The 57,671-nt window shown below is 40.7% G+C and carries 56 protein-coding genes and 3 pseudogenes (2 of these 59 cut by a window edge); 49 read left to right on the top strand and 10 right to left on the bottom strand.

Annotated features, from left to right (window positions below; genetic code table 11):
- From dprA to trmFO, 6 genes are all read left to right on the top strand, one after another.
- Positions 1-144, top strand: the 3' portion of a protein-coding gene (dprA, locus tag HMPREF1517_RS05615; protein WP_037599983.1) for a DNA-processing protein DprA. Its footprint begins 696 nt before the window's first position; the window shows 144 of its 840 coding nt (coding positions 697-840); its start codon lies beyond the left edge, outside the window; it ends in the stop codon at positions 142-144.
- Positions 145-311: 167 nt separating this feature from the next.
- Positions 312-2,456, top strand: a complete 2,145-nt coding sequence (gene topA, locus HMPREF1517_RS05610; protein ID WP_037599980.1) for a type I DNA topoisomerase — start codon at positions 312-314, stop codon at positions 2,454-2,456.
- 115 nt (positions 2,457-2,571) lie between these two features.
- Positions 2,572-3,396 carry a TraX family protein gene (locus HMPREF1517_RS05605; protein WP_037599979.1) on the top strand — a complete coding sequence of 275 codons (825 nt, stop codon included), beginning with the start codon at positions 2,572-2,574 and terminating at the stop codon, positions 3,394-3,396.
- Between the two features lie 35 nt (positions 3,397-3,431).
- Positions 3,432-4,091, top strand: coding sequence for a response regulator transcription factor (locus HMPREF1517_RS05600; RefSeq protein WP_037599977.1), 660 nt, complete (start codon positions 3,432-3,434; stop codon positions 4,089-4,091).
- Positions 4,082-5,458 carry a HAMP domain-containing sensor histidine kinase gene (locus HMPREF1517_RS05595; RefSeq protein ID WP_037599974.1) on the top strand — a complete coding sequence of 459 codons (1,377 nt, stop codon included), beginning with the start codon at positions 4,082-4,084 and terminating at the stop codon, positions 5,456-5,458. Before HMPREF1517_RS05600 ends, HMPREF1517_RS05595 begins: the two co-directional genes overlap by 10 nt.
- A gap of 117 nt (positions 5,459-5,575) precedes the next feature.
- Entirely contained in the window at positions 5,576-6,919 is a 1,344-nt protein-coding gene (trmFO, locus tag HMPREF1517_RS05590; protein WP_037599972.1) for a methylenetetrahydrofolate--tRNA-(uracil(54)-C(5))-methyltransferase (FADH(2)-oxidizing) TrmFO, read from the top strand.
- 60 nt (positions 6,920-6,979) lie between these two features.
- Here the strand turns inward: trmFO and HMPREF1517_RS05585 are convergent, their stop codons facing one another.
- Positions 6,980-8,125, bottom strand: coding sequence for a cobalamin-independent methionine synthase II family protein (locus HMPREF1517_RS05585; RefSeq protein ID WP_002883909.1), 1,146 nt, complete (start codon positions 8,123-8,125; stop codon positions 6,980-6,982).
- Positions 8,126-8,292: 167 nt separating this feature from the next.
- Here HMPREF1517_RS05585 and ndk point away from each other — a divergent pair, with 167 nt between their 5' ends.
- The 23 genes and pseudogenes from ndk to HMPREF1517_RS05475 all read left to right on the top strand — a co-directional run bounded on the left by ndk (position 8,293) and on the right by HMPREF1517_RS05475 (position 28,645).
- A complete protein-coding gene (ndk, locus tag HMPREF1517_RS05580; protein ID WP_171963568.1) occupies positions 8,293-8,706 on the top strand; it encodes a nucleoside-diphosphate kinase in 414 nt (137 codons plus the stop codon).
- A gap of 1 nt (position 8,707) precedes the next feature.
- Positions 8,708-9,001, top strand: coding sequence for a rhodanese-like domain-containing protein (locus tag HMPREF1517_RS05575; RefSeq protein ID WP_037599968.1), 294 nt, complete (start codon positions 8,708-8,710; stop codon positions 8,999-9,001).
- A gap of 212 nt (positions 9,002-9,213) precedes the next feature.
- Positions 9,214-9,978, top strand: a complete 765-nt coding sequence (locus HMPREF1517_RS05570; protein WP_002883902.1) for a (S)-acetoin forming diacetyl reductase — start codon at positions 9,214-9,216, stop codon at positions 9,976-9,978.
- Positions 9,979-10,077: 99 nt separating this feature from the next.
- Positions 10,078-10,242, top strand: a complete 165-nt coding sequence (locus HMPREF1517_RS10575; RefSeq protein ID WP_002891050.1) for a hypothetical protein — start codon at positions 10,078-10,080, stop codon at positions 10,240-10,242.
- Positions 10,243-10,363: 121 nt separating this feature from the next.
- Positions 10,364-12,196 carry a translation elongation factor 4 gene (gene lepA, locus HMPREF1517_RS05565; RefSeq protein WP_037599966.1) on the top strand — a complete coding sequence of 611 codons (1,833 nt, stop codon included), beginning with the start codon at positions 10,364-10,366 and terminating at the stop codon, positions 12,194-12,196.
- Between the two features lie 47 nt (positions 12,197-12,243).
- Positions 12,244-13,623, top strand: a complete 1,380-nt coding sequence (locus HMPREF1517_RS05560; protein ID WP_037599964.1) for a hypothetical protein — start codon at positions 12,244-12,246, stop codon at positions 13,621-13,623.
- Between the two features lie 98 nt (positions 13,624-13,721).
- Positions 13,722-14,063 carry a hypothetical protein gene (locus HMPREF1517_RS05555; RefSeq protein ID WP_037599962.1) on the top strand — a complete coding sequence of 114 codons (342 nt, stop codon included), beginning with the start codon at positions 13,722-13,724 and terminating at the stop codon, positions 14,061-14,063.
- A gap of 213 nt (positions 14,064-14,276) precedes the next feature.
- Entirely contained in the window at positions 14,277-15,953 is a 1,677-nt protein-coding gene (gene alsS, locus HMPREF1517_RS05550; RefSeq protein WP_037599960.1) for an acetolactate synthase AlsS, read from the top strand.
- Positions 15,954-15,968: 15 nt separating this feature from the next.
- Positions 15,969-16,688, top strand: a complete 720-nt coding sequence (gene budA, locus HMPREF1517_RS05545) for an acetolactate decarboxylase (protein ID WP_002891043.1) — start codon at positions 15,969-15,971, stop codon at positions 16,686-16,688.
- Positions 16,689-16,851: 163 nt separating this feature from the next.
- Positions 16,852-17,301 carry a MarR family winged helix-turn-helix transcriptional regulator gene (locus HMPREF1517_RS05540; protein WP_037599958.1) on the top strand — a complete coding sequence of 150 codons (450 nt, stop codon included), beginning with the start codon at positions 16,852-16,854 and terminating at the stop codon, positions 17,299-17,301.
- 18 nt (positions 17,302-17,319) lie between these two features.
- Positions 17,320-18,285, top strand: a complete 966-nt coding sequence (locus HMPREF1517_RS05535) for a zinc-binding dehydrogenase (protein WP_037599955.1) — start codon at positions 17,320-17,322, stop codon at positions 18,283-18,285.
- Positions 18,278-19,006, top strand: a complete 729-nt coding sequence (locus HMPREF1517_RS05530) for an ABC transporter ATP-binding protein (protein WP_037599953.1) — start codon at positions 18,278-18,280, stop codon at positions 19,004-19,006. Before HMPREF1517_RS05535 ends, HMPREF1517_RS05530 begins: the two co-directional genes overlap by 8 nt.
- Entirely contained in the window at positions 18,999-20,519 is a 1,521-nt protein-coding gene (locus HMPREF1517_RS05525) for an ABC transporter permease/substrate-binding protein (protein ID WP_037599951.1), read from the top strand. Before HMPREF1517_RS05530 ends, HMPREF1517_RS05525 begins: the two co-directional genes overlap by 8 nt.
- A gap of 110 nt (positions 20,520-20,629) precedes the next feature.
- Positions 20,630-21,430, top strand: a complete 801-nt coding sequence (locus tag HMPREF1517_RS05520; RefSeq protein WP_037599948.1) for a PhzF family phenazine biosynthesis protein — start codon at positions 20,630-20,632, stop codon at positions 21,428-21,430.
- A gap of 317 nt (positions 21,431-21,747) precedes the next feature.
- Positions 21,748-22,350, top strand: a complete 603-nt coding sequence (locus HMPREF1517_RS05515; RefSeq protein WP_037599946.1) for a hypothetical protein — start codon at positions 21,748-21,750, stop codon at positions 22,348-22,350.
- The gene (locus tag HMPREF1517_RS05510) at positions 22,350-23,141 is read left to right on the top strand and encodes an energy-coupling factor transporter transmembrane component T (protein ID WP_021144109.1); all 792 of its coding nucleotides are present in this window, start codon (positions 22,350-22,352) and stop codon (positions 23,139-23,141) included. The genes HMPREF1517_RS05515 and HMPREF1517_RS05510 overlap by 1 nt, the downstream gene beginning before the upstream one ends.
- The gene (locus tag HMPREF1517_RS05505) at positions 23,117-23,953 is read left to right on the top strand and encodes an ABC transporter ATP-binding protein (protein WP_037599941.1); all 837 of its coding nucleotides are present in this window, start codon (positions 23,117-23,119) and stop codon (positions 23,951-23,953) included. Before HMPREF1517_RS05510 ends, HMPREF1517_RS05505 begins: the two co-directional genes overlap by 25 nt.
- Positions 23,940-24,740, top strand: coding sequence for an energy-coupling factor ABC transporter ATP-binding protein (locus tag HMPREF1517_RS05500; protein ID WP_002891034.1), 801 nt, complete (start codon positions 23,940-23,942; stop codon positions 24,738-24,740). The genes HMPREF1517_RS05505 and HMPREF1517_RS05500 overlap by 14 nt, the downstream gene beginning before the upstream one ends.
- Before the next feature lie 167 nt (positions 24,741-24,907).
- Positions 24,908-25,270 (top strand): annotated as a pseudogene (pnuC, locus tag HMPREF1517_RS05495) (nicotinamide riboside transporter PnuC); the annotation flags it as partial.
- A gap of 140 nt (positions 25,271-25,410) precedes the next feature.
- Positions 25,411-25,842 carry an Rrf2 family transcriptional regulator gene (locus HMPREF1517_RS05490; RefSeq protein ID WP_037599939.1) on the top strand — a complete coding sequence of 144 codons (432 nt, stop codon included), beginning with the start codon at positions 25,411-25,413 and terminating at the stop codon, positions 25,840-25,842.
- 75 nt (positions 25,843-25,917) lie between these two features.
- A complete protein-coding gene (locus HMPREF1517_RS05485) occupies positions 25,918-26,922 on the top strand; it encodes an NADP-dependent oxidoreductase (protein ID WP_037599937.1) in 1,005 nt (334 codons plus the stop codon).
- A 12-nt stretch (positions 26,923-26,934) separates the two neighbouring features.
- Positions 26,935-27,771 (top strand): alpha/beta fold hydrolase, encoded by an 837-nt coding sequence (locus tag HMPREF1517_RS05480; protein ID WP_037599934.1) that lies wholly within the window; start codon positions 26,935-26,937, stop codon positions 27,769-27,771.
- Between the two features lies 1 nt (position 27,772).
- The gene (locus HMPREF1517_RS05475; RefSeq protein WP_037599931.1) at positions 27,773-28,645 is read left to right on the top strand and encodes an SDR family NAD(P)-dependent oxidoreductase; all 873 of its coding nucleotides are present in this window, start codon (positions 27,773-27,775) and stop codon (positions 28,643-28,645) included.
- A 63-nt stretch (positions 28,646-28,708) separates the two neighbouring features.
- Here the strand turns inward: HMPREF1517_RS05475 and HMPREF1517_RS05470 are convergent, their stop codons facing one another.
- Genes HMPREF1517_RS05470 through HMPREF1517_RS05460 form a run of 3 tightly spaced genes read right to left on the bottom strand, consistent with a single transcriptional unit; the run spans position 28,709 to position 30,102 of the window.
- Positions 28,709-29,041 (bottom strand): hypothetical protein, encoded by a 333-nt coding sequence (locus HMPREF1517_RS05470; protein ID WP_037599928.1) that lies wholly within the window; start codon positions 29,039-29,041, stop codon positions 28,709-28,711.
- A 35-nt stretch (positions 29,042-29,076) separates the two neighbouring features.
- Positions 29,077-29,547, bottom strand: coding sequence for an HXXEE domain-containing protein (locus tag HMPREF1517_RS05465; protein ID WP_037599926.1), 471 nt, complete (start codon positions 29,545-29,547; stop codon positions 29,077-29,079).
- 15 nt (positions 29,548-29,562) lie between these two features.
- Complete coding sequence (locus HMPREF1517_RS05460; RefSeq protein ID WP_224111184.1) at positions 29,563-30,102, bottom strand: TetR/AcrR family transcriptional regulator; 540 nt, start codon at positions 30,100-30,102, stop codon at positions 29,563-29,565.
- A gap of 133 nt (positions 30,103-30,235) precedes the next feature.
- Between HMPREF1517_RS05460 and HMPREF1517_RS05455 the strand changes: the two genes are divergently transcribed.
- The 15 genes and pseudogenes from HMPREF1517_RS05455 (at position 30,236) to HMPREF1517_RS05390 (ending at position 44,520) form a co-directional block, all read left to right on the top strand.
- Positions 30,236-31,132: a cation diffusion facilitator family transporter gene (locus HMPREF1517_RS05455; protein ID WP_037599923.1), complete on the top strand. Its 897-nt coding sequence runs from the start codon at positions 30,236-30,238 to the stop codon at positions 31,130-31,132.
- Between the two features lie 111 nt (positions 31,133-31,243).
- Entirely contained in the window at positions 31,244-32,338 is a 1,095-nt protein-coding gene (gene hemH / locus HMPREF1517_RS05450; protein ID WP_037599921.1) for a ferrochelatase, read from the top strand.
- Positions 32,339-32,433: 95 nt separating this feature from the next.
- Positions 32,434-33,471 (top strand): zinc-binding dehydrogenase, encoded by a 1,038-nt coding sequence (locus tag HMPREF1517_RS05445; RefSeq protein ID WP_037599918.1) that lies wholly within the window; start codon positions 32,434-32,436, stop codon positions 33,469-33,471.
- Positions 33,472-33,477: 6 nt separating this feature from the next.
- Positions 33,478-33,723 (top strand): annotated as a pseudogene (locus HMPREF1517_RS10285) (IS30 family transposase); the annotation flags it as partial.
- Positions 33,724-33,936: 213 nt separating this feature from the next.
- Positions 33,937-34,332, top strand: coding sequence for a CopY/TcrY family copper transport repressor (locus HMPREF1517_RS05440; RefSeq protein ID WP_037597830.1), 396 nt, complete (start codon positions 33,937-33,939; stop codon positions 34,330-34,332).
- An 18-nt stretch (positions 34,333-34,350) separates the two neighbouring features.
- Complete coding sequence (locus HMPREF1517_RS05435; protein ID WP_002891015.1) at positions 34,351-34,722, top strand: cupredoxin domain-containing protein; 372 nt, start codon at positions 34,351-34,353, stop codon at positions 34,720-34,722.
- 11 nt (positions 34,723-34,733) lie between these two features.
- Positions 34,734-36,956, top strand: coding sequence for a heavy metal translocating P-type ATPase (locus tag HMPREF1517_RS05430; RefSeq protein ID WP_037599916.1), 2,223 nt, complete (start codon positions 34,734-34,736; stop codon positions 36,954-36,956).
- Between the two features lie 408 nt (positions 36,957-37,364).
- Positions 37,365-37,952, top strand: a pseudogene (locus tag HMPREF1517_RS05425) (pyruvate oxidase); the annotation flags it as partial.
- A 96-nt stretch (positions 37,953-38,048) separates the two neighbouring features.
- Positions 38,049-38,909 (top strand): alpha/beta hydrolase, encoded by an 861-nt coding sequence (locus HMPREF1517_RS05420; protein WP_037599911.1) that lies wholly within the window; start codon positions 38,049-38,051, stop codon positions 38,907-38,909.
- 255 nt (positions 38,910-39,164) lie between these two features.
- On the top strand, positions 39,165-39,947 hold the full coding sequence (locus HMPREF1517_RS10665) for a hypothetical protein (RefSeq protein ID WP_156921848.1): 783 nt from the start codon (positions 39,165-39,167) through the stop codon (positions 39,945-39,947).
- 93 nt (positions 39,948-40,040) lie between these two features.
- On the top strand, positions 40,041-40,832 hold the full coding sequence (locus HMPREF1517_RS10660) for a hypothetical protein (protein ID WP_232219562.1): 792 nt from the start codon (positions 40,041-40,043) through the stop codon (positions 40,830-40,832).
- A gap of 274 nt (positions 40,833-41,106) precedes the next feature.
- Positions 41,107-41,823 (top strand): ABC transporter ATP-binding protein, encoded by a 717-nt coding sequence (locus tag HMPREF1517_RS05405; RefSeq protein ID WP_037599909.1) that lies wholly within the window; start codon positions 41,107-41,109, stop codon positions 41,821-41,823.
- 1 nt (position 41,824) lies between these two features.
- Positions 41,825-42,907, top strand: coding sequence for an ABC transporter permease (locus HMPREF1517_RS05400; protein WP_037599907.1), 1,083 nt, complete (start codon positions 41,825-41,827; stop codon positions 42,905-42,907).
- Between the two features lie 23 nt (positions 42,908-42,930).
- A complete protein-coding gene (locus tag HMPREF1517_RS05395; RefSeq protein ID WP_037599905.1) occupies positions 42,931-43,554 on the top strand; it encodes a TetR/AcrR family transcriptional regulator in 624 nt (207 codons plus the stop codon).
- 201 nt (positions 43,555-43,755) lie between these two features.
- Positions 43,756-44,520 carry a nucleoside phosphorylase gene (locus HMPREF1517_RS05390; protein ID WP_037599903.1) on the top strand — a complete coding sequence of 255 codons (765 nt, stop codon included), beginning with the start codon at positions 43,756-43,758 and terminating at the stop codon, positions 44,518-44,520.
- A gap of 60 nt (positions 44,521-44,580) precedes the next feature.
- On the opposite strand, the gene HMPREF1517_RS05385 is transcribed toward HMPREF1517_RS05390, so the two are convergent.
- Positions 44,581-45,216, bottom strand: coding sequence for an HAD hydrolase-like protein (locus HMPREF1517_RS05385; RefSeq protein ID WP_037599901.1), 636 nt, complete (start codon positions 45,214-45,216; stop codon positions 44,581-44,583).
- A 72-nt stretch (positions 45,217-45,288) separates the two neighbouring features.
- Positions 45,289-48,003, bottom strand: coding sequence for a DEAD/DEAH box helicase family protein (locus HMPREF1517_RS05380; RefSeq protein ID WP_037599899.1), 2,715 nt, complete (start codon positions 48,001-48,003; stop codon positions 45,289-45,291).
- 214 nt (positions 48,004-48,217) lie between these two features.
- Between HMPREF1517_RS05380 and HMPREF1517_RS05375 the strand changes: the two genes are divergently transcribed.
- Positions 48,218-49,186, top strand: a complete 969-nt coding sequence (locus HMPREF1517_RS05375; protein WP_037599896.1) for an ABC transporter substrate-binding protein — start codon at positions 48,218-48,220, stop codon at positions 49,184-49,186.
- A 44-nt stretch (positions 49,187-49,230) separates the two neighbouring features.
- On the opposite strand, the gene HMPREF1517_RS05370 is transcribed toward HMPREF1517_RS05375, so the two are convergent.
- The 3 genes from HMPREF1517_RS05370 to HMPREF1517_RS05360 all read right to left on the bottom strand — a co-directional run bounded on the left by HMPREF1517_RS05370 (position 49,231) and on the right by HMPREF1517_RS05360 (position 54,000).
- Positions 49,231-50,571 carry an MATE family efflux transporter gene (locus tag HMPREF1517_RS05370; RefSeq protein ID WP_037599894.1) on the bottom strand — a complete coding sequence of 447 codons (1,341 nt, stop codon included), beginning with the start codon at positions 50,569-50,571 and terminating at the stop codon, positions 49,231-49,233.
- 50 nt (positions 50,572-50,621) lie between these two features.
- Positions 50,622-52,166, bottom strand: a complete 1,545-nt coding sequence (locus tag HMPREF1517_RS05365) for a membrane protein (RefSeq protein WP_037599891.1) — start codon at positions 52,164-52,166, stop codon at positions 50,622-50,624.
- A 175-nt stretch (positions 52,167-52,341) separates the two neighbouring features.
- Positions 52,342-54,000 carry an Rqc2 family fibronectin-binding protein gene (locus HMPREF1517_RS05360; protein WP_037599888.1) on the bottom strand — a complete coding sequence of 553 codons (1,659 nt, stop codon included), beginning with the start codon at positions 53,998-54,000 and terminating at the stop codon, positions 52,342-52,344.
- 512 nt (positions 54,001-54,512) lie between these two features.
- On the opposite strand from HMPREF1517_RS05360, the gene HMPREF1517_RS05355 reads away from it, so the two are divergent.
- Positions 54,513-55,313: a TraX family protein gene (locus HMPREF1517_RS05355; RefSeq protein WP_037599885.1), complete on the top strand. Its 801-nt coding sequence runs from the start codon at positions 54,513-54,515 to the stop codon at positions 55,311-55,313.
- Between the two features lie 132 nt (positions 55,314-55,445).
- The gene (locus HMPREF1517_RS05350; RefSeq protein WP_037599882.1) at positions 55,446-55,994 is read left to right on the top strand and encodes a DJ-1 family glyoxalase III; all 549 of its coding nucleotides are present in this window, start codon (positions 55,446-55,448) and stop codon (positions 55,992-55,994) included.
- 126 nt (positions 55,995-56,120) lie between these two features.
- Here HMPREF1517_RS05350 and HMPREF1517_RS05345 read toward each other — a convergent pair whose 3' ends face one another.
- Entirely contained in the window at positions 56,121-56,336 is a 216-nt protein-coding gene (locus tag HMPREF1517_RS05345) for a hypothetical protein (protein WP_037599880.1), read from the bottom strand.
- On the opposite strand from HMPREF1517_RS05345, the gene HMPREF1517_RS05340 reads away from it, so the two are divergent.
- On the top strand, positions 56,335-57,108 hold the full coding sequence (locus HMPREF1517_RS05340) for a dihydroorotate dehydrogenase electron transfer subunit (RefSeq protein ID WP_037599878.1): 774 nt from the start codon (positions 56,335-56,337) through the stop codon (positions 57,106-57,108). The genes HMPREF1517_RS05345 and HMPREF1517_RS05340 overlap by 2 nt on opposite strands.
- A 9-nt stretch (positions 57,109-57,117) precedes the next feature.
- On the top strand, positions 57,118-57,671 hold the 5' portion of the coding sequence (locus HMPREF1517_RS05335) for a dihydroorotate dehydrogenase (RefSeq protein WP_037599876.1). 403 nt of this gene lie beyond the right edge of the window; 554 of the gene's 957 nt are visible here — the first part of the coding sequence; its start codon is at positions 57,118-57,120; the stop codon falls past the right edge of the window.

The raw sequence follows: 57,671 nt of genomic DNA, 5'->3' as shown, positions 1-57,671 counted from the left end.
GAGCGTGCCATGGAAGAAGGTAGAGATGTTTTTGCTATTCCAGGAAATATTTTAGATGGAAAGTCAGACGGATGTCATCACTTGATTCAAGAGGGTGCAAAGTGCATTACGACAGGGTTTGACATCCTTTCAGAGTTTTCTTGAAAATCAAACTTCTCCTATAGAGAAAAAGTTTTTTATTGACAGTTAAAGAAAAGGACGGTATCATGTTAGTTGCTCGGTCCAAGATGTTACATTTTTTAATGTCTTGTGACTAGATTTTAGACAGATTAGTGGCGCAGCCAGTTTATAACATTATAAGGAAATAGTCTATGGCGACAGCAACGACAACAAAAACAAAAACTAAAGCAACAAAGAAAACAACGGCTAAAAAGACGACTAAAAAGAGGGCGACACCAAAGAAAAATTTGGTTATCGTGGAGTCTCCTGCCAAAGCAAAAACCATTGAAAAGTACCTTGGGCGCAATTATAAAGTTGTAGCCTCTGTTGGGCATATCCGTGATTTGAAAAAATCAAGTATGTCTATTGATTTTGAAAACAACTACGAACCTCAGTACATTAATATTCGTGGTAAAGGACCTCTTATCAATGAATTGAAGAAAGAGGCTAAAAAAGCCAAGCAAGTCTTTCTCGCAAGTGACCCGGACCGTGAAGGGGAAGCCATTTCATGGCATTTGTCACATATTCTTGGATTAGAGCCAGAGGAAAAAAATCGTGTCGTCTTTAACGAAATTACTAAAGATGCAGTGAAAAATGCCTTTGTGGAGCCACGCGCCATTGACATGGACTTGGTAGATGCGCAGCAAGCTCGTCGTGTCTTGGACCGTATTGTGGGTTACTCAATCTCTCCGCTTCTTTGGAAGAAGGTTAAGAAAGGTCTTTCTGCAGGGCGTGTCCAATCGGTAGCTCTTAAGCTTATTATAGACCGTGAGAATGAAATCAAGGCTTTTAAACCAGAAGAATATTGGACAATTGATGGTGCCTTTAAGAAGGGGGCTAAGAAATTTCAGGCTAGTTTCTATGGCTTGGATGGTAAAAAGCTTAAGCTCAACAATAATGACGATGTTCAAGCTGTTCTTTCTCGTATTACAAGTGACGACTTCAACGTAGATAAGGTAGAGAAAAAAGAACGCCGTCGTAATGCACCATTGCCATATACTACCTCCTCTCTCCAACAGGATGCTGCCAATAAGATTAACTTCCGTACACGTAAGACCATGATGGTTGCCCAACAGTTGTACGAAGGGATTAATCTGGGGTCAGGAGCTCAAGGTTTGATTACCTATATGCGTACGGACTCTACACGTATCAGTCCGGTGGCACAAAACCAGGCTGCTGAGTTTATTACAGAACGCTTTGGTTCTAAGTATTCTAAGCATGGTAGTAAGGTGAAAAATAGCTCAGCGGCGCAAGATGCCCACGAGGCTATTCGTCCTTCAAATGTTTTCCAAACACCAGAAAGCATTGCCAAGTATTTGGATAAGGATCAGCTCAAGCTCTATACCCTTATTTGGAATCGTTTTGTGGCCAGTCAAATGACAGCTGCTGTATTTGATACGATGAAGGTGACCTTGTCTCAAAACGGAGTCATTTTCACAGCAAATGGTAGCCAAATCAAGTTTGACGGTTATATGGCCGTTTACAACGACTCTGATAAAAATAAAATGCTTCCTGATATGGCTGAAGGTGATACGGTTAAGAAGGTTGTGACAACGCCTGAACAACACTTTACGCAACCACCTGCACGCTATTCTGAAGCGACACTGATTAAGACGCTGGAAGAAAATGGTGTTGGTCGTCCGTCAACATATGCGCCAACGCTTGATGTTATCCAACGTCGCTACTATGTCAAATTGGTGGCTAAACGTTTTGAACCGACGGAGCTTGGGGAAATCGTCAATAGCTTAATCGTCGAATTCTTCCCAGATATCGTGGATGTTAAATTCACCGCCGAAATGGAGGGTAAACTTGATAAGGTTGAAATTGGTAAGGAACAATGGCAGAAGGTAATTGATGAATTCTTCAAACCTTTCCAAAAAGAATTGGAAAAAGCTGAAGAAGGTATTGAAAAAATCCAAATCAAGGATGAGCCTGCTGGTTTTGATTGTGACCTCTGTGGTCACCCAATGGTCATCAAACTTGGTCGATACGGTAAGTTTTATGCATGTAGTAACTTCCCAGACTGTCATAACACCAAGGCCATTACTAAAGAAATTGGCGTTACTTGTCCAACCTGTGGTCAAGGTCAGGTCATCGAACGTAAGACAAAACGTAATCGTGTCTTCTACGGTTGTGATCGCTATCCTGACTGTGAATTTACGTCGTGGGATATCCCTGTTGGACGTAACTGTCCTAAATCAGGCGATTACCTCGTCGAGAAGAAAGTACGTGGTGGTGGCAAACAAGTCATCTGTAGTAACGAAGAGTGTGACTACAAAGAATCTGTTGTTAAATAAAGACATAGCTATCTCAAGTTAAGACTTGGGATAGTTTTTTGTATTTTATCCAAAAAACTGATACTTTCCTTAAATTTGTTTTTTATACTGAGGATGAAAAGAAAGGAGAGTTATTATGAAACGTTTAAGTCTATCAGGTTTCCAACTCAAATATATAGCCCTCATTACTATGGTATTTGACCATATTCATTACTTTTTTGACTATACAGGGAAAATACCTATTTGGTTTACTATGATTGGGAGATTAGCAGCCCCCTTATTTCTATTTGCTGTGATTGAAGGTTTCGTCCATACACACAATCGAAAGAAATACTTCCTAAAGATTTATGCTTTAGCGATTTTGATGGGATTGATTCAGTTTGGTTTCTATAATTTTCTACATCCTCTTGTGAGACCAGATGGTTTCTTTCCACAAAATATGATGCTGTCGTCATTTGCTATCTTGCTCGTTGCTCTTCAAGGTATCGCTTGGATTCAAGAAAAGAAATATCTAAAAGGAATCCCAACCTTACTTTTCCCATTGCTGCTTCCATGGTTATTGGTACCTTTTTATCTGTTAGGTCAAAACAAACCAGTCTTTACTTTATTCATAAATTTACTTAATTACACAGTGTTTCCAACTCATACGTCTATCAGTGATGGAGGAACATGGTTGCTGTTGACCGGTATCGCTATGTATCTTTGTCATCAGAATCTTAAGAAAGAAGTGCTTGCTTTTGTGAGTGTTAGTCTTGTTTGGGCACTCATGGCGATTGTTTTAGGTAGCCTTTCTATTCACGATTTAATGTTTAAATACATTGAATGGATGGAAATATTTGCAGCTCCTTTGATGCTTTGTTATAACGGTCAAAGAGGGAATGGGTCAAAATATTTATTCTATGTCTTTTACCCAACACATATTTATCTACTCTACGCCTTGTCAGTTATCTTCTATAGATGATATGATAAAGGTAATTTTGTACGAAAGGAAAGCTTATGGCTCAAATACTTGTTATTGATGATCAAGAAGATATTGTGAAATTGGTTGTAAAAGCTTTAGAGCTTAAAAATCATAAGGTGACGGGGTTTACAAGTGTTTTAGATTTGGATAAGAACTCGTTGCCACGGTTTGACCTGATATTACTAGATATCATGATGCCTGATGTTGACGGTCTCCAGTTTTGTCATGAGATTCGTGATCAGGTGGATTGCCCCATACTTTTTATTACAGCCAGAACGCAAGAAGGGGATATCGTTCAGGGATTGTGCTATGGGGCGGATGATTATATTTGCAAACCATTTGGGGTTAAAGAACTCCAAGCGCGTGTTGCGGCACACTTGAGACGTGAAAGTCGTGAACGTCACCATAAGCTTTCACTTGGTGATTTTCAGTTTGATTTGTCAGCTCAGGAGCTTTATGTTGAGAATCAGTTGTTAGATTTGACTAAGTCGGAGTACGGTATTTGTCAATTTTTGGCTGAAAATAAGGGCCAAGTCTTTTCAAAAGAACAAATCTACACGCATTTGTACGGCTATGAGGATAAAGGAAGTCCAACAGCAGTGGCTGAACATATTAAAAATATCCGTGCAAAGCTCAAAGATGTTGGGCAAAATCCTATTGAAACAGTCTGGGGGATTGGTTACAAGTGGCACTAATTAAAAAACGAGAACACTCTCTAAGAACAATCTTGTTATCTTATGTCGTCAGCCTGACGGTCCTCTCGGCAATCAGCAGTCTTCTTATTTTGTATTTGTTCAGCTTGTCTTATCGTTTTGGCGTTGTGATTCCAGCAAATCAGGTAGAAAGTGATTTGTCTGCTGTCAGGAATGATATTGAAACTTCTAAGGTCTTTAATCCAGATGTCTTGCCCGATGGTACTCGCTATGTCTTTTTAACTAGGGAATTTAAGCTTAAGAAGTCTAACATGCCAGTTAACTTGCAAGAAGAATCCTTACTAAATTACCAATTCAAGAATGCTCACGGTGGGATATACGGCTATTTTCAGTCTTTTGAACGGTCAGATGGTATAGTCATTGTCAACTATCAATTATCACCTAGGTATCATAATGCGTGGATGAATCAGCATTTTCCCAATGCTGATCTATTGATGATTGGCTCAATGATTGTATTCATTCTCCTCATATTTGTTATTTTAACTTTTTACTATGCAAATAAATTAAGTCAGCAGCTTAAACCTATATTAAAAGTTACTGAAAAAATTTCCCAACAAGACTTGAATTTTCAAACCTACCAGTCTACAATTAAGGAATTCAATCAGGTTTTAAGTGGCTTGGATCACATGAGGGTTGCGCTCCGTGATTCTTTGCTGGAAAATTGGAAGGTAGAGCAAGATAAGCAAAATCAGATTTCTGCCCTGACACATGACTTAAAGACACCACTGACAGTTGCTCGTGGTAATGCAGACCTCTTAGCCATGACGCCCTTGGATGCGGAACAGATGGACTTATTAGAACATTTTCAAAAGGGGATTACACAGGTTGATGCTTATGTTAAAGAGTTGTCTGAACTCAACAAAACGAGTTTGACGAAAACCTTGACGCTTGAAGACATTTCGGTTAGGGAATTTATTGAAGACATTTACGATCAAACCTTGTCACTAGCTCAAACCAAACAAATCAATGTAGCATTTGACAAGAAGGAGATTAAGAAAGCAATCATAGGCCATTGGGACAGGTCCTTGTTGAATCGAGCTTTTATGAATATTGTTTCAAATGCCGTAGAGCATACACCCAGTGGCAGTCAGTTGCTCCTGACCGCTAGGGTAGAAGAAGATGAATTCAAGTTTATCTGCCTTGATTCTGGCCATGGATTTTCCCTTGAATCACTTGAAAAGGCCACTCAGCTCTTTTATCAAGAGGATAAAAGTAGACAGAGCCGCAATCATAGTGGACTTGGTCTGACTATTGCTAATGATATTATTCGCTTACACCATGGTGGTCTTGCTCTTTCGAATGACGATAACACGCATGGTGCTAAAGTGACTATCACTTTACCCCTTTAAATACAGATGACTCCTAGTCGCCAGATGAGGAGTTTTTTGCTATACTACTAAGAGTAAAAATGTAGAAAGATTTGTGGGGGCAGGATTTTATCTTGTTCCCGAAGAGGTATTAGTGTCATGTCTCAATCAAAAGCAGATTATATTAACGTGATTGGAGCTGGTTTGGCCGGATCCGAGGCGGCTTATCAGATTGCCAAACGTGGTATTCCAGTAAAACTTTATGAAATGCGTGGGGTCAAAGCAACACCACAGCATAAGACAACAAATTTTGCAGAATTGGTTTGTTCTAACTCTTTCCGTGGCGATAGCTTGACCAATGCTGTGGGGCTTCTTAAAGAAGAAATGCGTCGCTTGGACTCTATCATTATGCGTAATGGAGAAGCTCATCGTGTGCCAGCTGGTGGTGCCATGGCGGTGGACCGTGAAGGTTATGCAGAAGCAGTAACAGCTGAAATTGAAAATCATCCATTAATTGAAGTTATCCGTGAAGAAATCACAGAGATTCCTGATGATGCCATTACAGTTATTGCTTCAGGTCCTTTGACTTCTGATGCTTTAGCTGAAAAAATTCACAAGCTTAACGGTGGAGATGGGTTTTATTTCTATGATGCCGCTGCACCAATCGTTGATAAAGCGACTATCGACATGAACAAGGTTTACCTTAAGTCACGCTATGACAAGGGTGAAGCAGCTTATCTAAACTGTCCAATGACCAAGGAAGAGTTCATGGCCTTCCACGAGGCCTTGACAACAGCTGAAGAAGCTCCTTTGAATTCCTTTGAAAAAGAAAAATATTTCGAAGGGTGTATGCCTATCGAGGTCATGGCTAAACGTGGTATCAAGACAATGCTCTATGGCCCTATGAAACCTGTTGGTTTGGAGTATCCTGAGGATTACAAAGGGCCACGTGACGGCGACTTCAAGACACCTTATGCGGTTGTTCAGCTTCGTCAGGACAATGCGGCTGGTAGTCTATATAATATTGTTGGTTTCCAAACCCACCTCAAATGGGGCGAGCAAAAGCGTGTCTTCCAAATGATTCCAGGTCTTGAAAATGCTGAATTTGTGCGTTATGGGGTTATGCACCGCAACTCGTACATGGATTCGCCAAACTTACTCAAACAAACCTTCCAATCAAAATCAAACCCTAATTTGTTCTTTGCGGGACAAATGACTGGTGTTGAAGGTTATGTTGAATCAGCGGCCTCAGGTTTAGTTGCTGGAATCAATGCAGCCCGTCTCTTTAAAGGTGAAGAGGAACTTATCTTCCCTCATACAACAGCTATCGGAAGCCTCCCATATTATGTGACACATGCTGAGAGCAAACATTTCCAACCAATGAATGTTAACTTTGGTATTATCAAAGAGTTGGAAGGTCCACGTATTCGTGACAAGAAAGAGCGTTACGAAAAAATTGCTGAGCGTGCTCTTAATGATTTGCAACCTTTTATTCAAGCTTAGACAACATTAAAATCCCTTACCGAATTCGGTAAGGGATTTTTCAGATCTAAAAGTATTCATTTAACCAAAGAATTTCTTAGCGATATCTTGACCTTGTTTAATTTTAGCCCATTGTTGTGGTGTTGCCAACTCATTACCTGAGTCACATGAGGCGAAACCACATTGGTGAGAAAGGAAGAGACGCTCTTTAGGAAGGATTTGACTAGCTTTTTCAAGCAAGTCAAGAACACGTTCTTCGTCATCAAGTTCAGTTGTTTTAGATGACAAAAGTCCTAGTACAACTTCAGCTTTGCTATCTTTGAGGGCTTCGAGAGCCTTGATATCACCAGCTGTATCGCTGTCCCATTCAAGGAAGAAGCGATCATAGTGTTGCTCTGCCAAGAACTTCTTAGCAATGGCTTCGTAAGTTCCTTCGGCAGCAGAACGGCTTTCATAGTTACCACGACAGTTGTGTGTCCAAACCGTTAAACCAAGTTCGTGGGCATAGTCTACAACCTCGTTATTGATAGCTACAAACTCATCAGCCAATTCTGCCAAATCAGAATTACCTTCCGCAAAGAAACTTGCAGGGTTTGAGGGGTCAAAGAGTTCCCAGAGACAGTCGTCAAATTGAACAATTTTTCCACCTACAGCCTTGTATTCTTCCAAGAATTCTTTATAGGCATTAATCAAACCTTTTTTGAGGTCTTCGTTTGTTTCATATACTTGACCAGGACCAGCCAAACGGTCAAAGATAGCAAGTTCAGTATAAGCATGAGCCGGGCCCCAGATAGTTTGCTTAGTATCTTCATCACCAGCTTCAGCCTTAACCAATTTGTAGATATCTAGATAATGGTGGTTTTTACCTGAGAGTGGTTCGGTGATACGAATACCAATATCTTTACGAGTCTCATATTGTCCGCCGTCGTGATCTTTAAATGTATAGCCATGCTCTGCAATATAACGTTCAATACCTTTGAGACCCCAGACAAAGTCCAAGTGCCACATAGAACGCCCAAACTCACCATCAGTAAGGATGTCAATACCATTAGCCTTTTGGTCAGCCACAATTTGCTTAATATCTGCGGTTTCAGTTTCTTGATAACCAGGGAGGGCATCGTAGAAAGGATACTGGATGTCGTCACGGTGCTCGATTTCGTCCTTGTATTTACGGAGATCTGCAGGACGAAGGAGAGAACCAACTAATTGAAATTTAGATTTTGTCATAAAATTACCCTCAAAATATCATTTTATTTCCATGATACTTTTTATTTGCATTAATGAAAAATAGTTAATTTCTTTCTGAGGGTATAGTTTTAGACTATATAAGGTTTTACCCTGCAAAATGATACTTCCTATGGTAAAATGAAAAGAAAACAATGAAGGTTGGGAACATGCAAAAAACATTCTTTATTATTAAACCAGATGCTGTTAAACGCCATCTAATTGGTCAAGTGCTTGATCGAATTGAGCGACGTGGCTTCGTTATTGAGCGTATGGAGATGCTGATGCTTGATGAAGAACGTCTTAAAGAACATTATGCCCAATTGGTTGATAAACCCTTTTTCCCTAGTATTTCTGAATTCATGATGAGTGGCCCAGCAGTTATTGGTATTATGTCTGGCCCTGGTGTTATCAAGTCATGGCGTGATATGATGGGAGCAACTAATCCTGGGGATGCTACTCCAGGAACGATTCGTGGAGACTTTGCAACTGCACCAGATGGGGACATGATTCCAAATATTGTTCATGGTTCTGATTCAGAAGAATCTGCGGCTCGAGAAATTCAGATTTGGTTTGGTGAGTAAGATGGATTTAGTACAGATTCAATCTGATTTAGCTAAGGGTGGACTGTTAATTGATGTCAGAAGTCCAGAAGAGTATTCAGAAGGTCATGTTAAGAATGCCCTCTTGATTCCTCATACACAATTTTTTTCTGCTGAGATTCCAGCTGAAAAAGACGCTTCAATTTACCTCTATTGTAAAATGGGGCCTCGTGCAGAATTCGCTGCATCAGTTCTTAAAGAGCGAGGATATACTAAGGTGACTAACTTGGGTGGCTTGGACGATATGGAAGCACTAGGTTTTGAATTTGAAGAATAATAGGAATAAGGTCACCCAAGGGTGGTCTTATTTGTTTTCAGAAAAGTTTGATAATTACTTGACTACGTTTTCATAAAGGAGTAGAATTTTAATTGAGTTAAGACAAAGCCTATGAAAATGACTTTGCCAGAACTTGACTAACTTAGCGTATTCCAATTGAGATAAGGCTCGGTATTAAGCCAGTGACTCAAATTGGTAGAGGAGGATTTCGTATGTCAAAAGTTGCTATTGTTACAGGTGCAGGTCAAGGTATTGGTTTTGCGATTGCAAAACGTTTGGTTGAAGATGGTTTTAAAGTCGGAGTATTGGACTACAACGCTGAAACTGCAGAAAAAGCGGTTGCTGAATTGTCAGCAGACAAAGCATTTGCGGTTGTAGCTGATGTATCTAAACAAGCTGAAGTAGCAGCTGCTTTCCAAAAAGTTGTTGATCACTTTGGTGACTTGAATGTTGTTGTTAATAATGCCGGTGTGGCACCAACAACACCACTTGATACTATTACTGAAGAACAGTTCCAACGTACATTTAACATCAATGTCGGTGGTGTTATCTGGGGTGCTCAAGCTGCACAAGCACAATTTAAAGCACTTGGTCATGGTGGTAAAATCATCAATGCGACTTCACAAGCCGGTGTCGTAGGTAACCCTAACTTGACTGTATATGGTGGTACTAAATTCGCAGTGCGTGGTATCACTCAAACTTTGGCGCGTGACTTGGCTGATTCAGGTATTACTGTCAATGCATATGCGCCAGGTATCGTTAAGACTCCAATGATGTTTGACATTGCTCATGAAGTTGGTAAGAATGCTGGTAAAGATGATGAATGGGGTATGCAAACTTTTGCTAAAGATATTACTCTCAAACGTTTGTCAGAACCTGAAGATGTGGCAGCAGCAGTTAGCTTCTTAGCTGGACCTGACTCAAACTACATCACAGGTCAAACCATCATCGTGGATGGTGGGATGCAATTCCATTAAAATAAAAGGAGAGCGAAAGGCTCTCTTTTTTTGCTTGATAAAACATAATATTTCTGATAATATAATCGTAATTAATTATGCTTTAAAAGGAGCCTTTCTATGTCAGATATTTTACACTATATTATAGAGCACCCATTTTTTAGTCTCATTCTATTGGGAATTGTTGTACTAGCCTTCGGTTTAGCTCCATTTTCAAGTAGTTCTACAGAAAACAAGCGCTCGGCAATTATTAATAAGCACTACAACGATACTTTTAAGAAATAAGAAGGAGTAAATGCGGTCAGAAAGCAGATATTAGAGATAGGCAAAAGCCTGTCTTTTTTGTATAATAGAAGGTAACGATTAGTTTTTTTATAATCACAAGTAAGAACTAGGAAAGATAAAAATGCCAAATATTGAAGAATTAAAACAACGACAGGAGAAGATTCGTAACTTCTCTATTATTGCCCATATTGACCACGGTAAATCAACCCTTGCTGACCGTATTTTGGAAAAGACTGAGACAGTATCAAGTCGTGAGATGCAGGCGCAACTCCTTGATAGTATGGACCTCGAGCGTGAACGTGGTATCACTATCAAACTAAATGCCATTGAGCTTAACTATACAGCTAAAGATGGTGAAACATATATTTTCCATCTTATCGACACACCAGGACACGTGGACTTTACTTATGAAGTGTCACGTTCTCTTGCTGCCTGTGAGGGTGCAATCTTGGTGGTGGATGCTGCTCAAGGGATTGAAGCGCAAACACTTGCCAATGTTTACTTGGCCCTAGATAATGACTTGGAAATCTTACCAGTTATCAATAAAATCGACCTTCCAGCCGCAGATCCTGAACGTGTGCGTACAGAGGTTGAAGATGTTATCGGACTAGATGCCTCAGAAGCTGTGCTTGCATCAGCTAAAGCTGGTATCGGTATCGAAGAGATTCTCGAACAAATTGTTGAGAAAGTTCCTGCACCTCAAGGTGAAGTCGAAGCGCCTCTCCAAGCCCTTATCTTTGACTCTGTTTATGATGCCTACCGTGGGGTTATCCTCCAAGTGCGTGTGGTTAACGGAATGGTTAAACCAGGCGATAAGATTCAAATGATGTCTAATGGCAAGACCTTTGATGTTACTGAGGTTGGTATCTTCACGCCTAAAGCTGTTGGCCGTGACTACCTTGCGACAGGAGATGTTGGTTATGTAGCCGCCTCAATTAAGACGGTTGCGGATACTCGTGTCGGTGATACAGTAACACTTGCAGACAATCCAGCCGCAGAACCACTTCATGGTTATAAGCAAATGAACCCAATGGTATTTGCTGGTCTTTATCCTATTGAGTCAAATAAATATAACGACTTGCGTGAGGCACTTGAAAAGCTCCAGTTGAACGATGCCAGTCTTCAGTTTGAGCCTGAAACGTCTCAAGCCCTTGGTTTTGGTTTCCGTTGTGGTTTCTTGGGTCTTCTTCACATGGATGTTATCCAAGAGCGTTTGGAACGTGAGTTTAATATTGATCTCATCATGACAGCACCATCGGTAGTTTACCATGTTAACACTACTGACGGTGAGATGCTTGAAGTGTCTAACCCATCTGAATTCCCAGATCCTACACGTATTGATGCCATCGAAGAGCCTTATGTTAAAGCTCAAATCATGGTTCCTCAAGAGTATGTTGGTGCAGTTATGGAGTTAGCACAACGTAAACGTGGTGATTTTGAAACCATGGAATATATTGATGATAATCGTGTTAACGTTATCTATCAGATTCCACTTGCCGAAATCGTCTTTGACTTCTTTGATAAATTGAAGTCATCAACTCGTGGTTATGCAAGCTTTGACTATGAATTGTCAGAATACCGTCGCTCACAATTGGTGAAAATGGATATTCTTCTTAATGGTGACAAGGTCGATGCCCTTAGCTTCATCGTGCATAAGGAATTTGCCTACGAGCGTGGAAAACTTATTGTTGATAAGCTTAAGAAAATCATTCCACGTCAACAATTCGAAGTGCCTATCCAAGCGGCTATCGGTCAAAAAATTGTTGCCCGTACAGATATCAAAGCCCTTCGTAAAAACGTCTTGGCTAAGTGTTACGGTGGTGACGTTTCGCGTAAACGTAAACTCCTCGAAAAACAAAAAGCCGGTAAGAAACGTATGAAAGCTATCGGTTCGGTTGAAGTCCCACAAGAAGCCTTCTTGTCAGTACTTTCAATGGACGAAGATGAGAAATAAAAGTAATAGTCAGAATGTGATGTTCTGGCTATTTTTGTAAAACAGTTATGATAAAGAAGATTTTAAAGTTTCCCTTCTCGAAGCGTGGAAAGATTTATACTGCGACTATACTAATGCTTTTCTTTTTAGGGAATACATATACAAAGCACAAATTTCATGAAAAAGCTGTAGAAGAGTTACAGATGGCTCTAAAAGCTGATAAAGTAACTTCTAATGAGATTTTTGGTAGTCGTCAACAATATGTTGCCATTAGTCATCAAGAACCCACTTACTATAATTCTGAAGATAATGTAGCTACTGAGATGATTGGTAGAAATCATCTTGTTCGCTATTACGACACCATGAGTAGTCTCCATCAAGCTCATTTGGTAGTTTATGATATCAACAAAAATTTTGAAAAGAAAATTATTAATTTGACCCCATATTTGAAGAAAATAAAAGATTTTAAAGATATTAAGGAGTTGGCTGTGTCTTTAAGATCGATTGATGGTTATGATTATGTTTACTTGGAGAATTCTCAAAGTGGCAAGAAATTTGCTTATAATCTAGATACGAACCAATTTTTAAGTAGAGACCTGCCTGATTATTCTTATAGTCTGGATGAACTGCTTTATTTTGGTGATAAGAATTCTGCTCGTAATCAGATGAATGATAGCACCATGTGGGGATATTTAAAGAGAGAAGGAAACTTGGATGAGCTTTTAAGGAAGTCACCAGCCCCAGAGGACAGCTATTTATCTGCTCATCTAAATGTGATCCTAGAGATTGATAATGTAGATACTTCAAAACAAGAGAATCAAATTAATCTATTTAAAGAAAATTCTGAGGTTAAGCATATTTACGAAGAGGCTGTTAATCAGACAACAACAAACAGTGATACGTTAAAGAAATTTAAACTATTGACCCGTCAAGGTAAGGAGGGAGATTTTCCGGCCGGTCCAACTGAGCCAGTGAAAAGCCCCCTACCTTATAAACCAAGCGAGCCAAAGAGAGTTCCAGAATTTAATGTTTTTCCTGATTCTATTTTTCCTCTTAAAACCCTAAGTTTTAGTGACATTCTTAATAAGAAGGCTCAACAAGATTATCAGAAAGACTATCGAGCTTACGAAAAAGCACGTCAAAAAGCCCAAAAAGATTATGATAGGAAATATGATGCCTATAAAAAGAAGTTAGCCAAATATGAGTCTTATAGAGATAGGGAATACGATAAACAATCACAAATTTATTTTTCCCCTGAAGAGCAAACCAATGATATCTTACATTGGTTGGGAACAAATGGAGAGCAAGCAATTGTAATTTCTGTAGAGGACGGTGCTGGTATTAGGAAGGAAATTCATTCTTTTGCTGATTTAAAGGATTGGGTGGATAAACATGATTACGATTCCAGTATTAAGTCAGACTTTAGAGACTACAAAGGGGTTGACTAAGTATTCTTGAATGCCAATGAGGCTTCTACAAACCCTACACAAGCATTTTTCTCAGCTTTAGGCTATAATAGACAAAAAGGAATCTTGGGAGGGCCACTATGGATATCATGAGTTTTATCCCCAGTCAGCGACAGGCTATTCTGGAGCGTTTTCAGCAAGTGGAGGCCTTGAGATTAGGCGCAATTCGTATTGAGTTGAAGGTTGCTAATCCTGTTGGCATCATCTATGAGTGTTTTATTTTAGCAGGGGAGAATTATTTTTCTGATCAAGCAGTGATTTCCTTCCGCATTCTCTATGAAAAAGACCTGGAACGCATTTCTTTGGATGTCGTAGATATCCCTGGTCGCTCAAGCTTGTCTAATTATCTCCAGTTACTAGAGATTTTTGAAGGCTTGCAAAATTATCTTAATCGAGAGTTTGCTAAGGTAAAAAATACATGAACATCTGATAGTAATCAGGTGTTTCTTTTTGTGATGGAAGTTCAAAATTTCACAATCTTTTTTTCACAAGATTGTCTGAAAACTGTGCTATAATAGTAACAGAATTGTGAAGTGATAAAAGTTTGTGAAAAAACGAGCAGACTTTGACACTTTGTGACTTATACTTGAAAGGAAAATTGGCTCTATCATTTTAGGGCCAGAAGGACTGTGTTCATGTCAGAAGAAAAGCAATTGTATGGTGCGGATTTAGTGGTTGATAGTTTGATCAACCATGATGTTGATTATGTCTTTGGGATTCCAGGTGCAAAAATTGATAGGGTTTTTGATACTTTGGAAGATAAGGGACCTGAATTGATTGTTGCCCGTCATGAGCAAAATGCTGCTTTTATGGCTCAAGGTGTTGGACGAATTACAGGTAAACCTGGTGTTGTTTTGGTAACATCTGGTCCTGGTGTATCCAATTTGGCTACTGGATTGGTAACAGCTACAGATGAAGGAGACCCTGTTCTTGCTATTGGTGGTCAGGTTAAACGTGCAGACCTTTTGAAACGTGCCCACCAATCAATGAATAACGTTGCCATGTTAGAGCCAATTACTAAGTATGCAGCTGAAGTACATGATGCTAACACCCTTTCCGAAACAGTAGCAAATGCCTATCGTCATGCTAAATCAGGGAAACCCGGCGCAAGCTTTATTTCAATTCCTCAAGACGTGACTGATGCTCCGGTCAGTGTTAAGGCTATCAAGCCTATGACGGATCCAAAACTTGGTTCAGCATCTGTTTCTGATATTAACTATCTCGCACAGGCGATTAAAAATGCCGTATTGCCAGTCTTACTTTTAGGGAACGGTGCCTCATCAGAAGCTGTAACTTACTCTATTCGCCAGATTTTGAAACATGTTAAATTACCAGTTGTTGAAACTTTCCAAGGTGCTGGTATCGTGTCACGTGACCTTGAAGAAGATACTTTCTTTGGTCGTGTTGGTCTTTTTCGTAACCAACCAGGGGACATGTTGCTTAAGAAGTCGGACTTGATTATTGCCATTGGTTATGACCCAATTGAGTATGAAGCACGTAACTGGAATGCTGAAATTTCAGCACGTATTATCGTAATTGATGTTGAACCTGCTGAGGTGGATACTTACTTCCAGCCAGAACGTGAATTGATTGGTAATGTAGAAGCAACTTTAGATTTGCTTTTGCCTGCTATTCAAGGCTACAAATTACCTGAAGGTTCAGTCGAGTATCTTAAAGGGTTAAAAAATACAGTCGTCGAAGATGTTAAATTTGATCGTCATCCTGAAGAAGGTACGGTACATCCGCTAGATTTGATTGAAGTATTACAAGAACAAACAGATGATGATATGACAGTTACCGTTGACGTTGGTAGTCACTATATCTGGATGGCTCGTTATTTCAAATCTTATGAACCACGTCATTTGCTTTTCTCAAATGGGATGCAAACTTTAGGGGTTGCTCTTCCGTGGGCCATCTCTGCAGCTTTGGTTCGTCCTAAGACAAAAGTCATTTCTGTTTCTGGTGACGGTGGTTTCCTCTTCTCAGCACAAGAATTGGAGACAGCAGTTCGATTGAAATTGCCAATTGTTCATATTATCTGGAACGATGGCCATTACAATATGGTGGAATTCCAGGAAGAAATGAAGTACGGTCGATCATCTGGGGTTGACTTTGGTCCTGTAGATTTTGTAAAATATGCTGAGAGCTTTGGAGCGAAAGGTTATCGTGCAACAAGTAAAGAGGAGTTTTCTAGCTTACTCCAAGAAGCCTTGGCTCAAGCTGTAGATGGACCAGTCCTTATTGATGTTCCAATCGACTATAAAGATAATATTAAACTCGGCGAAACTATTTTGCCAGATGAATTTTACTAAAAAGAGGGTGTAGACATGTCTGAAGCCATAAAATTATTTCAATATAATACTTTGGGAGCCTTGATGGCTGGGCTTTATGGAGGTACTTTAACAGTTGGTGAATTGTTGGAGCATGGAGACTTGGGTCTTGGAACATTAGATTCTATTGATGGGGAGTTGATTGTTCTTGATGGTAAAGCCTATCAAGCTAAAGGCTCTGAAGGTAAAGTCGAAGTGGTAGAAGTTTCTCCAGATGAAAAAGTTCCCTATGCAGCAGTCGTACCTCACCAAGCTGAAGTTATCTTCCGTCAACGTTATGAAATGACTGATAAAGAACTTGAGGATCGTATTGAATCTTACTATGATGGGGTTAATCTCTTCCGTTCTATCAAAATTAAGGGTCATTTTAAACACATGCACGTGCGCATGATTCCTAAATCAAATGCGGATATTAAGTTTGCTGATGTTGCCACTCGCCAACCTGAGTACGAGGTAGATGATATTTCAGGTACCATCGTTGGTATTTGGACGCCAGAAATGTTTCACGGTGTGAGTGTTGCTGGTTATCACCTTCATTTTATTTCAGACGACTTGACATTCGGTGGTCACGTTATGGACTTTGTTATTGAAAATGGTATTATCGAAGTTGGACCAGTTGACCAACTCGATCAACGTTTCCCAGTTCAAGACCGTCAGTATCTCTTTGCTAAATTCAATGTCGATGAGATGCGTGAAGATATTACCAAGGCTGAATAAAATATTTTAAAGATATCAATCGATTATAGTTAGAACTTTCCTAGATGATTAGGAAAGTTTTTTTGTTTTTATAATTATTTCGATATCGAAATAGTTGACAGATGTAACGAAAAGTGATACAATGACTGTAATGTTTCGATATAGAAATAAAAAGGAGACAAAAATGGATAAGATGACAGGAGGCTACCAAGCTTTACAGATACGCTTGTTGAACGGGCGTATCTTTCAAAAACTCTTGAGCAAGGAACCAGATGCTCAATACCGTAGTGAACAGGGGAAAATTTTAACAGTCTTATGGCAAAAAGAGCAAGGAAGGGCAACTGCAACTGATATTGCTCTAGCGACGGGACTAGCTAATAACACATTGACTAGCATGATAAAGAAGTTGGTCGAGCAAGGCTTGGTTAAGATTGAACAGAGTGACCAGGACAAGCGCAAGAAGTTTGTAGTCTTGACGGAATTAGGTTGGGCGCAAAAAGAAATTGGAGATCGCGTCAGTCAGGAACTGGGAGAGATATTCTACCAAGGCTTTTCGGATAACGAAATCCAAGAATTTGAGGAGTATCAAGAGCGTATAATCTCAAATCTAAAAGCTAAAGAGAAAGAACTTTAAAAAAATAGGGAGTACCTTATGAAAGCAGTTGTTGTGAGCAGTCCAGGTGGACCAGAGGTATTAGAAGTTGTCGAACGACAAAAACCAATTTTGAAGGCCGGTTGGACCTTGGTGAAAATTCAAGGATTTGGCATCAATCACAGTGAAATTTTTACCCGTCAGGGTTTATCGCCGTCAGTTCAATTTCCTCGTGTGTTAGGAATTGAGTGTGTCGGTCTTGTGGAACAAACGACACGACCGGATTTGAAGATTGGACAGCAAATCATTTCCATTATGGGGGAGATGGGGCGAGCTTTTGATGGAGGTTATGCAGAGTATACACTTCTCCCAAATGAGCAAATTTATCCAATCAAGACAGAACTTGATTTGGAAAGCTTGATTGCCCTTCCTGAGACATATTACACAGCTTTTGGTGCTTTTCTTAATCTCAAGATTGAGGAGAAAGATTGCGTGTTAGTTCGCGGAGCAACCAGTGGTGTAGGAATTGCTTTTGCTAAACTGCTTAAAGGAAAATTTCCTGAGATTCACTTGGTAGGAACTAGCCGAAATTTAGCCAAGGAAGAGCAATTGAAGGCGGTTGGTTTTGATCAGGTAATTTTGGAGAAGGATGGCGTTCTGCAAAGTGAGGAGTCTTTCACAAAAATTCTAGATCTAGTGGGACCTCGCCATATCAAAGATAGTATCCATCACTTAAGTGATGGAGGAATTATCTGCTCTTGTGGTCAATTAGGTGGCCAGTGGACCTTGGCTGATTTTGATCCAATTGTTGAATTGTCGAAGAATGTTTATTTAACGACCTTTTATTCGGGGAATGTTTCAAATGAAAAGCTCCAAGAGTTGATTGATTTTGTGGAATTGTATCAAGTGGATGTCCGGCCTGAGAAGGTTTATAAGCTAGAAGAGATACAAGAAGCGCACACCTATCTTGAAAGTAGCCAGTCCTTCGGGAAAGTAATTGTGAAAATTGAGGAAGAATATGATTGAATATAAAAATGTAGTCCTGCGCTACACGGATACAGACATTTTAAAAGATGTCAATCTCCATATTGAAGACGGAGAATTCATGGTGCTAGTGGGTCCTTCAGGATCTGGAAAAACCACCATGATCAAGATGATCAATCGTCTTTTGGAGCCGACAGATGGCAATATTTATATGGACGGAAAACGCATCAAGGACTATGATGAACGAGAGTTACGTCTTTCTACTGGTTATGTTTTGCAGGCCATTGCTCTCTTTCCAAATCTAACTGTCGCTGAGAATATTGCTTTAATTCCAGAGATGAAAGGGTGGACTAAAAGCCAAATAGCCTCTAAAACAGAAGAACTCTTGGACAAGGTAGGTCTGCCTGCTGCAGAGTATGCAAATCGCAAGCCAAGTGAGTTATCTGGTGGGGAGCAACAACGGATTGGAATTGTGCGGGCCATCATTGGAGAACCAAAGATTCTATTGATGGACGAGCCCTTTTCAGCCTTGGATGCCATTTCTCGCAAACAGCTACAGGCTCTTACCAAAGACTTGCACAAGGAGTTCGGCATGACCACTATCTTTGTTACACACGATACCGATGAAGCCTTGAAATTAGGCGATCGGATTGCGGTGCTACAAGAAGGAGAAATTGTGCAGGTGGCGGATTCTGAGACCATTCTAGCCCAACCGGCCAACGACTTTGTGGCAGATTTGTTTGGAGGTGCTCACAATGTCTAAACTACTTACAACCTTTCAAGAACGCTTTGGAGACTGGCTCACTGCACTGGGGCAACATTTGCAACTGTCGTTACTGACCTTGCTCCTTGCTATTTTTCTAGCTGTTCCATTAGCTATTTATTTAAGTACACGCAAGAGAGCCAGCAACTGGGTTTTACAGGTAGCTGGGATCTTCCAGACCATTCCTTCCATGGCCCTTTTGGGGCTCTTCATTCCCATCATGGGAATCGGAACACTTCCGGCCTTGACAGCTCTCGTCATCTATGCCATTTTCCCCATCCTTCAAAATACCATCACCGGTTTGCAGGGGATTGATCCAAGTCTAGAAGAAGCAGGGGTGGCCTTTGGGATGACCAAGTGGGAACGACTCAAGAAGTTTGAGATTCCCTTGGCCATGCCCGTCATCATGTCTGGGATTCGGACAGCAGCTGTGATGATTATTGGGACAGCTACCCTAGCTGCCTTAATTGGAGCTGGGGGACTCGGTTCCTTTATCCTTCTAGGGATTGACCGCAATAATGCCAGTCTGATTTTGATCGGTGCCCTGTCTTCAGCCTTCTTGGCCATCGCCTTTAACCTTCTTCTCAAATGGATGGAAAAGGCTAAATTGCGGACCATCTTTGTGGCTTTTGCGGTAATGGTTATCGGATTGGGAGTATCTTATACACCAAGTTTTCTTCCCAAACCTGAAAAAGAAAATCTGGTCATCGCTGGGAAGTTAGGTCCTGAACCGGAAATTCTAGCCAATATGTACAAGATTTTGATCGAAGAAAACACGGACATGACAGTGACTGTTAAACCAAATTTTGGCAAGACCACCTTCCTCTATGAAGCTCTGAAAAAAGGGGATATTGATATCTATCCAGAGTTTACAGGAACCGTGACCGAAAGTCTTCTCAAGCCGGCGCCGCAAGTCGACCATGATCCAGAAGCAGTCTATCAAGCGGCTCGAGATGGGATCAAGCGACAAGACAACCTGGCCTTGCTCAAACCCATGGCTTATCAGAATACCTATGCTGTCGCGGTGCCTAAGAAAATTGCCCAAGAGTATGGCCTCAAGACCATTTCAGATTTGAAAAAGGTGGAAGGACAACTCAAGGCAGGATTTACCTTGGAGTTTAATGACCGAGAGGATGGGAACAAGGGCCTGCAGAAAGTCTATGGTCTTAATCTACAAGTCTCCACTATGGAGCCAGCCCTTCGCTACCAGGCTATCCAGTCTGGTGAAATCCAGATAACAGATGCCTATTCAACGGATGCCGAGCTTGCTCGCTATGACCTTGTGGCCCTAGAGGATGACAAACAACTCTTCCCACCTTATCAAGGAGCACCCCTCATGAAAGAAGCTCTTCTTAAGAAACATTCAGAATTGGAAGGCATTCTAAACAAGTTGGCTGGTAAAATCACAGCAGAGCAAATGAGCCAGATGAACTACCAAGTGGGAGTAGCAGGTAAACCGGCTGCCCAAGTCGCACATGATTTCTTGGTAAAAGAAGGTGTTATTAAGAAATAATGGAAAATTTGCACAAAAAGTAACTTTTTAAATAACTATTTTAGTTACTATTTGTCTGTTTTCTATCCTATTTTCAGATATAATAAAGATAACAAATTAAGGAGCCCTTCATGCCAATTAGTCAATATACGATTTCACAATTTATCGTAGATGCTTTTACAGATACCGTTTTTAAGGGGAACCCAGCTGCTGTTTGTCTTCTGGACGAATGGTTGTCAGATGCTACCTTACAGAATATTGCCAAAGAAAATAATCTCTCTGAGACGGCTTTTACGGTTAAAAAGAACGGCTATTACGATTTACGTTGGTTTACTCCCGGTGGAGAAATCGATTTGTGTGGTCATGCTACTTTAGCAACTGCCTTCGTTCTCTTTCAATTTATAGAAGTGGATGTTGATAGTCTAACCTTTACAACTCAGAGTGGGGAGCTTTTGGTAACCAAAAGAGGAGAGCTATATGAGCTGAATTTCCCAGTTTACTCGATGCACCAAGTTCCAGTAACAAGTGAGATGGAAGAAGCAATCGGTGTCCGTCCTCTTGAAGCGTGGCTTGGAAGAGATCTAGTGTGTATCCTCCCTCATGAAAATGATGTCATTGCTGCGACCCCAGATTTCGATAAAGTTAAAGCATTAGATGGCTTACTCCTAAATATCACAGCTAAAGGAAGCAAGTATGATACTGTGACTCGAAGTTTCGCTCCAAAATTATCAATCAAGGAAGATCCAGTTTGTGGCTCAGGACACTGTCATGTTATTCCTTTATGGGCTAATAAGTTGGCTCAAGCAGAATTTAGTGCCTACCAAGCCTCTGAAAGGAGTGGACTCCTCCTTTGTCGTATAAAGGGAGATAGGATTTACCTTGCAGGTAAGGCTGCCCTTTATGGCCGTGGTGAAATCTATATCATGGACTAAATTTCGGTCAATGACAACAGCTCAGAAATATTAGTGATAGTAAGTAAAACAAAATCCCAATCGAAAGATGTCTAGCTGAGCTAGGCATTTTAAATTATTTCATATTTCTTGAAGAATTTTCAGAAAAGACTTGACAATTTTGAAAATAAGCGTATCATATAGAGTATGAACTTAGAAATAGTAATTTTACTATATTAATCTATGTCGACTACGGTTGGTATTGTGAAAAGACTAAATAGTTCTATTAACTATTCTATAGAGCGTTGCGTCCGAAAGTCATTCCTGACACGGCTCTTTAAAAACAAAAGGAGAAGATTATGAAAACAGAACCGATTCATCGTACCAGTATGTGGAAATTTAAGTTAAGTGCTTCCACCATGACTTTGATTCCCGCTGCCGTGGGGATTAACTATGTTGCCAAAGCCTTGGCGGAGGGGTTAAAGTTGCCCGTTTGGCTGGGGTCTTTGGGAACCTTTCTTGCCAGCATGTTGGCTGGGCCGGTTGCCGGTGCCATCAGTGGTTTCATCAACAACGTGATCTATGGGCTGACCTTATCGCCAATTTCAACCGTGTATGCGATTACCAGCATCGGAATTGGGATTGCTGTCGGAGTTTTGCACGCCAATGGGTGGTTCTCGTCAGTGCGACGAGTATTTGTTTCTGCTATTATTATTGCCATCGTTTCAGCTGTCATTTCAACGCCACTCAACGTCATCTTTTGGGGTGGTCAGACCGGTATCGCTTGGGGTGACTCATTGTTTGCGGTAATGGTCGCCAATCATGCACCAGTGTGGCTGGCCTCATTTACCGATGAGTTTGTCTTGGATATTTTGGATAAAGTCTGCGTGGCCTACCTGGCATTCTTCATCTATCGTCAGCTGCCGAAGCGGATGGTGCACTTCTTTAGCGGTGATAAATGATGACTGATCAAACATTGATTTCTGGAGCGCCACGGGTCAAGCTCAAGTGGTACCAGGTGATCGATCCGATTACTAAGCTCTTGTTCATCTTGGACATGACGTTGTTGAGCTTTGCCAGTATGAATTTATTGCTTCAGGCCGGATTAATTCTTGTCGCAACATTGCTATTGTTATTTTCCAAATTGAGTTCTACCATCTTTAAGGCGCTGGGATTCAGCCTGTTTCTGATTTGCACCATGCTGATCATCCAAGGGTTATTTTACAGTCGGAATCAAACTGTGCTGTTTTCTGTGCTTGGGGTGTCGTTCTACAAAGAAGGCCTGATTTACGCCACCACTCTGGGTTGTCGAGTATTGGTGATTATTTTGACCAGTGGCTTTTTTATGGTGACCACGAGTATTTCAGAAAACGCGGCCTATTTGGAACTGTCCGGATTGTCTTATAAAACCGTCTACGTTCTGATGTCGGTGTGTTATATTTTGCCGGAAATGATGCGCAATATGCGGAAAATCCAGCAGGCACAAAAAGTTCGCGGAACCAATCCGCAAAAAACGTTGATTCAGAAATTAAAGTCAGTCCTGCCGGTTCTAATTCCATTGGTGATTAAGACCTTGGATCAATCGATGGCGCGGTCGATTTCTCTCCAACTGAGAGGTTTTGATAATCCCAACCGGACTGTCAGAACCTCCCAGCGCGTGTATCGCCTGTCGCGGACGCTGCACATTGGTCTGACTGGATTGGCAATTTTATTAATTGGGTGGAAGATATGGAAGAAAATAAACGGATTGTAATTGAAAATTTGACCACCCGTTATCCGGGTACTGAGCAACCACAACTTCGTCAGATTAACGCGGAGGTTCATACCGGCCAGGTGGTTGGGATTATCGGGAATAGCCACTCCGGCAAATCGACTTTGTGCCGTGTGCTAGCAGGGGTCATTCCCAAAATTGTGTCTGCTGAGATTGAGGGCGACTGGCACATGTTTGGCCAGCGAGTGTCCGACAATTGGCCCGTTTATAATGCCATGAATGGAGTTGTACTGCAAAATCCAGCTGGCCAACTAAGCGGGTTGGCAGACACGGTTGCCGATGAAATCGCCTTTGACTTGATTAATCAGGGAATGGCTGAAGGACTGATTCAAAAACGGGTTGAAGAAGTTGCCACGCAAATGGGGCTGATTGAACAGCTGAATTTGCGTCCCGAGAGCCTTTCCGGTGGTCAGATCCAGCGGTTGGCAATTGCCACGGCGATTGTGGCTAATCCGGCTGTTTTGATTATGGATGATCCGACCAGTCAGATGGATCCCCTTGGCCGCCGGCAATTTTTCCAATGGCTGGCCCAAGTCAAAGAGACAACTGTCTTCATTGTCACCAGTGAAATTGACGATTTGTGCGAAGTCACCGACGTTGTGTGGGTGCTGCACGAGGGTCAATTGGTAGCCCAGGGCAGGCCGGGTGAGGTGTTTAATCATTTGGCAGCTGACTGGCAGATTCCAGCCCCGACAATCCAGCAACTTGCTCAAAAAATGGATTGGCACTTGGCTGATGGCCGGTATCCGGTGAATGGCGCTGATCTGAAGGAGGCTTGTTATGTCCACAATTGAACTGAACCACCTGACGTTCACTTATCCGGAACGGTCCTTTAGCTTGGATGTTGAAGACAAACACTTCGCCGATCCGATGGTGGCGATTGTCGGCCAAAATGGTGCCGGCAAATCAACGCTCTTCAAATTGTTGACGGGCTTGCTGACACCACAAACCGGTGTGATTAAGATCGATGGAGAAAATTTTAATGATCTTAAACCAGTCGAAAAGTTACTGAAGGTTGGGATTACTTTTCAGAATCCTGACGATCAGCTTTTCAACCCGACCGTTCAACGAGAGGTGGAGTGGAGTGTCGCGCAGGTCATGGATGACCACGACACGATTACGAGGCGGGCTTTAGCGGCTCTAAAAAGAGTTGGCTTGGATGATAAAGCAGCTGAAAGTCCATATGACCTGTCATTGTCGGAACGCAAGCTGTTGAGCGTTGCCACAGTTTTGGCAGTGGATCCGGCGATTTATTTATTTGATGAGCCGATGATGTCGCTTGATTGGGAAAGCCGGCGCAAGTTGACCGCAATTTTCCATCAGTTGGCTGATTCGGGCCACCAAGTTGTGACCATCACCCATGACATGGATTGGGTCGCCGCCGAGTTTGAGTCGGTGTATGTTATGGAACACGGGAAGTTTGGCTTCGCCGGCAGTCCACGGGAATTGTTCAGCGATCACGAACTTGTCCAGCGAGTGGGATTACTACCACCGCGGATTATGGACATAGCAGAGTCGCTGGGTGATTCACAGACATATTTATCGGTTAATGATTATTGCCAGAAAAATCGAGATGTATAGAAAAAGTCACCTCTGCGGGTTTTCCAGGTTGAAGGATTAACTTCAGCTTCTGGCAAGAACTCACGGTTCTTTTCTACCATTTGTCAAGTCTATCAAGGCTTTAAGTAAAAAAAAGAGATAAGACAGTATCTATTCTGAGGTTACTGTCTTATTTTTAACATTTTTTGATCTATCAAGCCCAGTTCAAAAAAGAACAGCAGGAATTTGTTGCCCGTAAATTGGATGTGGTGGGATGGATTAAGTACTTATCAATTAGTGTGCTTTGGTGGTTAACCTTTGGTTTCATTTACCAATCCGTTGGCGCCAATCGTCCGTTCCGTGATTCTATTACTGATGCGACAAATGGTGTTGGTCAGCTCTTGATGACAGCTGTTTACCGTGAACAATGGATTTTTTGGGCTGCCACTAATGTTTTCTCTATCTACTTGTGGTGGGGAGAAAGCTTACAAATTCAAGGAAAATACTTCATTTACCTTATCAACAGTTTAGTTGCTTGGTACCAATGGAGCAAGGCAGCTAAGAAAGCTTAGTACTGATGTTTATCAATTAATAAGAGGATCCAGTAGGGTCCTTTTTTTGTGTTTTTACAGTGAAGCAAAAGTCTTGCTTTTCTTTTTATTTGTGTTATACTTGTTCCTGTGCCGGATACAAGTTATCTAAAGGAGTTTATATGGATACGAAATTTTCAGTAGCCTTGCACATCCTAACCATGATTAGTGAGAGCAAGGATACCTTAAGTTCACAAGCTCTGGCTGAGAGTGTTGGGACCAATGCGAGTTATATTCGTAAGGTGATTGTCTTATTGAAAAATGCTGGACTAATCCAGTCTCAGCAGGGAAAAACGGGCTACCAACTTAGTAAATCCCCAAAGGACATCACCTTACTTAACATTTATTTTGCGACACAAGAAGTCAGCCACATCAGCCTATTTCCCGTTCATCAAAATAGCAATCCCGATTGCCCAGTAGGGAAACATATCCAGGCTGCCGTTTCACCACTATTTGCTAGCGCTGAAGCTCAACTTGAGAAGGAACTAGCCCACCAAACCTTAGAAGATGTCATTAACAATCTTTATAAAGAAGCCAAACAAAAACGAAACTGATTTGCATGCAGATCAGTTTTAAAAAGACTAGACTTGTATCTTTGTCAGATACAACAAAATAGAAAAGAGAAGACAATGAAAGCTGCACAACATACTACTTATAACAAAAAGAATATCACTCTTAACATCACAGAAATCGCTACACCAAGTATCACAGACAATGAAGTTTTGCTCAAAGTCACCGCAGCTGGTGTTAATCCTCTGGATAACATGATTTCCCGAGGAGAAGTCAAGATGATCGTTCCTTACAAACTCCCACAAACTGCGGGAAATGAAGTGGTCGGTATCATTGAAGAGACCGGTAGACAAGTCAAAAATCTCAAAGTTGGAGACCGTGTCTTTGGACGTCTCCCACTTGATCATATTGGCGCCTTTGCAGAATACGTCGCTGTCGATAGCCAAGCCTTAGCCAAGGTTCCAGACTATCTATCAGACGAGGAAGCCGCTGCTGTGCCTTTGACTGCCTTGACCGTTATGCAAGCCTTAGACCTCATGGGCACTCAAGCTGGCAAAACTATCTTTATCTCTGGTGGTACTGGAGGTGTCGGTGGAATGGCCATTCCGATTGCCAAGGCTAAAGGTTTGACAGTCATCACCAATGGGGCTGGAGATAGTGCTGAGCGTGTATTAAACTTAGGAGCAGGCCGCTTTATCGATTACAAAACAGAGGATTATACAAAAACGGTTAGCCAGGTTGATTATGTCCTCGATACCCTTGGGGGCGCTGAGACTGAAAAACAAATGTCTATCATGAAAAAAGGTGGTCAGCTTGTTTCCCTCCGTGCGATGCCAAATTGTGACTTTGCCAAACGCATGAACCTGGCAAAATGGAAACAGATCCTACTTGGACTAGCCGGTCGCAAATTTGATAAGATGGCTGACAAATACGGCGTTCACTACCATTTTATCTTTGTAGAAAGCAATGGCGCTCAATTACAAGAGGTAGCTGACCTCTTTAGCAAATTGGAAATCAAGCCATCTATCGATACAGTCTATCCATTTGAAGAAGTGAATAGCGCCTTAGACAAGGTCGCTAATGGTCGCTCGCGTGGAAAAACAATCCTCAGCTTTAAGAAATAAAAGGAAAAGACAATGCCATATCTTACAACTAAAAATCAATACATCACTGTCCAAGGAAACAAAATCGCCTATCGCGAACTCAGCAAAGGCCAATCAAAACTACCTCTTCTGATGCTGGTCCATTTGGCAGCAACCCTCGATAACTGGGATCCAAAACTCTTGGACTTGATTGCTGAAAAACACCATGTGATTGTGGTCGACCTTCCTGGTGTCGGAGCCAGTCAAGGCAAAGTGGTGCCAACCATTTCTGGAATGGCTGAGCAGACAATTGCCTTTGTAAAAGCCCTTGGTTACGATAAAATCAATCTCCTAGGTCTTTCTATGGGAGGTATGATTGCCCAAGAAATGGTCCGAATTAAGCCTGATTTGGTCAACCGTCTTATCTTGGCAGGAACAGGACCTCGGGGAGGAAAAGAGGTCGATAAGGTCACAGGGAAAACATTTAACTATATGTTTAAAGCTGGACTCGAGCGCATCGATCCTAAACGCTATATCTTCTATAACCATGATGAACAAGGAAAAATCGAAGCCTTGAAAGTTCTCGGACGAATGGGAATGCGAACCAAAGAATTTGCGGACAAAGACATGAGTGTGCCTGGTTTCTTGACTCAACTTAAAGCTATTAAACGTTGGGGGAAAGATTCTCAAGACGACCTAACATTTATCACCCAACCAACCTTAATCGTCAACGGCGACCAGGATATGCAGGTTCCAACGGAAAATTCTTATGATATGCATGAGAAAATAAAAGATAGTAAGCTCATCATCTATCCAAATGCTGGTCACGGTTCGATCTTCCAATATGCAGAAGAGTTTTCGAAAGAACTCATTGCTTTCTTGGAGGACTAATATGGTCAAAACCATTCTAATAACAGGTGCTACGGATGGTATTGGTAAACATTTGGCAAAGAAACTGACTAGTGAAGGCCATCATGTCATCCTTCATGGTCGCAATCCTCAAAAACTTGAGTTGGCGCTTCGAGAGGTTCGGGCCGTTTCCCTGAGAGGAAGAGTTTCAAGCTACTTGGCAGATTTTTCAAAATTAGATGAGGTTTATCGATTTGCGGAGGAAATCAAGCGTGACTTTCAAAGGATCGATGTCTTATTTAACAATGCAGGCCTGTATGTAGGAAAAGAACGAAAAGCGAGTGCTGAAAATGTCGAGTTGACTTTTATGTTATCCGTTCTCGTTCCCTATATGTTAACAACTGAGCTAAGCCCCTTGTTAGAAAAAACGCCTGATGGCCGTGTCATTAATACCTCTTCCTATATGCATCATTTTGCCAAGGTTAAGGATTTGGACTTTGGATTTGAGAAAGAATACAATCCAGGATTGGCTTATAATAATTCCAAACTCTATACCATTTGGATGACACGCTATCTAGCAAGAGATTTCTTTTTAAAAGGTTCAAACATCACTATCAATGCCTACCATCCTGGTCTTATCTCGACTAACTTGGGGAATGATTCTAGTGATGAAAAGACGAAAAAGTCTCTCTTTGAACGCTTGTTGAAGTCTCTTTCGAAAGATCTAGATCAGGGAATCGAAACAGGTTATTATCTCACCTTGTCAGAGGAAGTCAGGGGCTTGACTGGCTACTATTTTGATGAAAAGAAAGTCAAGTCGGTATCTGAAAAAGGCTATTCATTTGAAAAAGCACAGAAATTAATGGATTACTGCCTAGAAAAGATTAAACTGTTTAAAGAAAAGCAAGATTTTTAATTCCTTATTGATTTCGTAACTACCAAAAAACTCAAGTTTTCATTGATAAAACTTGAGTTTTTCTTAGATAAGGGCTAATAAAGTGGTAAGAATCAGAGCAATTCCGATCCGAATGACATGGTGGGCTAGATGGAAGTTTTCTTTGTGCTTGCCATTCCAATAGGCTCCGTAGCAAATTACCCCACAACCAATCATCCAAAGAGATAGTGCGACAATCGAGAAAAAGAAGTAGAGGAAGAGAGACAAAGTCGCAAGGCTACTTCCGATGAGGAGAAATTGATTTCCTAGAGTGTGATTTCCTTTTTTAACTTCAGAAAGGGAGGCCAACAAATGAAGCAGGACAAAAGCAAGCGCTAAGAAGACTGTGATGATGCTAAAGATTAGATAAAGTGACATAGATGTTTCCTTTCTAAGATATGATTGTCTGAGTGCTATTTTTTATGACTGATTTTATGAAGAATCATAAATGATACTAGAAGATTTAAAACGATAACCAGTAAAGTCAAAAAAGAGAAACCATAGAGTTTGACTGAAATTTCAATTTTGAGAAATGCGATGGAGAACAAGCTCGTTAAACTGCCCGTTAACAAGCCAGGAACATATTTTCGAAGGACAATTGTCTGAATCAGATGTCCGAAAATATGGTAGATATAAGCAATTACAATGGTTGCGTAAATAGTATAGTTGCTAAACTGATAGCTAAGAAAAAGTGATAGAAGCAGGATCAGAAACTGCTCCAAGACAATGGCATTGAAAGTAAAAGGAGTGTAATAAGAAAGGAATCGAATATCTGGAAACTGTGCTGATAGTTTTTTGACAAAGGAGGGCATCCATATGATTTCCTCAAGTTCGTGAAGCATGAATAAGGCTGGAAAGAGAAAATAAAATTGAGTGAGGGTCATTAAAAAAACTTCTTTCTAGTTTGAACCAACTTTCAGTATCTCCAAATAAAACTGGACAGCTTCCTGCTCGCTATAGGACTTGCCTTTTTTCAACCACCAGCTGAGGGTTTCAATGAAATGGCTGACGACCAGATGCTTGAGATAGGAGTGAGGGATGGTTGGGTGCGATTGAATCAGCTCCTCGGCAACCATTGGATAGACATCATGTTCTAGCTCTTTTCGCAGTTGCCGGATAAAATAATCATTTTTGGAGAGTAAGAGACTGGTTACATGGTCTTGATTTTTCTTAAAATGTTGAAAGATATGTGCTAGGTAGTCTTGTGGAGAGAGGTGTTGAGCACGCTCAAACAAATGGTGAAAGAGTTTTTGGCAGAGCTCATCCAGTAGTAACTCTTTGCTCTCATAATGGCTGTAAAAGGTCGAACGTCCTACATCAGCCAAGTCAATAATCTCCTGAACGGTGATGGTCTCATAATCTTTTTGGTTAAGTAAGCGCAAGAAAGCTTGATAGATGGCTTTTCTAGTCTTGGTAATGCGACGATCTTGTGCAGTCATATGGACACTATGAACAAACTGTTCAGTAACGTACACAGCGAACGGTTTGCCCCTATCCTTTCTGTTGATAGTATTGGATAATAGATAATGAACATGATGTTCATGAATCTATTATAACAAAGGAAGAAATATAATGAAGACAAAATATGCGGTTTGGTTGACTTTTTTATTAAATCTAAGCTTTGCCATTGTTGAATTTATTGCGGGTGGAATTTTTGGTTCTAGTGCAGTTCTCGCTGATTCGGTCCATGACTTTGGAGATGCAATCGCCATTGGCATCTCAGCTTTTCTAGAGAGCATTTCCAATCGGAAAGAAGACAGCCATTACACCTTGGGCTACAAGCGTTTTAGCCTTTTAGGTGCCATGGTGACCGCTGTGATTCTGATGACAGGGTCTGGTATGGTGATTTTAGAAAATGTAAGCAAGCTTTTCCACCCACAGCCCATCAATGACGAAGGGCTTCTTTGGTTGGGAATTATTGCTATCAGTGTCAATGTGCTGGCGAGTCTGGTCATTCGCAAGGGGCAAACCAAGAATGAATCCATTCTCAGCCTGCACTTTTTGGAAGACACCTTGGGTTGGTTGGCCGTCATCTTGATGGCCATTGTTCTCCGATTTACTGACTGGTATATCCTGGATCCGCTCCTGTCCCTTGCCATTTCCTTCTTTATTCTATCAAAAGCCATTCCACGTTTTTGGAGCACGCTCAAGATTTTCCTGGATGCTGTACCAGAAGGGGTGAACATCCAGAAGATAAAGACGGATTTGGCTGAATTGGACCATGTTGCTAGTATCAATCAGCTCAATCTCTGGACCATGGACGGCTTAGAGAAGAATGCTATTGTCCATGTTTGTCTGGAGCATGTCAAGCATATGGAGGTCTGTAAAGAGTCTATCCGCACCTTGCTTAAAGACTGTGGCTTTCAAAATGTCACCATCGAAGTGGATGAAGACCTAGCAACTCACCGCGCCCACAAGCGAAATATCGAAGAGCTGGAAGCAGAAAGTGAGCAGCAAAACCATCATTAAGGTTTGTTTTTAAACTCTTAAAGTCTACCTTTAAGAGTTATTTTGATACTAAGTTCCCTAAAGTAAGCCTTTTCATGCTAAAATAGAATAAACGTGAAACAAGGAGTATTTATGAGTAAGAGAGCTGTGTTGATGATGACCTTTGGGTCACCAGAAGAGATTACCTATGAAGGAGTAGCGGAATTTTTCACGAATATCCGACGTGGTGTTCGTCCTGAACCACATGAAATTCAGACTTTATATGACAATTACGTACGAATTGGCGGAACTCCACTTCAAAGGATAACTAGAGAAGAAGTGGATCTGGTTGCTTCTGCTCTTGGAGAACACGCATCAGTATACTTTGCTAATAAATTTTCCCGCCCTTTTATCACTGATGTAATCAAAGAGATGGAGAATGACGGAATTGAAGAATGTTTGTGCTTGATTTTAGAGCCTCATTATTCTTACTATTCTGTCATGGGATATGAGAAATTTTTAAAAAGTGAGCAGATTAGGTTTCAAATTATCAAGGACTGGTACCGTGAACACGACCTACTCTACTATTGGGCTGATGAGATTCGAAATATTTTAGATCAAATTAGAGATGACAGCTATAAGGTGATTTTTTCAGCTCATAGTGTCCCAGTTTTGGCCCTTGATTTTGGTGATCCTTATATAGATCAGATTTATGACAATACTCGCTTGATTGTGAAAATTTTAGGCCTTGAAGAAGACCAGTATAACAATACATGGCAGAGTGAAAGTGATATTGGTATCCCTTGGATTAAACCTGATGTCTTAGAATACCTTCATGATGAGAAGGAGCACCCTGACCACTATATTTTTGTCCCGATAGCTTTTATTAGTGAGCATATTGAGGTTCTTTTTGATAATGATGTGGAGTGTAAGGAGCTTTGTCATGAGCTTGGTGTGACCTATCACCGTCCTCCTATGCCAAATAGCGATACTCGTTTGATTAAAGCCCTTCTTTCAACCATTCAGTCTCATATAGACGGTGACTATCGTTACTATCATCCTCAACTAGAGACTTTTGATGAGTTGGAAGCTCCTTCAAACACAGGACAGATTTTAGAAGAGGAAGAAGATATTCAGATGCCTGATTTCGTCAAAAAATTGATTGCTAAAAAAGGTCGAGAGAATGTCAAGATGCCATATCTAGTTAAGAAAATGCTTGAAAAGAAGTATGGGAAAAAATATGATTAAGTAACTAAATATGACCGTAATAGGGAGTGATTGATGTGAGCGATTTCTTGTTAAAAAGTATATACTATCAGTAACGAAAGAATAGAGGTTATTAAATGAAATCAGCAGTTTATGTCAAAGCTGGGCAGGTTGGTCTAGCAGAAATTGATCGCCCGCAAATCGTAGCAGCAGATGATGCCATTATTCGCATTATTCGCACTTGCGTTTGTGGATCGGACCTTTGGAGTTACCGTAATCCGGAAATGGAAGAAGGACATAGAAATAGCGGTCATGAGGCTATCGGAATTGTCGAAGAAGTTGGCGAGGAAGTTACTACAGTAAAACCAGGTGACTTTGTCATTGCCCCTTTCACACATGGTTGTGGACAGTGTGATGCCTGTCGTGCTGGTTTTGATGGCTCTTGTGACAACCACCCAGGTAATAACTGGTCTGGGGGCGTGCAGGCTGAGTATATCCGTTTCCACTTTGCCAACTGGGCCCTTGTCAAAATTCCTGGGCAATCTTCAGATTATAGTGAAGACATGCTCAAGTCACTTTTGACACTGGCTGATGTCATGCCGACGGGTTACCATGCGGCGCGTGTGGCTAATGTGCAAAAAGGTGACAAGGTGGTCGTTATCGGCGATGGGGCTGTTGGGCAATGTGCTGTCATAGCAGCTAAGATGCGTGGAGCTTCACAAATTGTCCTTATGAGTCGTCATGAAGATCGTCAAAAAATGGCTTTGGAGTCTGGTGCGACTTCAGTTGTTGCTGAACGTGGCGAAAAAGGCATTGCCAAAGTCCGTGAAATCCTCGGGGGAGGAGCAGATGCAGCTCTCGAATGTGTCGGTACAGAAGCAGCGGTAGATCAAGCTCTTGGAGTCCTTCATAATGGTGGTCGTATGGGATTTGTTGGTGTTCCACACTATGAAAATCGTGCCATTGGATCAACCTTTGGACAAAATACAACGATTGGTGGCGGACCAGCCTCTGTCACAACCTATGATAAACAAGTTTTGTTAAAAGCTGTTCTTGATGGCGACATCAATCCAGGCCGAGTCTTTACGACAAGTTATAAATTGGAAGATATTAATCAAGCCTATAAAGATATGGATGAACGTAAGTCTATTAAGGCTATGATTGTGATAGAGTAACGAATTAAGTCGATCACTTTTGATTGCGGAAAAGAATTTTATAATTGGAAATCTATTTCGAATGCACATGACATTGATATTTTCTTTGCGGATCCAGGATGTCCTGGGCAACAAGGTCTCAATGAACATTCTAATGGCTTATTAAGACGAAATGGACTACCTAAACAAATGGATTTTACGAATATTTCTCAAAATTATTTATCAGCTACAGCTGATAAAAGAAATAGAATTCCTAGGAAGTCTTTGAATTAACAAACACTATACCAAGTTTTTCTCTGTTACATGAAAAATCTAACTTAATTTGACAATTTAGGGAGATAAAAATAGGGAGTGAAAAAAGCCCAATCAGACAGATCTTCAAAGGAAGATTTGTTTTTTTTTTTTAACTTTGGGTTGACAAATGTAAACCTTAGGAGTAGAATAACATTGTAAGGTTTACAAATGTAGATTTAGAAAGGAGAGGTCATGCAAATTTCCAATGCGGAATGGCGCATCATGAAGATTATCTGGATGGAAGGCAAGCAGACCAGCACGGATTTGATCGCCGTCTTGTCCGAGCGCTTTGACTGGTCGAAGTCGACCATCAAGACCCTCTTGCTCCGCTTGGTGGAAAAGGGGTGCTTGACTAGAGAAAAAACAGGCAAAGCCTTTGTTTACTCGGCATTGTTGACGCAGGACCAGAGTTTAGACTTGGTGGTTGAGGAGGTGAAAGACAAGGTTTGCTCAAAAAGAATTGTCCAGGTGCTTGAAAACTTGATTCAGGAGAGTGACTTTACGCTTGCAGATCTTAATCAGCTGCAGCAGGTCCTGGAAGAAAAGAAAGCAGAGGCTGTCGAAACAGTCCCTTGCAATTGTATGTAGTAGAAAGAAGGAAATTTCATGTTTGGATTGTTAATTAGTATTGTTTGTTTACTTGGGGTTGCTTTTATTGCTTGGTGGTTCTTTGCAGAGCATGAAAAGGTAAGCGGCCACGCTCGTCAGAAATCAGGTTATCAAGAAATTGAAGTCGAAGTCATGGGGGGCTATTCGCCTGAAACCATTGTCCTGAAAAAGAATGTTCCAGCCCGGATCATCTTTAATCGCAAGGATCCATCTTCATGTCTGGCTCAAGTGATCTTTCCAGATTTTGGCGTTCATGAAGATTTGCCTTTAGGTGAAAAACATGTCATTGAAATTACGCCAGAAAAAGCGGGCGAATATGGGTATTCATGTGGAATGAACATGATGCATGGTCAAATGATTGTGGAATAAAGGAGTTAGGTATGGTAGAAAAACAAAAAGCAGTTGTGGAAAACGGAGTGCAAAAGATCCGTATTACAGCAGAAAAGGGCTATAGTCCCAAAGAATTTCAACTTCAAAAAGGGATCCCTGCTGAAATCACCTTCCATCGGGTCAATCCTTCCGGCTGTTACAAGGAAATTTTGTTTGAAGATCAGGGAATTTTAGAGCCTTTGGAAGTCGGTGTGGATAAGGTGATATCCTTTACCCCGACAGAAACAGGGGACTTTGAGTTTTCATGTGGAATGAAGATGCAAAAGGGTTCCTACACGGTTGTGGAAAAACGCCGTCGTGTCTTAAGTTTACGGGGTCGCTTTTGGATTACTAGTATCTTTACCCTTCCTTTATTGATCTTGATGATCGGGATGTGGGCAGGATTTGTATCCCATCCAGTCAGTCGCTGGGGAACTTTTCTAGCGACAACGCCGATCATGTTGGTAGCAGGAGTACCTTTTATCAAGAGTGCCTGGGCCTCATTTAAGAAGCACCATTCCAATATGGATACCTTGGTAGCTCTTGGAACCCTGGTAGCCTATGTCTATAGTGTATTTGCCCTTTTTACTGGTCAGCCAGTATACTTTGAGGCTGCGGGTTTTATCATCTTCTTTATCCTCTTAGGGCAAATCTTTGAAGAACGGATGCGTAACAATGCCTCCGAGGCTGTGGAAAAGTTGTTGGATTTGCAGGCAAAAACGGCTCAAGTTCTCCGTGATGGGAACTATGTCGAGGTGGCGGCAGAAGATATCCAAATTGATGACTTGATTCGGGTCCGTCCTGGGGAAAAGATTGCGGTTGATGGGACGATTGTAGAAGGAAGTACGACCATTGATGAGTCGATGGTGACAGGTGAAAGCTTGCCTGTAGAAAAATCAGTTGGTGATGCAGTTATCGGCTCCACTATCAACAGCAATGGGACCATTCTCTTTAAGGCTGAAAAAGTCGGTAGTGAGACCCTCTTATCTCAAATTGTGGACTTTGTCAAAATGGCCCAATCCAGTCGTGCTCCCATTCAAGATTTGACGGATAAGATTTCAGGTATCTTTGTTCCAGTGGTGACGATTTTGGCCATTGCGACTTTCTGGGTTTGGTCCGTGCTTCTGGGCGCGTCGCTTCAAGAGGCCATGCTCTATGCAGTCTCTGTCCTCATTATTGCCTGTCCTTGTGCCCTTGGTTTAGCAACCCCAACAGCCCTGATGGTCGGAACCGGCCGTAGTGCCAAGATGGGGGTTCTGATTAAAAATGGAACAGTTCTTCAAGAAGTGCAAAAGATTCAAACCGTTGTGTTTGATAAGACAGGGACTATTACTATTGGTCAACCACTTGTAACCGATGTTGTAGGAGATGAAGCGCGTGTCTTGACACTGGCTGCTAGTCTTGAAACTTTTTCAGAACATCCACTAGCCCAAGCGGTGTTATCCCAAGCAGAAGAAAAAGGTTTGGTGTTATCCCCTGTGGAAAACTTCCAAGCGATTGAAGGAAAAGGGGTCCAAGGTCAGATCGACCAGCAGTTGGTGACCTTGGGAAATGGCAAACTTCATGACGGGACAGCGATGGATCCGGAGCTTGAAAAACGGATGGTAGACTTGCAAGAGCAGGCCAAAACAGTGATCAGTTTGTCTGTGGATGGGCAAGTGATTGGCTTGATTGCCATTCAAGATGCTCCAAAGGCCAGCTCAAAAGAAGCGATCAAAAAGCTCAAAGAACGGGGCTTGAAAACGGTCATGTTAACGGGGGATAATGAACGGGTGGCCCAAGCTATTGCTAAGCAAGTGGGAATTGACACCGTCATTGCTGATGTCCTTCCTCAAGAAAAAGCTAGCGCCATCCAAAAACTGCAAGAAGCTAGCAAGGTCGCGTTTGTTGGAGATGGGATCAATGATGCTCCAGCTCTCTCGATCGCAGATGTGGGGATCGCTATGGGATCTGGAACGGATATTGCGATCGAGTCCGGTGGCATCGTGCTCACGCAAAATGATTTGCTTGGCGTTGTGCGCGCCTTTGACATGAGTCAAAAGACCTTCCGTAGGATCTTACTCAATCTCTTCTGGGCCTCTATCTACAATATCCTTGGGCTTCCAATTGCTGCAGGAGTATTTGTAGGACTGGGATTGACCCTCAATCCAGAACTAGCAGGTCTTGCCATGGCCCTTAGTTCTTTGTCTGTTTTGACTAGCTCTCTGCTTCTCAATGTTGCGAAAATTGATTAAATGAAACAAAAAGAGAGTGGGACAGAAATCGGTAATTCGTTAGAATTCGATTTTGTCGTCTCACCTCCGCACAGTTGAGTAGGGCTGTAAAAGCTAATGAAATTAGCGTAGTAGAGCCTACTCAACCACTGCGTCTTGCTCGACAATCCAAAAACAATTAAGAGGCTAGGACTTTTGTCCCAGCCTCTTTTTGTTCGATTTCCTACAGCTACAAGCCTTAGAGGTGCTTGCAAATTATAATAAAATATCCTATTATAAGATAGTTTGTGAGAATTTCTCAAATTCAGCATCTGTTATGTAATAGGGATTGAGCATCTCTGAGCAAATCCTTATACATGTGAATATCTTTGTGTTAAATTAGTACTTTAATCGTTTTCATGAGAATAGTCAGAATAAATTTATTTTCAAGACGAGCTTAACATGGATGATTTCCAAGAGCTCAACCAAAACCCAATGTACAACGGTATCGCTGTTTACAACAAACGTGTCGATTACACAGAACAATTGCCAAAAGTGATTAACGAAGCTTGCCGTGCTGCTGTTTCTAAAAAAGATCCAGCTGTCGTTGAAATTCCAGTAAATTTCGGTTTCCAAGAAATCGACGAAAACTCATACTACGGATCAGGTTCTTACGAACGTCGCTTCGTCGCTCCTGCTTTGAATAAAGTGGAAATCAACAAAGCTGTTGAAATCTTGAACAATGCGGAACGCCCAGTGATCTATGCTGGTTTCGGTGGAGTTGGTGCTGGTGATATCATCACTGAATTGTCACGCATGATTAAAGCGCCAATCATCACAACTGGTAAAAACTTTGAAGTTTTCGAATGGAACTACGAAGGGTTGACAGGTTCTGCATACCGTGTTGGTTGGAAACCAGCCAACGAAGTGGTCTTTGAAGCAGACACAGTTCTCTTCCTTGGTTCAAACTTCCCATTTGCAGAACTTTACGATAAGTTGGATGTGATTCCATTTAAAGAGATGAATCGTTTCATCAAAGAAAATATGTAAGATGAACTAGCTTAAAATTAGTATTGCTAGTAAAAGAGTTTGGGAACATCTTGCTCTTTTATAAAGCAAATCGGAAAGGTATTTATGAAGAAAAAAGCTCTTATTTTCAGTCTTTTAGCAATGTTTGGTCTTGTTTGTGTAGGTGGTTGGTATTTTATTTCCCAAAACCAAGCGCAGGCCGTAAAAGCAGAAGCAAGAAAAACATTTATTCAATCAAGTCGTCCGACCATTTTTTTCCATGGTTGGGGCTCAAGCAGTCGTGCGGAAAGACATATGGCTAATGCGGCTAAAAAAGCTGGTGTGACACAAACCATTATTGAAGCCAATGTGGCTGAAGATGGAGACGTCTCTCTTAACGGGAACATTCCTAAGGATGCTGTTAATCCAATTGTCCTAGTCAATTTTGACAATAATCGAGGTGCTAGCACTCAGGACCAGGGAGACTATGCCCACGCTGTCGTCAAAGCTCTCCAAGATAACTACGGAATTACTGAGATGAATATGGTTGGTCACTCATACGGCAATATGGCCATCGTCTACTATATGCTCCAACACGGCAGTGATAAGACTCTACCTAAGCTGGTCAAACAAGTGGATATCGCTGGTCACTTTAACGGGATCATCGGCATGAATGAACTGGAAAATAACTCTCTAGATGGCGAAGGAAAGCCAACTAGCATGACCGAGTCATATGAAGAGCTCTTGTCTCTTGGAGACAACTATCCTCAAGGACAAGTTGAAGTCCTCAACATCTATGGCAATACAGGTAAAGAGAGTGATGAGCGCGTGACCAATCTATCCAGTCAATCCCTAGCCTATCTGCTTAAAGGTCATGTCAAATCCTACCAAGAAAAGGAAATCACAGGTCCTAACGGCCAACACAGTAAACTCCATGAAACGGCCTTGGTTGATAAGCCTCTAATTGCTTTCTTGTGGGGGAAATGAGTTGATAAGAATACAAAAGATTCTAGAAGAAGCTGTCTACTAGATTTTTTTAATACAATGATTGGGTTGGCAAAGAAGAGAAGTAAAAGAACGAATCCAATTTCATCTGACATTTCATGTAAAGAATGTTAAAATAAAGATAAGATAATGTAATCGTTTACATTAATTGAGTAATGTTATACATATATTCAGAAAATGGATTTTAACAGTCGCTTGTCTTTCTTTTGTTAGCTTTAGATTATAGGAGGTAGAGCTATGAAAAAGAAAATCAATCATTGTTTACTTTTATTTCTCATAATATTTACAGCCTTGTTTTTGATGGGGTTCAGAAAGATGAAGTCTAGTGATTATAACAAGGTCAGAGGAGTTATTGTCGAGAACTGTAATAAAGTGGGTTTGCATGGTAAGGTTACTATCACTAAATTATATTGGACAGCCTTAGAAATACCCACTTACCACGTGACTTATACCTATTCTGAGAAAACTTACGATAACCAGAAAGTAGTATTAGAGCAAAATACGGCTATTTATGAAGACAGGTCAAGTGACTCTTATGGCAATGTTCCAGAATATAAGGAATCGTTTTTGAAGCAGAAATCTGTCCAAAAGGTTGAAAAGAAAATTGAAAAACAATTGAAGAAACAAAAACTCGGTCTTCCTATTAGTTCATTTAGTTTTCTATCTAACTTCAGTCATGATGAAAAGGAGAAAAATCTGGATACCTTAGCCTCAGACAATCTCAAAGAAGGTAAGAAGGACTTTGCAGGTTACTATCAAATTCCATACCAAACCTTGATTGATAAAGAGTTGATTGAGATGGTCATTTATATCGATGATGATGCATCAGTTAAATCACAAGATTTGAAAGATGCTGCTAAAAAGTTAGATGCTAGTAACCTTCCAAATGGTGAATATAGTTTCTATCAATCTAATTTTGAAGATGGACCAAATAATTCAGTCGATTACAATTTTAAAGTTAAAGATGGGAAAGTCGTTTTTTATGAAGACGAGAATCTAGTATTAGAAGATGATGATTAAAGATGAAAGGTCGAAAAAATAACTAGGTTGAGGAATGATAAGTCTTAATTATATTTCTATCCCTAGTTATACACCACTATAGGAGGTAGAGCTATGAAAAAGAAAATCTATCGCATTCTATTCTTGATTCCCTTGCTGCTATCAGTTTTGGTTTTGACGGGTTGCAAGGTGATGATGCCTAGTGATTACATAAAAATTAAGCGAATCATCATCGAAGATTGTAACAAAGTGGGTCTTCATGGCAAAGTTACCATCACTGACTTACATTGGACTCCACTAGAAAGTCCAACTTACTACGTATCTTATACCTATTCTGAGAACACCTACGATGGGCAAACAATAAAATTGGAAGAGAATAATAGGGCTATTCCTGAAAATAGGTCATCTGATTCTCATGACAGTATTCAATTTTTACACTATAAAGAAGTATTTGTGGAACAGAAATCTGTTAAAAAAGTTGAGAAGAAAATTGAAAAACAATTGAAGAAACAAAATCTCGGTCTTCCTATTAGGTTTTTTAGTTTTCTATCTTATTTCAGTCATGATGAAAAGGGAAAAATATTGGATACTATTGCCTCCGAAAATCTTAAGGAAGGTAAGAAGGACTTTGCTGGTTATTATCAAATTCCATACCAAACCTTGATTGATCAAGAGTTGGTTTATATGACTATCTTTATTGATGATAATGCATCAGTCAAAGAACAAGATATGAAAGATGCGGCTAAAAAGTTAGATGCTAGTGATCTTCCGAATGGTAAATATAATTTCTTTTATTCCAATACCAAGGATGAGAATCAAGATTCAATCAGTTATTCTTTTAAAGTAAAAGATGGGAAAGTCGTTTTTTATGAGGATGAGAATCTAGTACTAGAAGATGATGATTAAAGGTGGGGAGATGAAGAAAAGTTATAAATTCTATTTATTTGTTATTATCAAGAATCTTCCTTCTCACGAGCCTTTAAAAAGTGGATAGGAGAGATTATTTCAGAGTATCGTGAATAGATTCTTAACATCAGAAGTTTTTGTCATAAACATTGGATGCTATCATCCAGTGTTTTTATTTTAAAAAAATTCAATATATCCTTGACAAGTGAGTGTTCACTCACTATAATGTCATTTGTAATCAAAAGTGAGTAAACACTCACTAAGGAGGATGCATATGAAAACATTGCTACATTTACAAGATTTACAAAAATCTTTTGGTCAACAACTGGTGTTAAACCACGTTGGTTTTGAATTACAGTCTGGGGAAATCATTGGTCTAATCGGTCCCTCAGGTGCTGGTAAATCAACCATGATTAAAACCATGTTAGGAATGGAAAAGGCAGATAGCGGTATTGCTTTAGTCTTAGAAAATACCATGCCCAATCGTCATATTCTAGGAGATATTGGCTACATGGCTCAGTCAGATGCCTTATATGATGCCTTATCAGGTCAGGAAAATTTGCAATTTTTCGGTAAGCTCAAAGGACTTTCTAAGAAAGACTTGTCATCTGAAATTGCCCATGTAGCTCAAGTGGTAGATTTGACAGATCACTTAAACAAGGCTGTATCTGGTTATTCAGGAGGGATGAAAAGACGTTTGTCACTAGCCATAGCACTTTTAGGAAATCCTCAACTCTTGATATTGGACGAACCGACAGTTGGGATTGACCCTTCTCTTCGAAAGAAAATTTGGAAAGAGTTGATGGCGCTCAGAGACAATGGTGTAGGAATCTTAGTTACAACCCATGTCATGGATGAAGCAGAGCTGACAGATAAGGTCGGACTACTATTAGGTGGAAAAATCATTGCTTTTGATACACCATCCAAGCTAAAAGAATCTTATGGTGTTTCAAGTATTGAAGAAGTCTTTTTGAAAGCAGAAGGAGAATGAAATGAGAACAATTGCCATTGCAAAAAAAGTCATCAAAGAATTGCTACGTGACAAACGGACACTGGCCCTAATGTTTGTGGCACCAGTCTTTATTATGTGGCTGATGAACCTCATGTTTTCGGCTAGTACAACGGTGACTGTTAAGCTAGCGACACGAGATGTGCCAAGTAGTTTGGTAAGTAAGATGGACGACTTAGAACATGTCAGTGTCAAAACCTACAAAGACTTGGATAAAGCCAAAGAGGCTTTAAACGATGAAAAAGTAGATGCAGTTATCTCTTATAAGGATGGGGAATATCATGTAGCCTATGCTAATACAGATGCCTCTAAAACTTCGGTGACCCGACAAGTATTACGCACCAGTATTGCCAGTGAAGACACCAATCAGTTATTAGCCCGTGTGAAGCAATCCCTTCCACAATTACAACTAAAGGTAAAATCTCCTGAAATTAAGGAATCTTATGAGTATGGTAACGAGGACACCGGCTTCTTTGCTAAAATGATTCCTGTTTTGCTTGGGTTCGTCGTTTTCTTCTTTGTCTTTTTGATTTCAGGGATGGCACTCTTGAAAGAACGTACTAGCGGAACCCTAGATCGTTTGTTGGCAACCCCAGTTAAACGTTCGGAAATTGTTTACGGCTATATGTTGTCTTACGGCCTTATTGCCATACTGCAGACAGCAGTAGTCGTTCTAGCAGCCATCTGGTTGTTGAACATTGAAGTTGTCGGAAGCCTGTTAAATGTTATAATAGTTAATGTGGTACTGGCTCTGGTGGCACTAGCCTTCGGAATTCTCTTGTCTACCTTGGCAAAATCAGAATTCCAGATGATGCAATTTATTCCTCTTGTGATTATGCCGCAACTCTTTTTCTCAGGAATCATTCCACTTGATTCAATGGGAGACTGGGCAAAAATGCTAGGGAAATTCTTGCCTTTGACCTACTCAGGTGATGCGATGAGTCAGATTATTCTTTACGGACGTGGACTTGGAGATATTTTACCAAATATTGGTGTTCTACTAGTCTTCCTTGTCGCTTTGACAGCTCTCAATATTGTCGGCTTGCGTCGTTACCGTAAAGTATAAAATATAAATATACGAGGATGAAAATGAGTGAGAGTGTTTTTGAGTCGTTTGAAGCTTATCTAAAGGGTGCAGACTATCCCAAGGGAAAGAAAAAAATCATGCAGGCGGCGGTCGATTTGATTTCTACTAAGAGTTACAATGGGACCTCCACCTTACAAATTGCCAAACATGCGGGACTTAGCCAAGCAACGCTCTTCAAATATTTCAAGACTAAAGAAGATTTATTAACGGCTATTTTGCACCCTGTTGTTCCAGGACTTTTCGGTCGTTTTTTTGAAGAACTTTTAGCCTTAGAAACGACTGAAGAAAAGGTGCATTATCTGGTCCAAAATCGTATGGCCTATCTCAAAACGAATCGTGCTTTGATGAAAATTATTCTTCAGGAAATTTTTTCAAATAAGAAACTGAGAAAAGAACAACTTTATATTTGGAATACTCTTCAGGATAAATTATTAGTACTCCATAAGGAATTGATAGCAGATTCACGAGTGAATCCTGAAATCACAGTTCCTCAAATGGTTCGTATTTGTATAGGTCCCTTATTGGCCTACTTTGCCCAACTCTATATCGTTAGCGACAATAGTGACATAAGAGAAGAAGACTTAAATTTGTTGGAAAAACAGATTTTAGGTGGTTTGTGGAAATAAACGCCGACTGGAATGATATTTCTTAAAATAAAACACAAAAAGGACATATTTCTGACTAAAGCAGATTTATGTCCTTTCTTTTCAGTTATGTACATTGTTTAATTGGTTTTTCTTTGTGATTCTTGGGAAGTAGTTCCTATGAAATCATATTACAGTGGTTATTTTTTGATATAATAATTCTTAAAACTTAGGAGGCAACAGATGATACACAAACATGAAATTCCAATTTTAGAGTTTGATGATAGTCCTCAGACTGTGATTATGCCGACACATGAGGACTTAGATTTGGACTTGCCGGCTAGGTGTATTTACGCCTTTTTAGAAGAAGAAATCGAACGCTATGCGGACTCTGTTGGAGCGGAAAAAGTTGGCGAATTTGTTTCTGCCACCAAAACCTATCCTGTTTATGTCATGACTTACAACGGGAAGGATATTTGCTTGGCTCAAGCTCCAGTTGGCTCAGCTGCAGCTGCACAATTTATGGAATGGCTAATTGGTTATGGTGTAAAGCAAATCATTTCAACTGGAACTTGTGGCGTTTTGGTAAACATGAAGGAAAATGTTTTTTTGATTCCTACTAGAGCGTTGAGGGATGAAGGAGCGAGTTACCACTATGTAGCTCCATTCCGCTATATAGACATGAATAAACAAGCTCTGGAAGCTATTGAGAAAACTTTAAAACAAAAGAAAATCCCCTATGAAGAGGTCATGACCTGGTCGACAGATGGTTTTTATAGAGAAACGCCAGATAAGGTTTCCTATCGCATTGAAGAGGGCTGTAGTGTTGTAGAGATGGAATGTTCTGCACTTGCAGCAGTTGCTCAACTTCGAGGAGCTATTTGGGGATTACTACTCTTTACGGCAGATTCCCTTGCAGATATTGGCAATTACGATCAAAGAGCTTGGGGATCAGAGGCTTTTGATAAGGCTTTGGAGCTTTGTCTGGATATCATTGTTCAGATGTAATCTAGATTCAATAGAAAAAAAGCATGATTGTCTAGTCATGCTCTTTTCATGTATCAATTATTATTTCAAAATATCCCAAAGTTCTTGGGGAGTCTCAGTTACAAAATCTGGATTTTCTGCTAATAGGGTTTCGTTAGCCCCGAATCCCCAGGTCACCGCTATTGTTTTGATGCCAACTGTTTTTCCACCAATCAAATCAAACTTGGTATCACCAACAATGACGGACTGGTCTTTAGGGGCTTGATTTTCAGTAATGGCACGCTGCAAGACATCAGCCTTATGAAAAGCAGCAGGGGTAGATCCATAAATACCTTCAAAATATTCAGTAATCCCAAGGTGTTGGCACATTTCTAGGGCAATGGGTTCATTTTTTGAAGTTGTGATAAAGATTTTCTTGTTAGTGTCTTTACTAAGTTGTTCAAGAACTTCCTTAATGCCATCATAGAGGTGAGCTTCCAATTGTCCTTTGGTTTCATAATAGTCACGATAGATCTTGACAGCTTTGGCAGCACCTTCTTCACTAACCTCTTCTTTAAAGGTTACCTCGAGAGGTGGTCCCATAAAGGTACGAATTTTCTGATCACTAGGAACAGGAAGGCCTAGTCTTTCAAAAGTTTGAACAAAACCATTGTGAATACCCTCAGAACTATCAACGAGGGTACCATCTAGGTCGAAAAAAATATGTGTGAGTGTCATAGAATTCTCCAATATATTCTCTTTGGTTTATTATATCATGATAAAAACGGTTAAAGTGGTTAGGGCTATTTATCATTCTAAAGTTGACATGACTTTTTTATGTGTAACTGTTCGTTCTTGCTTATTTCCAAGTGCCTTGATGCGGGCTTCTAGGAGAATAGGACGTCCTTGAATACTTCGCGTATAAATAAGATCATATTTTCCTAGACTTTTTTGTATATGTCGAAGGAAAGACTCTGCATCTGCCTTTCGCTTTTCAAACATACTTGGAACGGCAAAAAATTCAGTTTGGTCCTTCACTTTGTGACAAGCCTTTAAGATATAGCGTTGATTTTCGATAGGAGCGAAAAATTCAGTCATAGTCTGAGCAAAGATTTCTTTTTCCCTCATGCTAGCACCCTTGAGATAGATGGCGTTATAAATCGCTTGTTTACTGTCTTTTACCACTCTAGGAGCAGATTCTTTAGTCTCAATCTGACCTGAATCCAGCAGAGCTTGATGGATAGCTTTGCCAAAAATTTCCAAACGTTTATAGGGGCTCTTATAGATAAAATATCTTCCCCAAAAGATAGCCAGTACAAGTAGCACAAGTAAGAATATAGGTAGGCTTTGATCAAACGGCTTCCCAACAATCAGATATCTTCCCAAATCAATAATAAAAAAAGTGGCAGCAAGGGCTTGGGAAATAAGAAAGGCCTTCATCCAATCATTAAGGTATACCAACGGTAGAAATTGTTTGTCGACCTCAACTTGGTTGACCACTTCCATTTCTTCGTATAGCGGGAGGGCTTGTTGCCAACGGTCTTTAAGCTCCTGACGTTTTTGAGATAGTGTAATGGCATTTTGATTAAGTTTTTCTAGACCCTTTCGGCTAAAAGTTATTTGATTGAGGTCAAGGCGATCAATACCAGATTCGATAGTAGGCTCTTGATAATGGAGGCCCAGAAACTGTGTCATACGCCGATCTAACAAATCTAAGTCAGGACTAAGTGCATACAACTGCAGCTCTAATGTCTCATCATATTTTTCTTCCTCATCTTGAAAATCAAACCATCTCCTAGGTGATAAATTAATAGAGACCAAATGCCAGATATTACTCGTTTTATTAGGATTGTCTGGCCAGACACGGATGGCACGGCCTCGCATCTGATTACTTAGCATGAAGCTTCCAACAAAACTAGCTAAAATAAGGGAGTTAACACAAGGGGCATCCCAACCTTCGCCCAATAAAGACTTGGTCCCAATAATCACCTGAATAAGCCCTTCTTGGAAAAGCTGAGTAAGGGCAGTCACTAGATCATGGTGAGAACCAGAAACTCTCACCTTAAGATAGTCTTCTTGGCTCAATTGTCCAATAACATCATAGGATAAACAAGAATTAGGAATGAGTCGCTCTAGATGTTCTTTAGCTGAAGTTGGAATAATCACTAAACTTCCTGTCAATACAGCCACAGGTACTGTCCAAGACTGTTCAATCATTTCTCTACGAATAGATTCAAAGTAAGATAACACACCTAGTTGGGTAAATTGTGCACTGTTATCGCCTAGATAAATTTGAAAATCCTTACGTATAAAGTCTGTCAAAACAAGTTGACGGAGATTATTTCCTAGAGACTGGTATTCTGCCTTAAAAATATCTCTAACAGCATTGAGTTTTCCCAATGATTGATTAAGCAGGACATCTTGCTTCTTATTCCGGATAAGTTTAACTTGATTTCTCTCGATAAGACCATTTGCTTTCAAATCACTTTTTAGCTGATTAAAGGCTTCCTCGGTAAATCCATACCAATTTGGGACCTGAAAAATCACGCCATTAAGCAAGGTTTCAAACCACTCAAGAGTAAAAGTTGGCAAGGTTTTTGCAGAGAGAAGTTCTTGAAAACGTTGAGGAAAAGGCAATTCTTTAGACCGTAAGAAAATCAGGGTAGCGGAAAGGTATTTAGGATTAGCCAATAGGTCATCATAGCCAATTTGGCTACTTAGTGCTGGACTAGACTGAATAGTGTTCGAAAAGTTTATATCTCTAGACAATTTAGTTAGAAAGTTAAGTTTCTGCTTATCAAACTGGTCCAATTGTGCACGTTCTTCCTTTGTTGGAAAGGCGAAGTAGACATAGTCCTGGTGAGGACAGAGCGTCCCTTCCTTAACCAGTTCAGGCACTGTAATTTCTTCATCAATCTCACCACACATGCTAATATAACGTTCCCAAAGTGCAGGTTCTCCCTCGTATGGGGGTGTTGCTGTCAAAGAGATCATCTTTATATTTGGAAAAGCTTTATGAAAACTCTCTAAACTCTTCCACCATTCATTTCTTAAATGATGGCATTCATCCAGACAAAGAGTCCCTAAATCTTGGTCCCCAAAAGTTTTTCGAATATCGAAACCTTGAAAATCGAAATGCTCTTGTTGTGACTCATCATCTGTGTCCTCAATAAGACTATCGCCCACGACTTGGTTCATAGCACTGTGCAGTGCCTGATAGGTCGCAACCGTAATCATTTTAGGCCTTTTTAAATCCTGTGAAATGAGTTGTTCTACTAGATTGTCATCACTTAAAAAAGCTTGTTTAATCCGATCTACCCATTGTTGACGGATGGTAACTGTCGGAACTAAAATTAAAGTTGGATTACCAAAACGCTGTATAAATTCAATTCCTAAGGTTGTTTTACCAGAACCAGGAGCAGCCACCAAGTGAATCTTTCCATCATCCATAAAGCTTTCGGCTTTATCGAGAACACGCCGTTGGTACTGTCGCCATTGTCCCTTAAATGAAAGCTGATTTAACATAATTTCCCTCCAATGTTACCTATCATTATAACACAGTTCAGATAACTAAAAGGTTGTTATTAGGGCTGAACAATCCTAATGAAGGATTGTTTTAACCATTAAAACAAAAGAATCAAAAATATAGGCTTGAACGAATCAGTAAGTGATTGACATTAAAGAAGTTTTAAGATAACTTTAAAGTAACGATTTAATCCAATCTTATCGAGGAGTTGCCATGAAAAAAATAAATCTTCTTTATTTATTAGCTATTATGGCCATCATTTCTGGTCTTTTACTGTATTACTTGCCAGACATGACGTCTGGACATAATGCAGAGTCAAATAAAACAAGTCAGACTTTTAAGGAGAAGACGATTGTCCATGATTTTGGTACGACAGAGTTGAAAAAAGCTCCTAAACGTATCGTTATCCTCGACAACCTCTATGGTGAAATCTTGGATCCTCTCGATATCACTCCTGTAGGTGCGACAACTGGTCGAGCTGATAGTCAAGAATTTTCAACTCTCTTTAAGAAACAATACAAGGATGCAAAAGTGGTTTCAGTTGGTTGGCAGGGCAATCCAGATTTGGATAAGATTGCTGAGTTAAAACCTGATTTAATCCTTATGACAGGCGAGCAGGAAGACCTCTACGAGGAGCTGTCTGAAATTGCACCGACTGTTGGCTACCAAATCAACACCGATGAAAATTGGGACTATCATGAAACCTCTCTTAAGGTGGCAGAAATCTTTGATAAACGTGATGAGATGAAGAAGGACCTCGATAGATTGGATGCTAGGGAGGCCGTTTTCGCGGAGAATGTCAAAGCTAAGTTTGGCAACCAAAAACTCATGTATCTGCGCGTGACTGACAATGACATCCGTTATTATGCTTACGGGCATTTTGGTTATCTCTATGATACTTATCATTTCAATCGAGCGGAAACCTTCAATCCAGATGATATGTTCCAAGTTATCGATCCAGATAAACTAAAAGACATTAATCCGGACCTCCTGATTGTTCAAGCAGATTCTCAAGAACTCCTAGATAACAAACTTAAAAATAGCCCTGTCTGGACTAGCCTTAAGGCTGTTCAAAATAACAAGGTCATCTATGCTGATTACTCAACTTACATGCTGGGCTTTGGGATTGTCTCCCAAGAAGCTATTATGAAACAAATCTCTGATGAATGGGGATTAAATTAAACTAAAAACGACCATGACGGTCGTTTTTTTATGTTCAAAAAAGTTTAAGTGACAAACAAGCGTTTAATATGTTTTCTTAAGGCAAAATAGAGCTGAATGGTCATGGGGATCCAAATCAAGGGCTCGCATAGGATAACGCCAAGATAGCCCATAGAAGGAATGACCAAAAGAACAAAAAGAATTTTTCCCAAAAGCTCAATGAAACTAGAGGTTAAAGGTGTCAGTTTCTTACCTAGACCCTGCAGACTATTTCTAAAGATGAAGAGCATTCCTAAAATAGGATAAAAGAGAGAACTGATACGAAGGTAGCGACTAGCATTATCAATAATCACAGCATTATCTGAACCAGAGATAAGACTAGCTAAGAAGGGGCTTGCTACATAGAGGAGGACACAAGCTATGACAGACCAAGTTATAGAAACAAGACAAGATTGCTTTAACCCAGCTACTATGCGCTTAAACTGTTTGGCACCGAAGTTCTGAGAGGTGAAAGTAGTCACCCCGGCAGCAAGTGAGGTCAAAGGTAGAACAGCGAAGGACATAATCCGTCTTGCCGCGACTTGAGCGCTAATGATGAGAGGGCCAAAGCCGTTAATGGCATACTGTAAGGTCACAGTCCCAATAGAAACAATGGAATTCATGAGTCCCATGGCCATGCCTTGTCCAAAAAGGTCCAAATAAAGACTTAAATCAAGAACAAAGTCTGACTTGTTTGGAAGAAGGAAGGTCACTTTTTTCTTAATATAGTAAAGACAGAGAATTGCCGAAAGTCCTTGAGAAATAATCGTTGCCAAGCCTGCTGATTGAACACCAAGATGGAGTTGTGTAATAAAGAAAAGGTCTAAAATGATATTGACCAGAGCTGAAAAAATCAGAAAATAGAGGGCTGTCAGACTATCACCAACTGCTCTGAGGAGACCTGCACACAGATTATAACCCAAAGTTACCCCAACACAAGACACAATCATAGAAATATACTGGTAGGACTGCCCAATGATAGAAGCAGGCGTTCCTAAAAATCTTAGCAAAGGATAGAGGCCGAAATGTCCTAGAATCATAACCAAGGCACTTAAGCCGAGGCCAATAACAACAGTGGCCGCAACAGACTGACGAAGTTTCCTATAGTCTTGGGCACCATAGTAACGAGCGATAACAACCCCCATACCATTTCCAACACCTAAGGCAAATCCGATAACCAAATCAAAAATAGCAGAAGAAGCACCCACAGCAGCCAAAGCATCTGGCCCTAGAAAACGTCCCACAATCATGACATCCGCAGTATTATAGAGTTGCTGGAAAATATTGGATATCAGAATTGGTAGGGCAAAGATTAAAAGAGACCGCAAAATAGGGCCTCGTAAAAGATCAACTGACGAATTTTTCATAGAACTATTATAACAAGATTGTAATTGTGAAACAATGACAAAAAGCCATCCTAGGATGACTTTCGCCTATTTTTAAGATAGCGGCTAAGTATTTGTGTCATATGGTTGTAGCCCGCCGCAATCATTGGAATCTGTAAGTAAATATAAGGTAGGGTGTACTGGCTTTTAGTCTCAGATATGAGGTGGAAGAGGATACCCCCAAAGAGATAGAGAATGGCATAAAGTCCCAACGTTGCTCCGTCCCCCATTCGTTTATAAGTGAAAGCATAGTAGAACGCACCACCAAGATATAGGACTAGGAGATAGCCTTGCATATAGGTCACAAAAAAGAGATGCAGGGTCCCATCGTGATAGATAGAGGTCGCAAACCTATTCCACAAAGGCTGAAACTTGTCTTTACTTGGACCGTTCCAGATGGACTGGAAGCTTCCCTCTGTCCAGGAGCTGATAAACTTGGTGCTGAAAAACCAACTGGCCTCATCGGGATGTGCTAGGAGGTATTGAACACGCTTATCAAAAAGATGATTGGCGCTTTTTTCAATCTTTTCGATATTGCCCTTTTTCTTAGCGTAAATGTCACGGACATAACCAGTATACCATCCTGGCATCCGTTTAGAATCGGGTTTGTCCTGCAAGCCCATGGCTAACCAAGCAATTTGAGGTGTTCCAGATATTTTTTGATGAGTGGTAATCTCATAGTAACTGGTTGTCGCTTTATGCAAGCTCATCGGAAAGGCAAAGAAAGCCAAAACCAAAAGTAAATAGCGGTAACGTTTCTCTCTGAGAGTCATTAGTATCAAAATACCAGATAATGCAATAATGAGAATAATATTATTGCTCCTTACCCAATAAGCCAAAGATAGCATAACCACCGAAAGAATCGCATTCCTAGCCTTACCACGCCTTAAGTAACGTAGGAAGAAGAGAATAGCAAAACTGGAGAAGAACAAGCCATACATGAGCCCGTAAGCAAACATAATGTTGAAAACTAGAGGTAAAAAACCAAAACTCATGATGACAGCCAAACGACTGACTAACGGTTTCGTAAACAGTTCATCCGTGATTTTCCAAGTCGCATAGTTCATACCAATGACCATGCCAAGATTCAATACATAGAAAACCGAGATGACCGGCAAAGGAATCAGATAGAGAACCAGGCGTTCAAAACTAAGCAATCCCAACTGATGAGGATAGCGGTAGAAGTAGGCTCCTGGTTTAATCAGAGAGAAGTTGCCAGCATTAAACTGGACCGCCCCTTTAAAGACAGTACCTGCATCGTCTCGTCCAGCAAAACTAGTCAGAAAAATCAAAAGTAGGCCAAAAATCATAAAGCAAACGGAAAAAAAGATGAAAATCTGCTTTGTTGTCAGTTCCTTTAAGATTTTGCGCCAGAGAAGTGTCAAAAGCAGAATGACACCACCTGAAACATAAACATACCAAGGGACGCTACTAATCTCTGCCCACTCAAAGTATCCAGTCATCATGGTCGTGCGAATGAGTAAAGCAGTCACAAATAATATCCCGAAGACTAAGAGCCCCACGTAGCGACCTAACCATTCTAAAACAAAACTCGTATATGACATAAGAGCCTTCATACTGAAAGTCTCCTTTAATATAGGTGATTACCCTTATAGTTTAGCACAGTCATCGGAAAAATGTAATGAAAACTAGAAGAAAATATCATTCATTTCTGAAACTAACCTACTTAGTTTACGACATAGAAAAACTCTCTTGTATCAGCAACAAGAGAGTTTGATTTTATAAAGAAGTTTACTTCATCCGCATGCTATCGATTTTTTCTTCAGTCGGTGTGACACGTAAGGTCTTTTGCCCAGTATAAGTTACAAATCCAGGCTTACCTGCCGTTGGCTTGTTGAGTTTCTTAACATCAATCATATCCACTTGAACCAAGTTTGATAGACGAGCCTTAGAATAGTAGGCTGCCAATTCAGCCGCATCCGTCTTGACCTCGTCAGTTGGGTTAAGATTGTCCTTGATAACTACGTGACTACCTGGGATATCCTTGGCGTGGAACCAGAGCTCCCCTTTTTTAGCCATCTTGAAGGTCAACTCCTCATTTTGTAGGTTGTTACGACCAACCATGATAATTGTCTTGCCATCAGAAGCCAGATATTGTTCAGGTTTCTTACGTTTGTGACGTTTATCGGTTGAACGACGCTTCATAAACCCAGCCTGAACAAGCTCCTCACGAATATCCTCGATTTCATCCATATTGGCTTGAGAAAGACTGAATTCAACACTTTCTAAATAATCAATGGTCTGTTTGGTTTCCTCAATCAAACCAGTCAAGTGCTTAACAGCTTCCTTGAGCTTCTGGTATTTCTTGAAGTAACGCTGCGCATTTTGGTTAGGCGTTAGAGCCACATTTAGGGGAATCGTAATCTTTTCACCAGTGTAGTAGTTGTCTAACTCGACACTATCCTTGTCATTTGGCACCATGCTGAGGTAGGTGGTCAACAGTTCCCCTTTTTGACGGAACTCCTCAGCATTTTCAGTCGCTGCAAGCTCTTTTTCCTGTTTAACAAGTTTCTTCTTGTTTTTTTCCAGCTCATTTTGCACACGATGGATCAGATCACTAGCCTGTTGTGCCACACGATCACGCGCCGCCTTGTCCAAGTAGTAGTAATCCAAAAGGGCTGATAAGGTCTCAAATTCAGGTTGGTCCTGACTATCAGAGAATCTTACAGCTGAAAATGCCTTAGCCGTTAAGTTTGGCTTTACTTCACGATTGAAGAAGGCACGGAAATTCTTGAGTTTATCAGTATCCAGTAAGGCTGATAATTCATTGGCCGTGTCACGCCCCAAACCTTGGAAAAGTTTTTGAAGGTTTTTAGCTGACAAATCCTCAGTTTGTAGGATCTCAAAGAGTTTTTCGTCTGGAATGTCAAAAGGATTCTTGGCGTCCGTCTTAGGAGGAGCAATATAGGTAGACCCAGGGAGAATTGTTCGGTAACTATTTTGTGAGAAACCAACGTGCTTGATAGACTCAATGATTTTGCTTTCGTTCTTGTCAATTAGGATAATATTGGAGTGTTTCCCCATGATTTCCATAACAAGAGTAACCTTAACACTATCACCGATTTCGTTTTTGTTAGAGACCGAAATTTCAAGGACACGGTCGTTTTCCAGTTGCTGAATATCCTCGATAACCGCTCCCTGAAGGTATTTCCGCATAATCATGGTATAGGTGTTTGGATTCTGCGGATTTGGTAGCTCGGCCTTGGTTGTCTGAATACGCCCAAAAACAGGGTGAGCCGAAAGCAGAAGCTTGTAATTCTGACGATTGTTACGAATGGTCAAGACCAACTCACGCTCAAAAGGCTGATTAACCTTCTGGATACGCCCGTAAAGCACTTGCTCACGTAGCTCAGTGGTCATATGATGAAGAAAAAAGCCGTCAAAAGACATGGTGTACTTCCTTTCTTGTTATTGATAATACTTGTTTTATTTTTAAAATAAAATTTTCTGTGAGACTTTCCTTAGGTGTTGGCGGACGTCAGCGAACTTTTACAAAGTTCCGTGACTAATTTTTGAGCCTAGCGTCTCAAAAATTCCGAGCGCCTGAAACCTTTTAGTTTCAGGCGCTTTTAACACGGCGGAAAGTCTCGGTTAATTGCTCGCTCTGCTCGCAAAAAAGATATTTCAAAAACTTGCAGAGTTTATTAGCTTTGTTTGTTTTTTATAAATAATTTGCATACGTTATGAACGTAAATATTGCCTAACCATTATAGCATAAAGGGAGTAGAAATGCTTGGTGAGGGGAGTAGGAACTAAAGATATTATTAAAATGTGAATTATTCATCATAAAATAGTCTGTCTAAAATTGTTAAAAAGTTATGGCTTTTATTATCATGAATACCTTTGAATTTACATCTAACTTGTGGTATCATTTAATATGCTGAAAATTAAAGGAGCATTAAATGAACGATATAAAAAAGATATGCAATGCGACTAATTTGAAATACCTAGCTGTTGCACTTATGTTTTTGGACCAAATCTATCAGATGTTCGGGAGTATGGGGGCACCTATATGGTTGACGATGTTGGGACGTCTGGCTTTCCCAATTTTCCTCTTTCTTGCTGCTGATAGTTTTCACTACACTCATGATCGTATGGCTTTTCTCAGGCGTCTGCTTTACATGAGTTGGTTTATGATCATTGGCAACGCCATCATTGGTAGTATTTTTCATAATGGTAGTATCGGTTTAACCAACAATGCCTTTTCAACCTTCTTTATTACTGGGATTTTTATTTGTTCTTGGGATTTGTTGGCTAAGGGGCTTCGCGATAAATCGAACAAGGAGTTGATTCAAGGGATTGGTGTCTTTCTCTTGCCGATTCTATCATCCATTCCGGTTGTAATCCTTGCAGGTATATTTGAAACACCACATGCAAACCCACTTGTTGTGCAGATTGTTGCCTTTATCCTGTCACTTGTTCCAAGTATTATCATGGTTGAGGGTGGCTTTGTGATGGTTATTCTTGGTTTGCTGTTCTATATTTTCCGTACCAATCGCATTGCTCAAATCATTGTCTTAGCTGTTATTTCAGTGATTGCCCATCTCTTTGATCCGACGGGTGTGCAATGGATGATGGTCTTTGCTGCGATTCCTATGTATTTCTATAATGGTGAGCGTGGTAGTGGTAACAAGAATTTCTTCTATATTTTCTACCCAGCCCATATTTATCTCTTGTGGATCCTAGCAAGTTTGTTTAGATAAGATGACAAAGACAGTCCATGTGCTGTCTTTTTTCGTGCTCAAGAGCCATTTTTATGGTTTGTTTCCTGCTTCTAAAACTGCTATAATTTAAGGCGTAATAGAATCAAGTGATAACTAATTTGGAGGTATATCATGACAAAAGTAGCAGTAGTATTTGCGGAAGGGTTTGAAGAAATCGAAGCCTTGAGCCCAGTGGATGTTTTCCGCCGAGCAGGATTTGACTGTAACATGCTTGGACTTGAAAGTGCGTCTGTAACTGGCTCACATGGGATTCAAGTCGCTATGGACGGTGTATTTGATGGCAATTTTGCGGATTATGACTTGGTGGTCCTTCCTGGAGGTATGCCTGGATCAACTAATCTACGCGATAACCAAGCCTTGATTGCCTCTCTTCAAGAGGCTGCAAAAGCTGGAAAATACCTTGCTGCCATTTGTGCGGCACCAATTGTTCTCGAACGTGCTGGCTTGCTCGAAGGTCGTAAATTCACATGTTTCCCAGGTGTTGAGGAACAAATTACTTCTGGCGAGCATCAAACTGACTTGGTAGTTGTTGATGGCAATATTGTCACTAGCCGTGGTGCCGGAACAGCCCTAGCCTTTGCTTATGCATTGGTTGATTTGTTGGGTGGCGATGGTCAGCAGTTGGCTCATACTATGGTTTACGACAGATTGTTTAAATAATCTTTTTTTAAGGCTCTAGCTCAAAAATTCTAACACCTTTTGTTAGGAATATTGACAATTTATGTTACTCTATGTGATGATAGAGAATGTATCAAACAGAGGGCCTAGGTATAGGCTGGAGAGACCTTAGCTTAGTTTTTTAAGCTTTGGTTTTTTCTTTTCTTCTTTGACATCCGTCTTGAAAACGGTTATAATAATCACAAAATAACCTTTAAATGAGTCCAGAGAGGCTTGAAAGGTCGGACAGGTGAAAAAACAGGGTTCTCCTGTGATTTTTTGTGCGACCTTGCCATGTGGCGAGGTTTTTTTGATGACATTTTGTAGTTTAGAAAGGGTTGTCATGATTTTAGTTGAAGATTTAACCATTGTGAGTCAGCGTGAGATTGCACCTCGTATTTTTGAGATGGTGCTTAAGGGAGAGATGGTTGCAGATATGAAGGTTGGTCAGTTCGTCCACCTCAAGGTACCAGACCCAAGCAAGCTCCTTCGTCGTCCGATTTCCATTTCAGAGATTGACTACGACAAGAAAGAGGCAACTATTGTCTATCGTGTGGAGCGTGAGGGAACAGCTATTCTGTCTAAGATGGTAGCTGGGCAAACCATCGATACCATGGGCCCTCAGGGAAATGGTTTTGATATTTCTGTTATTGAGGCTGGGCAGAAAGCCCTCCTCGTTGGTGGCGGTATCGGTGTGCCACCTTTGGTTGAGACGGCTAAGCAGTTGAAGGCTAAGGGAGTGGAAGTTGTATCAGTCATTGGTTTTGCCAATAAGGATGCTGTCATCTTGGAGGATAAACTCAGAGCTTGTGGTGAAGTCTACGTGACGACTGATGACGGTTCATACGGTATCAAGGGTTACGTTTCGACGGTTATTGATGATTTCGACTGGACTCCAGATGCCGTTTACAGTTGCGGAGCTCCAGGCATGCTTAAATATGTCGATAGCAAGTTTGAAAATCATCCTCATGCCTATGTTTCTATGGAAGCCCGCATGGCTTGTGGTATGGGTGCTTGCTATGCCTGTGTGGTTCACGTTAAAGGAGAATCAGATGCCAAAAATCTTCGTGTTTGCGAGGAAGGGCCAGTCTTCCCTACCGGAAAAGTCATCGTCTAGGAGGTTACCATGTCAGAGATTAAATCAGAAAATCGTTTAGCTATTAGCCTTCCAGGGCTCGACTTGAAAAATCCTATTATTCCAGCCTCAGGTTGCTTTGGTTTTGGTCAAGAGTATGCCAAGTATTATGATTTGGATAAACTAGGTTCCATCATGATTAAGGCTACTACCGCCAACCCTCGTTTTGGTAATCCGACACCCCGTGTGGCTGAGACACCATCAGGCATGCTTAATGCCATTGGCTTGCAAAACCCTGGTGTTGATGCTGTCTTGTCTGAAAAACTCCCTTGGTTGCAGGAGCATTATCCTGAGCTTCCAATCATTGCCAATGTGGCTGGATTTTCAAACGAAGAATATGCGGAAGTCTCTCACAAGATTTCCAAAGCTAGCAATATCAAGGCAATCGAGCTTAATATTTCGTGTCCAAATGTGGACCATGGTAATAACGGCCTCCTCATCGGACAAGTCCCAGAACTTGCCTATGCGGCAGTAAAAGCCAGTGTCTCTCGCTCTGATGTGCCTGTCTATGTCAAACTGACACCAAGCGTGGCTGATATTACAAG

Source organism: Streptococcus sp. ACS2, from assembly GCF_000525585.1.
In the GTDB taxonomy this organism is placed as follows: Bacteria; Bacillota; Bacilli; order Lactobacillales; family Streptococcaceae; genus Streptococcus.
Note: the sequence above shows the minus strand (reverse complement) of the source record. Positions and strands in the feature narration are given on the sequence as shown.

Bases quoted from the DNA above. Each gene is read 5' to 3' on its own strand.
- HMPREF1517_RS05395 (WP_037599905.1), top strand. From the start codon at position 42,931: ATGAGTGAGAGTGTTTTTGAGTCGTTTGAAGCTTATCTAAAGGGTGCA.
- HMPREF1517_RS05405 (WP_037599909.1), top strand. From the start codon at position 41,107: ATGAAAACATTGCTACATTTACAAGATTTACAAAAATCTTTTGGTCAA.
- HMPREF1517_RS05585 (WP_002883909.1), bottom strand. From the start codon at position 8,125: ATGACAAAATCTAAATTTCAATTAGTTGGTTCTCTCCTTCGTCCTGCA.
- HMPREF1517_RS05570 (WP_002883902.1), top strand. From the start codon at position 9,214: ATGTCAAAAGTTGCTATTGTTACAGGTGCAGGTCAAGGTATTGGTTTT.
- HMPREF1517_RS05605 (WP_037599979.1), top strand. From the start codon at position 2,572: ATGAAACGTTTAAGTCTATCAGGTTTCCAACTCAAATATATAGCCCTC.
- HMPREF1517_RS05555 (WP_037599962.1), top strand. From the start codon at position 13,722: ATGGATATCATGAGTTTTATCCCCAGTCAGCGACAGGCTATTCTGGAG.
- HMPREF1517_RS05430 (WP_037599916.1), top strand. From the start codon at position 34,734: ATGGTAGAAAAACAAAAAGCAGTTGTGGAAAACGGAGTGCAAAAGATC.
- HMPREF1517_RS05600 (WP_037599977.1), top strand. From the start codon at position 3,432: ATGGCTCAAATACTTGTTATTGATGATCAAGAAGATATTGTGAAATTG.
- HMPREF1517_RS05535 (WP_037599955.1), top strand. From the start codon at position 17,320: ATGAAAGCAGTTGTTGTGAGCAGTCCAGGTGGACCAGAGGTATTAGAA.
- HMPREF1517_RS10575 (WP_002891050.1), top strand. From the start codon at position 10,078: ATGTCAGATATTTTACACTATATTATAGAGCACCCATTTTTTAGTCTC.
- HMPREF1517_RS05560 (WP_037599964.1), top strand. From the start codon at position 12,244: ATGATAAAGAAGATTTTAAAGTTTCCCTTCTCGAAGCGTGGAAAGATT.
- HMPREF1517_RS05500 (WP_002891034.1), top strand. From the start codon at position 23,940: ATGTCCACAATTGAACTGAACCACCTGACGTTCACTTATCCGGAACGG.
- HMPREF1517_RS05470 (WP_037599928.1), bottom strand. From the start codon at position 29,041: ATGTCACTTTATCTAATCTTTAGCATCATCACAGTCTTCTTAGCGCTT.
- HMPREF1517_RS05350 (WP_037599882.1), top strand. From the start codon at position 55,446: ATGACAAAAGTAGCAGTAGTATTTGCGGAAGGGTTTGAAGAAATCGAA.
- HMPREF1517_RS05525 (WP_037599951.1), top strand. From the start codon at position 18,999: ATGTCTAAACTACTTACAACCTTTCAAGAACGCTTTGGAGACTGGCTC.
- HMPREF1517_RS05390 (WP_037599903.1), top strand. From the start codon at position 43,756: ATGATACACAAACATGAAATTCCAATTTTAGAGTTTGATGATAGTCCT.
- HMPREF1517_RS05385 (WP_037599901.1), bottom strand. From the start codon at position 45,216: ATGACACTCACACATATTTTTTTCGACCTAGATGGTACCCTCGTTGAT.
- alsS (WP_037599960.1), top strand. From the start codon at position 14,277: ATGTCAGAAGAAAAGCAATTGTATGGTGCGGATTTAGTGGTTGATAGT.
- HMPREF1517_RS05365 (WP_037599891.1), bottom strand. From the start codon at position 52,166: ATGAAGGCTCTTATGTCATATACGAGTTTTGTTTTAGAATGGTTAGGT.
- HMPREF1517_RS05375 (WP_037599896.1), top strand. From the start codon at position 48,218: ATGAAAAAAATAAATCTTCTTTATTTATTAGCTATTATGGCCATCATT.
- HMPREF1517_RS05400 (WP_037599907.1), top strand. From the start codon at position 41,825: ATGAGAACAATTGCCATTGCAAAAAAAGTCATCAAAGAATTGCTACGT.
- HMPREF1517_RS05360 (WP_037599888.1), bottom strand. From the start codon at position 54,000: ATGTCTTTTGACGGCTTTTTTCTTCATCATATGACCACTGAGCTACGT.
- HMPREF1517_RS10665 (WP_156921848.1), top strand. From the start codon at position 39,165: ATGAAAAAGAAAATCAATCATTGTTTACTTTTATTTCTCATAATATTT.
- HMPREF1517_RS05515 (WP_037599946.1), top strand. From the start codon at position 21,748: ATGAAAACAGAACCGATTCATCGTACCAGTATGTGGAAATTTAAGTTA.
- HMPREF1517_RS05520 (WP_037599948.1), top strand. From the start codon at position 20,630: ATGCCAATTAGTCAATATACGATTTCACAATTTATCGTAGATGCTTTT.
- HMPREF1517_RS05490 (WP_037599939.1), top strand. From the start codon at position 25,411: ATGGATACGAAATTTTCAGTAGCCTTGCACATCCTAACCATGATTAGT.
- HMPREF1517_RS05440 (WP_037597830.1), top strand. From the start codon at position 33,937: ATGCAAATTTCCAATGCGGAATGGCGCATCATGAAGATTATCTGGATG.
- hemH (WP_037599921.1), top strand. From the start codon at position 31,244: ATGAGTAAGAGAGCTGTGTTGATGATGACCTTTGGGTCACCAGAAGAG.
- HMPREF1517_RS05540 (WP_037599958.1), top strand. From the start codon at position 16,852: ATGGATAAGATGACAGGAGGCTACCAAGCTTTACAGATACGCTTGTTG.
- trmFO (WP_037599972.1), top strand. From the start codon at position 5,576: ATGTCTCAATCAAAAGCAGATTATATTAACGTGATTGGAGCTGGTTTG.
- HMPREF1517_RS05420 (WP_037599911.1), top strand. From the start codon at position 38,049: ATGAAGAAAAAAGCTCTTATTTTCAGTCTTTTAGCAATGTTTGGTCTT.
- HMPREF1517_RS05355 (WP_037599885.1), top strand. From the start codon at position 54,513: ATGAACGATATAAAAAAGATATGCAATGCGACTAATTTGAAATACCTA.
- budA (WP_002891043.1), top strand. From the start codon at position 15,969: ATGTCTGAAGCCATAAAATTATTTCAATATAATACTTTGGGAGCCTTG.
- HMPREF1517_RS05445 (WP_037599918.1), top strand. From the start codon at position 32,434: ATGAAATCAGCAGTTTATGTCAAAGCTGGGCAGGTTGGTCTAGCAGAA.
- HMPREF1517_RS05480 (WP_037599934.1), top strand. From the start codon at position 26,935: ATGCCATATCTTACAACTAAAAATCAATACATCACTGTCCAAGGAAAC.
- HMPREF1517_RS05460 (WP_224111184.1), bottom strand. From the start codon at position 30,102: ATGACTGCACAAGATCGTCGCATTACCAAGACTAGAAAAGCCATCTAT.
- HMPREF1517_RS05465 (WP_037599926.1), bottom strand. From the start codon at position 29,547: ATGACCCTCACTCAATTTTATTTTCTCTTTCCAGCCTTATTCATGCTT.
- HMPREF1517_RS05380 (WP_037599899.1), bottom strand. From the start codon at position 48,003: ATGTTAAATCAGCTTTCATTTAAGGGACAATGGCGACAGTACCAACGG.
- HMPREF1517_RS05475 (WP_037599931.1), top strand. From the start codon at position 27,773: ATGGTCAAAACCATTCTAATAACAGGTGCTACGGATGGTATTGGTAAA.
- HMPREF1517_RS05530 (WP_037599953.1), top strand. From the start codon at position 18,278: ATGATTGAATATAAAAATGTAGTCCTGCGCTACACGGATACAGACATT.
- lepA (WP_037599966.1), top strand. From the start codon at position 10,364: ATGCCAAATATTGAAGAATTAAAACAACGACAGGAGAAGATTCGTAAC.
- topA (WP_037599980.1), top strand. From the start codon at position 312: ATGGCGACAGCAACGACAACAAAAACAAAAACTAAAGCAACAAAGAAA.
- HMPREF1517_RS05370 (WP_037599894.1), bottom strand. From the start codon at position 50,571: ATGAAAAATTCGTCAGTTGATCTTTTACGAGGCCCTATTTTGCGGTCT.
- HMPREF1517_RS05455 (WP_037599923.1), top strand. From the start codon at position 30,236: ATGAAGACAAAATATGCGGTTTGGTTGACTTTTTTATTAAATCTAAGC.
- HMPREF1517_RS05435 (WP_002891015.1), top strand. From the start codon at position 34,351: ATGTTTGGATTGTTAATTAGTATTGTTTGTTTACTTGGGGTTGCTTTT.
- HMPREF1517_RS05340 (WP_037599878.1), top strand. From the start codon at position 56,335: ATGATTTTAGTTGAAGATTTAACCATTGTGAGTCAGCGTGAGATTGCA.
- HMPREF1517_RS05345 (WP_037599880.1), bottom strand. From the start codon at position 56,336: ATGACAACCCTTTCTAAACTACAAAATGTCATCAAAAAAACCTCGCCA.
- HMPREF1517_RS05505 (WP_037599941.1), top strand. From the start codon at position 23,117: ATGGAAGAAAATAAACGGATTGTAATTGAAAATTTGACCACCCGTTAT.
- HMPREF1517_RS10660 (WP_232219562.1), top strand. From the start codon at position 40,041: ATGAAAAAGAAAATCTATCGCATTCTATTCTTGATTCCCTTGCTGCTA.
- ndk (WP_171963568.1), top strand. From the start codon at position 8,293: ATGCAAAAAACATTCTTTATTATTAAACCAGATGCTGTTAAACGCCAT.
- HMPREF1517_RS05510 (WP_021144109.1), top strand. From the start codon at position 22,350: ATGACTGATCAAACATTGATTTCTGGAGCGCCACGGGTCAAGCTCAAG.
- HMPREF1517_RS05575 (WP_037599968.1), top strand. From the start codon at position 8,708: ATGGATTTAGTACAGATTCAATCTGATTTAGCTAAGGGTGGACTGTTA.
- HMPREF1517_RS05485 (WP_037599937.1), top strand. From the start codon at position 25,918: ATGAAAGCTGCACAACATACTACTTATAACAAAAAGAATATCACTCTT.